A 57,671-nucleotide genomic window follows, 5' to 3' on the forward strand; every position below is an offset into this window, starting at 1 on the left:
TAAATTTAAAATTTTTAAATTTCGTTGCGGCAAGCTTGCATACTGCGGAATTTCGGAATTCCACCGAAGCGAGCATAAAATTCCGTCGCGAGATTTTAAAACGGAATTCACCTATGGATTTGCGGGGTAGAATTCCGCGGCGGAATTTCAGATCTCAAGCGTGGCATACTTTCATCGCATGTTTTGCAAACCGGCAAGCCGCAGGTAGAATTCCGCTATGAAGATTTCTACTCGGAATTCCGCGGTAAAATTTCACTATGGAATTTAGACTGGAATTCTATGGCAAAACCTCGATATAAAATTTTAATCAGAATTTCAAGACGGCATTTCAAGACAAAATTCTGCGATTTAAATTTCGCTCAAGACAAAATCCCACGATTTAAAATTTCGCGCCGATTGATGAGTTGCTTTGTCGCGCCGCTACTTCACCTGCGCGCTGAAAATTTGCGTGATGCTGGGGACCTGCTCGCCTGCAATGTCAAATTCCGCCGTTTTGATCTGTACGCCGTAGAGCGAGCTAAGCGCGGCTTCAGTTAAAATTTTGTTGCTTGCGCCGTAATTGTAGCTAAGATCATTTCGCAAGATCAGTGTGCGATCGGCGACAGCTAGGGCGTGGTTAGGCTGATGGGTGGTAAAAACTATGCTCGCATCGCTATTTGAGCGTAGATTTGCGATGAGGCTTAGCACGCGGTCTTGGTTTTTGATATCAAGCGCGCTAGCGGGCTCGTCCAAAAACAGCACGTCGCTACCGCTAGCTAGGGCTCTAGCAAAGAGCACGAGCTGCCTCTGCCCGCCGCTAAGGGCGTTAAAGCTGCGCTTTTGCAGATGGGCGACGCCTAGCGTATCCAGAGCGTCAAGGCAGATTTGAATATCCTTTTTGCCTGGTTTTGAAAAGAGGGAGATATCACGTACTCGCCCCATCAGTACGATGTCAAGCACGCTGTAATCAAACGCGACGTTAAAGCTTTGAGGCAAGAAAGCAAATTTTGCCTTGCGCACGATCTCGCCTTCTTTAGGCTGCAAAATCCCCATCATACACGACATTAGCGTACTTTTGCCTTGCCCGTTTAAGCCCAAAATCGCTAATGTTTGAGAGCTGGCAAGCTCGAAGCTTAAGTTGCGAAAGCAGAATTTTTCCGCCTCGTAATAAAAGCCAGCGTTTTTTACCTCAATTAGATTTTGCATTTTTGGCGCTCCTTTTTAGAAGTAGGGCAAAGATCGGGCTTCCGATGAGAGCGGATAGAATTCCTAAAGGAATTTCGGCGCTACTTAGCGAGCGAGATAGATCGTCGATTGCCAGCATAAAGATCGCTCCTGCGATGAAGCAGGCAGGCATTAACTTCACGTGGTCGCTGCCCGCGATGAGCCTGGTGGCGTGTGGCACCACAAGACCTACCCAGCCGATATTTCCGCTGACGCTAACTTGTACGGCGATCAGAGCGGTGCAAAGCGCTAGGATCGTGCAGCGCAGAAACTTAACATCCACGCCTAGCACGCGCAAATCATCATCATTTAGGCTGAGTAGATTAAACCGCCATCTCAGCGCGATTAAGACTGCAGAAGCGGGCAGGGCGATCGCGCACATCAAAATTACTTTATCGTATCCTGCGCTTACGAAGCTTCCCAGTAGCCAAAAGACGATATTAGGCAGCACTTCCTCATCGTCTGCTAGATACTGCACCAAGCTCGTAAGTGCGGCAAATACGCCGTTAATGACTATACCTGCTAAAATGAGTGAGAAAATATCAGCGCGTGCTACGAATTTTGCCAAAAGATAGAGTAAAAATAGTGCCGCAAGTCCGAAGCAAAATGCAAACCCCGCAAGCCATAAACCGCTCAATCCTAGCAAGATACAAAGCGCGCCGCCGAATGCCGCTGCGGTGCTAACGCCTACGATGTGCGGGCCAACGAGCGGGTTTTTAAATACCGCCTGTAAGCTCAAACCCGCGATAGCAAGCGCTCCACCGCAAAGGCTGGAGAGTAGAATGCGCGGAATTCTAACATCCAGCATCACACTTTTGGCGGCTTCATCGCCGCCTCCGCTAAAGAGAATTTTAAAAATTTCTTCTAACGGTATATGAAACTGCCCACTAGCGAGCGAGATTAGCGCCAGCACTACCCAAAAAAGAAGCAGGATTACGTTTAGCATTATTTTTGATATTTGACGCGGTAAAATTTCTCGTAGAATTCCTCTACTTTTTTATCAAAGTTTGCGTCCTTAAAATTTTGCGGATAAAGTTTCATCGCAAGCCATTCCTCACCAAGCGCCATTGCTTCGGCAGTCGGATGACCCCATGCTTTAACGAATTCGGGCATTAGATAAATTCTATCCTCTTTCACGGCGCTAAGACCTTTTAGCGCAGGGTTTGCCTTAAGTTCGGCAGGTACTTGAGGATAGCGGTTTTGCACTAAGATAATCTGCGGATTCCATGCTAAAATTTGCTCCGGCGAAACCTGTTTGTATCCCTTTATATCTGCAGCGGCGACGTTCGTCGCACCCGCTCTTGCTAACATTACGCCAGTATATTTGCCGCTACCGTAGGTCGTAAGATCAGGATTTGCCATATAAACTCTAGGTCTTTTATCTACGATAAAATTACTAAATTTGGCATTTAAATCAGCTTGCGATTTTTTAACGAAATTTATTAGTTCAGCGGCATCCTTTTCGTGATTGCTTAGTTCGCCTAGAATTTTAACCCCCTCGTAAAAGCCCTCATCGTAAGCAGCGAAGCTATCGCGCTCATCTTTAAAGGTCGGATTTAGCTTAGCTTTTTCCTCTTGTGCAGAGCTAAAAAACGAAATGCCTACGACTGGGATTTTTAACTCCTCCATTTTAGCGATATATTCTTTAGGGAAGTAGTTGACCACTACGACCGCATCGGGCTTTAGACTAAGCAGAGCTTCGTAATTGACATCTTTGATATCGCCTGGATTAGGTAGGTTTTTAAAACTCGGTGCCAAACGATTATACTCTTTGCCTAGGCGCTGCTCCCAGCTTTTTAGGATGCCTACGACCTTATCTTGGGCGTTGATTTCGTTTAAGACATTGAGCGCTTCGTGGTGTAGCACGACGATACGATTTACTTGATCCGGGATCGTGACCTTGCGACCGAGCTGATCGGTAATCGTGCGATCTGCAAAAGCCAGGCTAGCGCAAAGCGCTGCACCAAGAAGGATTGAGTGAAGTTTAAGCATTTTTTCTCCTTGAAAATTCCGCAAAATATGCGGGATTAGAATAGCTGAATTATAGCCGATCGGCATAAAATCTAGATAAATTTTTATATAAATTTTGATTTTGTCGTGGGGGATTTCAGATGCTTTCGTAGGGCAGAATTTTGTGATTTTACGCAGAATTTTGCTAGTAAAAATTTTTGCCCTTCTCCTCTAGGCCAACCGGATACTGCCCGATGCCAAGCGAAACCGCGAACAGCAGGACCCAGAGCAGCAGTAGGGCGGAAAATTTCATTTATAGCTCGTGCGGTAGAATTTTTGATAAAATTCCTCTACTTTTTTGTTAAATTCCGCCTCGTCAAAGTGCTTCGGATAGAGCTTCATCGCTAGCCACCACTCGCCAAGCGCCATGGCTTCGGCAGTCGGATAGCCCCATGCTTTGGCGTATTCGGGCATCATGTAAATTTTATCCTCTTTGACCGCGCTTAAATTTGCAAGCTGCGGGTTGGATTTGAGCTCGGCGGGCACCTGCGGGTAGCGATCCTGCACGAAGATCATCTGCGGCGCCCACGCTAAAACTTGTTCGGCAAATACCTGCTTGTAGCCTTTGATGCTCTCTGCTGCGACGTTTTGCGCGCCGGCTCGCATAAACATTATGCCCGTGTATTTGCCGCTGCCGTAGGTCGTGAGGTCTGGATTTGCTATGTAAATTTTAGGCCTTTTATCGACGATGAAGTCGCTAAATTTAGCTTTTAGCTGCTCTTGCGAGGTTTTTACGAAGCCTATGAGCTCGGCGGCCTCTTTTTCGCGGTTTGCGACCTTGCCAAGAAGCTCGATCCCGTCGTAAAAGCCCTCGGTGTAGGCGGCCTCGTCGTCTTTGAAGGTCGGATTTAGCTTGCCCTTATCGGCGGCGTCGCTGCGCTGAAAGCTAACGGCGACGACGGGGATTTTGAGCTCCGTCATTTTGTCGATGTATTCTTGCGGGATGTATTTGTGACTATCACGACGCCCGGCTTTAGCAAAGCACCGCTTCGTAGTTGATGACCTTTAGATCGCCCGGGGTCGGTATATCTTTTAGGCTCGGCGCTAGGCGGATGTAGTTTTTGCCGAGCGACTTTTCCCACAACTCCTGCACGCCGACGACCTTATCTAGCGCGTTTAGCTCATTTAGCGCGTTTAGGCTTTGGTGCTGAAGTACGACTATGCGTTTAACTTCGTCAGGTAGCGTGACGTCGCGGCCTAGTTGGTCAGTTATAATACGATCTGCAAAAAGCGAACTCGCGCACAGCGCAAGAGCCAGCGCAAAAGAGTGAGGCTTACTCATTTTATATCCTTTAATTTAGATTATATACTTTTTAATACGCCCGATTGTACGTGCTTTTTAGACGGCTGCGTTTAGAAAATATACTTTGAAATATTATAGATTTTTAATGATAAATTTTAGGTAAAAGATGAAATTTTAAAGTAGGGCGGAAGTAAAATTTTATAGAAGCAAACTAGAGCGCAAATTTTGAAAAATTAAAAATTTAAAGGTAGCACTTTTCCTTGAATTCGGAATTTTAATCTGGTTTTAAATTTTATAGAATTATTCATCATAATTAAGTCTAAACTTATGCGGATTGCACTATAATTCATACTTTCATTTTTTACCTTTATGCGGTATATCTTATGCAAAGCAGCCGATTTATAGCTTATCTATCGGCGTTTAGATCGCAGGCGAGTATGCGAATATGAAGTTTATAACGGATTTGGAGAATAGATGCTTTTTAACTCATATGAATTTATATTTGCATTTTTACCAATAACATTTTTTATATATTTTTTCCTAAATAAAAGACGTTTAAGCGAGCTGTCAAAGGGGTTTTTAGTCGCTTCATCGCTATTTTTTTACGCTTGGTGGAACATCGCGTATCTGCCTATAATCTTATGTTCGATGATATTTAATTATTGTTTCGGAATGGAGCTAAATAAAAGTGATGCAAAAATTTCAAAAAAGGCGATCTTGATTGTCGCAATAGCTGCAAATTTAGCGTTACTTGGATATTTTAAGTACTCGGATTTCTTGATCGATAATTTAAATTTTGCCTTTAATCTGCACATTCATAGTTTAAATTTACTTCTTCCGCTTGCAATTTCGTTTTTTACGTTTCAGCAGATCGCATACCTCGTAGATTCATATAACGGAGGGGGCACTAAAGAATATAATTTTTTAAATTATTGTCTATTTGTTACATTTTTCCCGCAGCTCATAGCGGGTCCAATCGTCCATCACAAGGAGGTTATGCCGCAGTTTGGTGATCTTAAAAATAAAGTGCTAAATTATAAAAATATTGCTCTTGGGCTTTTTATATTTTCTTTGGGTTTATTTAAAAAAGTTCTCATCGCCGATACCTTTGCCGTTTGGGCGAGCAATGGCTTCGATAAAGCTGAAATTTTATCGCTAATAGAGGCATGGGCGACCAGCCTCTCATATACTTTTCAGCTTTATTTCGATTTTAGCGGGTATTGTGATATGGCAATCGGAGCAGCACTTCTTTTTAATATCAAACTTCCAATAAATTTTAATTCGCCGTATAAGGCTAGCGACATACAAGACTTCTGGCGCAGATGGCATATTACGCTAAGTAGGTTTTTACGCGATTATGTTTATATACCGCTGGGCGGTAACCGCAAGGGTAGGGCGAGGACATATTTAAATTTAATGCTCACCTTTATAATAGGCGGCATTTGGCATGGGGCGGGCTGGACTTTTATATTTTGGGGATTTTTACACGGATTGGCACTCATGATTCATAGGTTTTGGCATAATTTAGGCTTTAGAATGAATAAAGTTCTAGCTTGGTTTATAACCTTTAACTTCGTAAATATTGCCTGGGTGTTTTTTAGAGCTAAAGATTGGAGCGATGCGATAAAAGTATTAAAAGGAATGTGCGGAATGAGTGGTGTGGTGTTGCCGGATCCGCTCAGACATATTTTTAAATTTTTGCAGCATTTTAACGTAGAATTCGGAGGATACCTGATTCATATCGGAGGCAGACGCGATAGCATAATATGGCTATTAGTGGGATTTATCTTAATTCTATGTTGCAAGAATTCTATGGAGCTAGTCCACTCGCGTAAAGTGGAGAAATTTTATATAGCAGCAGTTGCATTTTTGCTTCTTACGGCTTTATCAAATTTAAACACCGTATCGGAATTTTTATATTTTAATTTTTAGGAGATAGAGTGAGTTACAAAACTAAACTTAAATTTCTATTTTTAATACTCATCTGTTTCATTGCATATCACACGCTAATGTGGTTTTGCATAACGAAAGAGATTTTTGATAGAAACGACGGTATGATGATAGGCGACCTTGGCAGATTATCGTATAAGATAAACTCGTATTTTCCCAGAAAAACCGAAGTAACCCTACCTAGAACTCATGATATTTTGGATTCGGATTTTCAAATGAGACAGGTAGATGTAATAACCATAGGCGATAGTTTTTCTAACGGCGGCGGGGGCGGACTAAACCCGTATTATCAGGACTATATCCAAAGCGATAAGAACCTTACGGTTTTAAATATTCCTATAATAAACGAAAACTATTACAAGACGCTATTTTCGCTCATAAATTCCGATCTATTAGAAAAATTAAAGCCAAAATACATCATACTGGAATCCATCGAAAGACGAGCGGTGGATAGATTTGCATTCGATTTGGATAAATTTAAAAATGAAAGATCAAATTTAATAGCTCAAAAACGTGCTCCATCGTATCTCCAAACTCCAAAGCCATTTTTTATAAATACATTAAACTACAATAGTGTTTTATATCGTATAGCTTACCGGTTTAACGATCATGCCTTTTTATCAAAAGTGTATTATCTTAAGCTGGATGGAGATTTTTTTACCTCCAAAGATCAAAGTGGACTATTATTTTATTACGAAGATCTATATGGATTAGATAAATCAAATGCCGAAAATATCGCAGCGCTAAATAGAAATTTAAATGAAGTGCAGGGGCTTTTAGACAGATCTGGCATAAAACTATATTTTATGCCGATGGTGGATAAATATGATCTGTATTACGACCATATTTTGAATAAGAAATATGGAAAGAGCCGCTTTTTTGAACTGCTTCGAGGAGAGAATAAGCGATATGTATTTGTAGACACTAAAGAAATTTTAAACAGGCTAATAAAAAGCGGCGTAAAGGACGTATATTTTTCCGACGATACGCACATGAGCACCATGGCGCTGAAAGAGATCATAGACAATATGGGATTTCGCGTCGCTGAATTTTAAAATTTTATGACCTGTGTATGCGATTCAAGCTATATTTTTAATGATCTATTTTGCTGGCGGCGTCCATAAATTTTTATTCCAAAGCTCCGCGCCCGAAATTCCTTTAATTCTAATCCAAGCGATAAGTTCTAAAATTTCAGATAAAAGGATTACCGCAAGTACCATGTACGCTGTAGTTGCACTACTCATTTCTGGCAGTTTAATAAACGAATTGATGATTTCTACAAGCACTAAACATATAAAATATAACCACGCGTAAGCATAAAAAATTTTACTCTTAGTGGCTTCTCCTAAGTAGCAATATACTATTGCCGGTGCTATGGTGCCGATAATCTTAAACGCTGTAATCGTTACATACCAAATGGTAACAAATTGCGTATCTTTAATCTCCATAGAGTGATTAAGTCCTATAGCCATAGCCGCTAAAATGCAATAGAATGCCTCCACGAAAGAACCGCCTTGCTCGTGTAAGGTATAATCTAGAGTCTCCAAGCTCACAATATTATTATTCATAGAGTATGGTAAAGGCGAAATAAATACGATAGTCCAAAGCACTCGGGCGATAAAGTTAATTAAATACGCCCTAAAGACCTTACTATCGGAGATATCAGAGATCATTTTGGTCGCAGAGAGCTTGAAAATCATCGAAGTAAAAATCACGGCGACGATTGCGGCTGCGGCGGCGAAAAATCCTCTCATCGTAATATCGTGCAAAAACTCGCAACAAGCCCAAATGATCAGGTAGCAGCAGATCGATAAAACCCTAGAGGTTATGCCGCGAAATTTTATGACGTCTAAAGTGTTGCGTTTCATTTTTTGCCTTTGGATTTTTAAAATTTTATGGCGGATTATACTTGCGGGGTTTGAAATTTAGATAAATTTAGAACCGCCCGCGTTGCTGAATTTTAAAATTTCGCGTCGATTTTAGAATTTTGCGACATTTAGACGCCGGTTTTTAAAGGACGTGTAGTGCAGAGATTAAATACAGCGCGCATAAAAAAGGTGTGGCGATCAAATAAATTCCTGCTTGTTGATAGCTCAAAAAGCCGCGCAGAGGGGAGGGCGCATGCGGAGTTTAACAAGAAATTTAATCCGTGCAGATTTGTAGATTTGTCATAAAGGCCGTAGCTCTCAAAGGGCAAATTTAACAATCTGCGGGCGGACGCAAAACAGATCGCATAATAAAAGTAGTTTTAAAATTTCAATGCAACAAGTGGATTGGTTAATCAACAAACCATATAGAAAACTCGCATTGACAAATCGATAAACTTATATATGTGACAAACAATGATGAAAGACACTGCGATCCCCATAATCTTAGATATTTTATATTGAAAACTATAATTTTCAAGTAAAAATTTAATATGAAATTAACGTATAATTATATGAATAATTTCATGTATTTTTGACGCATTTGGTGTTTTTATTAATGGTTTTTATTAGAAGAATTTTTATATAAATCTATTCTACATTTGATAATTTGAAGTGACTTCAAATGAAATCAACAGGACGAGATATGTTTTTGCAAGAATGAAATAGGAGATAAATATCTAAATTGGGCAGAAATAAAATTTTGCTTATAGCAAGGAGTTAAATTTAAAATATGGAAAGTTTTGCGCCCAGAAAAGGCCCTCTTTTATTCAATAACCAGGCGCATTAGATACATATCCTCGCCGTCGATTACGCTGATTTCGGAGCTTTTGCAGTGCGGGCAAGAAAAGTCGTTCTGCGTCAAATCTCCGCTAAAACCGCAGTTTTTGCATTTTACGACGATTTCTTGGGTGTGGATGATGAGATCCGCATTTTCGCAGACGGTGCCTGCGCGAAAGACTTCATAGCAGTTTTGCAAATAATGCGCTTCCACGCCGCTTAGTCGCCCTATTTTTACGTGCAGCTCCCTTATCTGTGGACTTTTCGAACCAAATGCATCGTAAGACGCCTGTGGTTTCGTATCTAAATTTTTATAAAAATCGCCGTTTTTGTCGTTTGGGTTCGTATCTGCAACGCCCGTATTTTCGGCATTCTCGGTGCCTATGTCGGTATTTGCGAAATCCGTATTTTCATTGGCGGTATTTGCGATGTCGCAGCGATTTTTGTCGCTCTGCTCGGCCGCGCCTTTTTTCTTTGCTTTTTCAGCGTTTAGCGCCTTTTCACATAGCGCCACAAGATCCGCTACGATCGATAGTTCATGCATTTTTTCCTCTAAATTTTACGGCCGTGCCGTATTGTATGCGAAATTTTGTTGTAAATTTAAAAATACGTCTGAAATTTAAGCTCAAATTTGCCGAATTTGCACGCAAATTTAACAAATCCTCGGCAGCAGCTCGCCCTTTGGAAGCTCTAAAAATCGCTGCGAGCCGTAGGCGTTTTGTAAAATTACTCGTCCTTTTGTCGCATGCGAAGTTTGAAATTGCCCCGCCCTATTTTCTGACGCCACGTCCGTATCGCTTGTGCCCGTAAATTCGCCCTGCGCGCTAAGCTTTGACGTCAAAGAGCCCTCAAATTCGCCTCTGTCGTGCCCTACTTCGCGCACCTCGCCGATGATTGCGGCGTTTGCGTCAAATTCGCGCAGTATCTCAAGCGCCCTATCCGCTTCGGCGTCATCTTCTACGATCGCTACAAACGTGCCTTCGTTTGCAAGCTCGTATGGCTCAAAGCCCAACAGTTCGCACACACCCACTACTTCGTCGCCGATTTTGATATCCTCTTCGCGCACTAAAAATTCAAGCCCGCTGGAGCTTGCGAATTCGTTCAAAACCGCGCTGAGCCCGCCGCGCGTCGCATCTCGCATCGCTTGGATCTTCACGCCTTGCGAGATCAGCTTTTCTACCGCAGCGCAAAGCGGTTTGCAGTCGCTTTGCAGCTCGCTGCTTAGCGCGATCTCGTCGCGTGCCGCGAGTATCACCGCCCCGTGCCGTCCGATGTCGCCGCTAAGTAGAATTTTTGCGCCCGCTTTGATGTTTTGCACGCGCGCAGGTCGCAAAACACGGCCGATGCCGCTAGTGTTGATGAAAATTTTATCGCATTTGCCGCGCGGCACGACCTTCGTGTCGCCGCAAACGATGCGAACGCCGCAGCTTTGCGCGGTGCTTGCCATCGAGTCTAGGATGCGTCGCAGCTCGCTTAGGCTAAGCCCCTCCTCGATGATGAGTGCGCAGCTTAAAAACAGCGGCTTGGCGCCCACCATCGCAAGGTCGTTGACGGTGCCGCAAACGGCGATCTTGCCGATGTCGCCGCCATTAAAAAACAGCGGCGTGACCACGAAACTATCGGTGCTGAAAGCTAGCTCGCCGCCGAAACTAGCCGCCAAATTCAAAGCAGAACTCGGCGCCGTACGGTCAAAACCCGTCCTGGCGTCTAAATTTAGTATCGCGCTGTCGTTGTTCGCGCGTAAAATTTCATTATCAAACGCTGCAAAGATCGTCTCGTTGATGAGCCTATTCATCTCCTCGCCGCCGCCGCCGTGGCTTAAAAGTATAGTTTCGTTCAAATTTTTCCTTTTCGCTCGTTTTTAAAATTTAAAGCCCGTATTTCGCAGCCGAACAAGCCGTGCCGCTATGGCGCCGCGTAAAATTTCAAAGTAAATTTTTAGCGCGACGTTTTTTGTTTCGGTTAAAATTTTAAAGTACGACTTGTTTTTAAAATTTACGCTCTGCTAGTCGAATACCGCGCGCAAAATTTAGCCCACGTTTTTGACGTCGCCATATTTATAGTACGCCGCGCACGCCCCTTCGCTTGAGACCATGCACGATCCTATCGGGTTTTGAGGCGTGCAGTGCTTGCCGAAAACCTTGCAATCATAGGGACTTTTTTTGCCGCGCAAAATTTCGCCGCAGATACAGGCCTTGCTCTCAGGAGCGCTCTGTACGCTGCAATCAAACTGCACCCTGGCATCCAGTGCCGCGTACTGCGGGCGCAACTTCATGCCGCTTTTTGGAATTTCGCCGAGCCCTCGCCACGGAAAATCGCAAATTTCAAAATATTTATCTATTAAATTTTGCGCTTTTTGGTTGCCGCCCTCTTTTACGACGCGCTCGTATTCGTTGAAAACCTCGTGGGTGCCGGCGTTTTGCTGCTCCACCAAATTTAGCACGCCCGCCATTATGTCAAGCGGCTCAAATCCGCTTACGGCGATCGGCTTTTTATAATCGCGCGCGATACTTTCGTAGGCCTTCGCGCCGGTGATCACGCTTACGTGGCTAGGCCCCAAAAACGCATCGATCTGCACGTCGGCATCGTCTAATATCGCTCGCACGGGCGCGGGCACCGTGACGTGATTGATGTGAAAAAAGAGATTTTTTAGCCCCAAGCCTAGCGCTTTATTGATCAGCACGGCACTCATCGGCGTCGTCGTCTCAAAGCCGATCGCAAAAAATATCACCGTTTTTTGCGGATTTTCCTGCGCGATCTTTATGCAATCAAGCGGGCTATAAAGCGCTCTGATGTCGTGCCCCTCGCTGCGCAGCTTCTGTAAGCTCGTGCGAGAGCCAGGAACTCGAAGCATGTCTGCTAGAGTGCAAAAAATACTCTGCGGCATTGCGGCGAGCTTGATCGCCTCGTCGATGCGACTGCGCGGCATCACGCACACCGGACAGCCGGGGCCGTGGATAAATTTGATATTTTTGCCGACCAGGCTCGGAAGGCCGAATTTCATGATCGAGTGCGTGTGTCCGCCGCAAATCTCCATGATGTTTAGCGGCCTTTTGCTTTTGGAAATTATCAGCTTGCTAAGCGCTAAAATCAGCTCCTTATCCCTAAAATCCTTGATTAGATCCATTATTTACCTTAAATTTTACGGGTTTGCAAGTCGCTTTAATTCTCTGTGCCCGCTCGCGGTTCTATGCTTTCATACACCAAGCTCTCTTCCGCCCTCATCTGCTTTGCGATCTGCTCGTAAATTTCGATACTCTCCTTCGCTCGCTGCGTATTGATCTTCTCCATCGCAAAACCAACGTGGATCAGCACGTACTCCCCGACCGCCGCGGGCTCGGGGAGCAGATCCAAGCTCACGCCGCGGCGCACGCCCAGAGTCTCCACGGTCGCGAAATTATTTTCGTCGATCGAGATGATTTTTGAAGGGATTGAAAGGCACATTAACGAAATTCCTTCTTGTATTGTAGGAATTTCAGCCATTTCTCCACGCCCTCGCCGCTTTTACTATCAAGAGCGATGACGTCGGCTTTCGGATTAAGTTTGTGTACCTCGCGCACTACCTCCTGTATATCGAAGTCAAAATGCGGTAGCAGCGCGGTTTTAGTGATTACGACACAGTCTGCGCGACGAAATATTACCGGGTATTTTGCGATCTTATCGCTGCCCTCGGGCACGCTTAGAAGCACCACGTTCAGGTGCGCGCCCACGTCAAATGCCGCCGGACAGACGAGGTTTCCGACGTTTTCTATGAAAACCAGATCCAAATTTTTAGTATCGATGTGATGAAGCCCCTCGTGAACCATAAAGGCGTCCAGATGGCAAGTCTCGCCGGTGCTGATCTGATGGGCCTGCGCGCCCGCTTTTATGATGCGATCGGCGTCGCGGTTAGTTTCCAGGTCGCCCTCGATGACGCCGATTTTAAATTTGCCGCTTTTGATAGTGGCCTCAAGTAGCGTCGTTTTACCGCTACCGGGGCTACTCATCAAATTTAAGCATAAAATTTTATCCTCGTCAAAATGGGCTCTGTTGTGAGCGGCCTCCTCGTCGTTGGCGCTTAAAATTTTACTCATCACCTCGATCGTCTTGGTGTCGCTAATAGCGACATTTGCGTGGATGTGATCGTGCGCGTCGTGCTCATGATCAATCCCCGCCTCGTGCATATGAGCGTGGGAGTGGACGGTGCCGTCCGCGTGGGTGTGGACATGCTCGTGTGTCATATCTGCGTGCGAATGGGCGCCCGCTTCGTGAGTGTGGCCGATGGAACAGCCGCAATCTTTACACATTTTTTCTCCTTGGATAATAAATTTTGCGCGTAAAATACCACGTTTTTGCTTTAAATGGCGTAAATTTGATAAATTTTATATCAAGACGCGAAATTTTATGAAATTTAACAGCGCTTGAAATTTATACGCTTCGGTTTTATCTAAATTTCATGCGTTGTTTGCGAAAGCTCGCCGCAAAATTTTAAAGCTCGCGAGTAAGCGCTGCTTTAAATTTAATCGCCTGCTCGCAGATTGCAGAGCCGCGCTCTGCAAATTTAGACCTCGCAGCTCGTAACGGCTCAAAATAAACTAAAGATCGCCGTAGATAGGGGCGCGAAATTCAGGGCTTGCGAGCTGATTTTACCGGCGCTCTACAATCTCGCGCGTACTACAGCGTGGCGAACATCAACGCGGCGGTCGTTTTCATACCGATTTGCTCGGATTCGGCTTTATAAGTACGGCACGAAAGCGGCGCTTTATAAAATTTAGTCGCGAGCTACGCCGATCTCGCGCCAGTGCGTAAATTTAGACCCGCGGCAAGAGCACTTTTTGATTAAAATTTATAAAATTTCGCGCTCGCCGCGTAAATTTAAACAAACTTTGCTGTCGCCTAATGTAACCGCTGTGTTGATCGCAAATCGCTCTTCGCAACTCGTAAAAGTCGCGCAGCCTGCGTTTAAATTTTAAAAGCGCACGAATAGAAACGCGAAAATTTAGCACGACGCGCTGTTCTTAAAAATGCGCAAAAGCCCTACGCTTCGGTGATGACCGCCTTTACGAGCTTGGAAAATTTCACCCCTTTTAGCGCGCCGATTTTGGCGCTGAGCCGCTCGATCTTTGAAATTTTATCCCGCATCGTGATCTCCTCGAAGCAGTGGCGCTCGTCGATGTGGAAGTGGCTGGTACTGACGATGGTGACGTTTGCGTGGTGCTCGATCTCTACGAGCTGCTCGATCAGATCGCTTTGGTGATGATCGTAAGCGATGCAAAGCACGCCCACGCAGTCATCCTCGCCATCTCCGTGAAGTACGCCCTCGACCATCTTTTCGCGGATCAGATCGCGGATAAACTCGCTGCGGCTTAGGTACTGCTTGGCGCGCACCATCTCATCGAGATCCTCAAAAAGCTTCGTCGGCAGCGAAATGCTAAATCTTACGGCGCCCTCTTTTTCCTCTTTTTTCATAGCTCCCCTCATTTCGCGTATTTTGAACGTAATTTTACCGAAATTCCGCTCAAATAGTAAGAATTTTGCGCTAATTTGGCTTATTCTTTAAAATTTAAAGCTCCAAAGCATCGTGCGTATTTTGAAATTTTGCTCGCGATTTCGCATTGTATTTTAGTGCTAGCGCGATGAAATTTACCGGTGCTACGTTAATTTTAAATTCTACCGCGAGCTTGCGTCCAAATTTTAAGAGTCGGGCGCTAGATAACGTTTTAGCTTGGGATCTGCACAGTATCTAGCCATGCGCCGCGGCAGAATTTTGTATCGGTTGCCATAGTGGTGCGCCGTGACGCTATGGCAGGAAACGGCGCGCCATTAAATTTTAAAATTTTAACGTTTCGGCTGCGACATATAAAGACAAGCAAGGCGTAAATTTGTTCGCTGATTTTGCGATTTTAGAAAAGTTAGCCGCGGTGGATTTTATCGCCCGTAGCGTATAATTCAAGAATTTACGCAAAGTACGGGCATGGCGCAGAGTTCATAAATTTAGCGGCGAGATGAAATTAATAAATTTTAAAAAGAGCGAGCTTAACGGCTATAATTGCGTTTTTTGTGGACAAGTTTAGCGCGAAATTTCGCTTAAATATGCCGCGAGCTGTCCGTAGGCGATACCGCTGTCGTTGCAAGGAATGGCGCGATTTAGATGAAATTTGATGCCCCGCTCGCGCAGCTTTGTGCATGTAAGATTTAGAAGCGTGGCGTTTTGAAAGACCCCGCCGCTTAGCGCGACCTCGAGCCCGAAGCCCTCTGCAAACTCCGCGATTAAGTTTGCCAAGCCGTTTATAAATTTCGTCGCGGCCAAGCGCGGCTTATCGCGCAAAGCCTGCAAAAACGCCTCTTTATAATCGATAACATAACATTCGCCCTCAAGGCTCGGCGCGCAAGCTCTATTTTGCGGGAATTTATCGGCGCTAGAAGCATTTTTGCTTTCAAGATTTATTAAATTTAGGGCGGACGCTTGCTTTATAAAATTTGCGGTGACATTTGCATTCTTTTCACCGCCGCCTGCGATGTTTTCAGCCACCCGCTCAAGCTCATTTTTACTTGCCGTATCATCCGCAAGCTCTTTAAAATCGTCTTGTAGCGCGCAGCTATTTTTCATACCGCTACGATCTTGTGCATTTAAACCGCCCTGCCCCGCTTCGCGCGCCAAATCATCGGCGCTTCGTTGCTGCAAAGCGAAATGCGGCGCGTTTTGGATAAAATTTTCGCCCGCTTTTTTCAGCCTAAATTTATAGCTTTGCTCGCAGCCCTGGATGTATAGGTTTTCTAGTCGCATGCCCGCCTCGCCGTCGAAGCTGACGGCTCGTAGATCGCAAATAACCGCTGCAAACGCGTCGAATAGCCGCCCTAGCGAGCTTGAGCGGACGGCACGCGGCGCGATTTTTTCTAAATTTGCTACTTCGCTCGCGCTAAATTTTGCCAAAAACTCGCGCGCAGCGTCCTTTGCATTAAATTTAAACACGAGCGCAAGCGCAAGTTTGTAGATATTTTTGATCGCGTTCTCGCCGCCGATAAGCGCGATCTCGTCAAATTTCGCGACGCGTCGGTAGCCGCGCGGATCAAAAACCATCACCTCGCCGCCCCAGATCGTGCCGTCCGTGCCGTAGCCGGTGCCGTCGAAGCAAAAGCCGAGGTATTTTTTGCCGCTGCTTAGCAGATCGTTTTGCGCCAGATTCGATACTAGATGCGCGAAATGGTGCTGGTAGCGGATCACGTCGCAACCGCGCTGCTCGAAAAATCGCGTGTGTGAAAACTGCGGGTGCAGATCCGCGATGACGGCGTCGAATTTCAGCTCGTAGGCGCGCATGAACATATCCAAAAGCGCAAAAAATCGCTCATTCGTGGCGACGTTTTTAAGATCGCCGATGTAGGGTGAGATGAAAATTTGCCCGTCTTTGTAGATCGCAAACTCATTTTTTAGCTCTGCTCCGAGCGCTAGGAAAGTGCCTTTGGCGCGGAATTTGCTAGGGAAAATTTTTGGATTCATTCCGCGAGAGGTTCGCAAAAACAGCGCGCGATTTAAAATTCCGCTCGCTTGATCGTTTGCGCTTTTGAAATCTAACGCTGCGACGCCGTTTTTAAAATTTAATGTTGTGTCCTGGCTGCCTGGGATCGCGCCTCGCTTGCTATTTGAAGTCGCAAAGTGCTCGCTATCCGGGACTGCGATATTATGCATGACTTCGCTTGACGCCGCTACGTCGCTTTTTAAATTTGAAGGTGCGGCGCCAAATTTATCGCTCAATGTTGCCGCGCCCTGCTCGCCTTTTGCTTTTTTAAAATTTTTCGCGTTCTCGGGGCTGCGGCGCTTCATATCAATCAATGCCACGCCGTTTTTAAAATTTAAAGATGCACCGTCGCGTTCATCGTTTGATGCCACGACGTTGTGCCCGTCATCCGAGAGCGCGTCACAACTATCTATCGCTGCAGCGGCGCTTTCTTGCTCGTTTTTTGCTTTTTTGGATAAATTCTGCGAATTTTTTAGCTCGCAAACGGCTACTTGCGAGCTTTGCAGACCTTCACTCGGATCACGCTTCGAGCCTTGCTTGGAATTTGCCCGTTTCAGATCATCGCTTTTCGAGTTTGACGTATTTTCATTCGGCTGCCGCTTTATAATCACGTTCAAATCGGACTTCGTATCGATCGAGGGAAGCGACATAGCATGTGGTGCTTCAAAATTTCGCGCCATATTCTCGCTGTGAGCCTGGGTCTCAAGCGTGTATATATCGTGGGTGCGATCGTTTGCCTTCGCGCTTGCAGCTTCTTTTTTAAATTCCTGCAAAAACGCGATACTATCGTCGCTCGGCGTTAAAATTTCGCGGTCGTTATCCAGGTAAAACGAGATGACGCTGCCCAGCTTCGCGAGCAACTCCTCGCTACTAAAAATAATGGGCTCGCCGCTAATATTCGCGCTTGTGGCTACGATCGGGCGATCAAAGTATTCAAAAAGCAGCAGATGCACGCCGGTGTTGGCTAAGAAAATGCCGATTTTATTAAGGTTCGGCGCCACGCTTGGAGCGATAAAAATCGCGCCTGCTCTAAAAATCGTCGAAAAGCTTGCGGGCAAACGCACGAAATCGCTGCTGCTATCGGAATGGACGCCGCGCACGTCCGTCGTGCACGCCTGTGCAGAGCATGAACCTTGCGAATTTATCGTCTGTTGCGGACTCGGCTCTCTCGCCGAACGCTGCAAATCTGCCTTATTTGCAGCATGTTGCAAGCCCTGCATATTCGTCGAATTTTGAGAAATAGACTCGTCCGTCGCAAACCTAGAATCAGGCTCATTCGCCACGCATCGTGAGTCTTGGCTATCCGCTGCGGGTTGTAAATTTAAATCATTAGTCATATGTCGCAGCTCTAGCCCGCCTTCTGCTTGCAGCGAGTTCAAATTTTTAGCCGCATACTGCAAATCAGATCCATCGTATGCGCGCTCTAGCTCGTTTACTGCACACTGCGAGTCATCTACTGCTAGCGTATCGCAGGCGAAATTACGGTGCGCCGTTTTACTGAAAATTTGTGCACTCTGTAATTCGCCCTGCTCCGCGAAAACTTCAGCATTTTGCGTGATAAAATTTTGCGCTGCGGAATTGTGTAAATTTTGTAGTGCAGAGCCCTGCTCTTGCGCCGAATTCTCTTGCTTGCCAGTAAATCTCGGCGATATAGGATTTTTGCCTTGCGCCTTTAAATTTTGTGTGCCGAAATCCGCCGCAAAGCCCGCCTCTGTGCGCCAAGAAAACTCACGCTTTTTTAAAATCACGATCGGCTTGACGTTACAGTCTATCAGCGCCTTTTCCTCTGCGCTTAAGCTTGCCGCGCGCCCTGCCTGCGCTGCGTCGCGACACATGATCGCAAAGGGCTTGCTCGGGCGCTTTTTTAGCGTTCGCAGCATCCGTACTGCGCGCTCGTTCGTAGCATCGCAGACGATGTGAAAACCGCCCATCCCTTTGATCGCGCCGATCTGCCCGCGCCGCAAAAGCTCTGCCGTGCGCGCTATCGCATCCTCGCCGCTAGATAAAATTTCGCCGCCTGTGCCGCATAAAAACAGCTGCGGGCCGCAGTGCGGGCAGGAGATCGGCTCGGCGTGATAGCGGCGCGTGAGCGGGTCCGCGTATTCACCGCGGCAGAACTCGCACATCTCAAACGCCCTCATCGTGGTGTTTGCGCGGTCGTACGGCAGCGCTGCGATGATGCTAAGGCGCGGACCGCAATCGGTACAGTTGATAAAAGGATAGTGGAAGCGCGGATTTTGGGGGTCGTAAAACTCTTTTTTGCACTGATCGCAGATCGCAAAATCGGGCAAAATCGGATTAAATTTACGCCCCTCCTTGGATTGCGTGATCTTAAAATCAGTAAAATTCTGCGTAAAATCTTGCGTATTTATCTCTACGCGGATGATCCTATCGATTCGGCAAAGCGGCGGCGCTTCACTGCGAAGTCGCCGCTCGAAAATTTTTAAAATTTCTTCTTCGCGCAGATCTTGCTCGGCACTTCGCGAATCGTGTTTAAAGCCCTGTGAGTCCCCTTTCGCGCCTTGCAAGTCGCTTTGCAAGTCTTGCAACGATTCATTCTGCGAAATACCGCGCTGCTGCGACAAATTTTGCACGACGAAATTTTGATCCGACGAAGCTGACAAAATGGAGCCCTGCTCATTTAGATCGGTCTCGAATAAGTTTGGTAAAAATTTCTCGCTCGCTGCGGCTTGAAAATCTCTCGTCAAATCATGCGACAAGCTCGTCAAATCAGGCGGATTTGCTAAATCGTTTGCTAGATCGCGTAGCGCATTCGGTAAGTTCGGTGCGCTTTGCGGTAAAATGGAGTTCGGATTTAAATTTGAGCCCGTAAAATTTAGTGACGAGCTTGCGGTCTCGCTAGAATCCGCCTCGGTAGAATTTAAAGACCGAGCAGCCGATAACGATACTTTCTGTGCTTGAATTTCGTTAGAATTTGGCTCATTTAAATTTAAATGGACGAAATTTTTATCGACTGAGTTCTGTTGCGCCCCAAAAATGTCTGCGCAAACGATGATTTTAACGCCTTCGCCGTCATTATAAACCTCGCCTTTCAGCCCCAAATCCACGGCGAGCTTGTAGACGAACGGGCGAAACCCGACCCCCTGCACCGCTCCGAAAACCTCAAATTTAGCCGCTTTCATGCGCGTACCGTCATAAATTGCGCGCCGCCGGAGCTATTTTGCGAGCAAAATGCGCTCGCAGCGGGCAGATAAACGTACCGAGCGCCTCAAAATATGTTTTAAATTTAATAAAATTTTGATCCTTCGCGCCCGCGCCTTTTGCTGCTTTTTTAAAATTTCTCGAGGTCTCATTTGCGCTAAGCTTAGTCCATATGGCGCAGCTATCGGCACCGCAATGCCAGCTCGACTTGCTGTTTCGAGAATATAGCTTTGAAACTTTGCTAAAAATTAGCATATACGCCCGATCTAGCGAGCTTGAAGCGCGAAGCTATCGCTAAAGCTCGCGTCAAAATTTTTGCAAAGCTTAAGCATCAAATCTGCAAATTTGTGCCCGCTAAACATCGCTCCGCCGAAGATCAAAACGTCAAAGTCCTCTTTGCGCTCATCCGCCAGATCGCTTAAAAAATAGCCCAAACTATCGAAAAATCCGAACGCAAACAGCTTTTCATTGGCGCCTGCGAGCGCATAGCTCATCGCCGAGCGCAAAATTTTATCCGCTTGCACGCAGCCGCGCTCATCGGTGCAAAAATCGAGTCGCACCCCTTTGCCGCCCGCAAAATCCTCCGCAGCCGCCATCAAAAACGCCGCATCGCGCCCCCAGATAAGCTGTGCGGCGACGCTAAAGATGCTGTGAAATCCCGCGTTTGCGCTTTTTAAAATTTCATCGATTTTCGCGGCGTTTACGTTAAATTTGGCGCTGAAATTTTCAAGCAGCTTCGCGCCCGTTTCGTCCGCGCAAATTTGCGCCTTAAGCTCGTCAAAACTTCGCGGCAGATCAAATTTAAGTAGAATTTTTTTGTAGCTTTCGCCATAAATTGCGATCTCATCATCCGCGCCCGCGCCCAAAAAGCAGCGCAAAACCCGTTTTTTAGGATCATCTAAAAGCCCCTTTTCGCGGCACGTAAGCGCAAAAAGAGCGGAGTTTTTGTCCTTTGAGTTTTTCAGATAAGCGCTTGCGGCGTCGCTTAAAAAGTCCTCGTTTTGCACGATCAAAAAGCCGTTTTGCAGCGGCGCGACTTTAAAAATTTTATCTTTTTGCGCTGCGCTTTCGCATTTTGCGCTTAAAAAATAGATCTCGTCGCTTGCCAAAGCGCGTCCCAGCGCAAACACGAATATGTCGCCCGCAAGCTTTACGTCAAAAAATTTAGGCGCGTTCTCGTGATTTTTTCTAAAGATCGCATTGGTTTTTAGGCTTATGAGTGGCTTTTCGAAGGCTGCGAGCGCGATTTTGCTCTTTTCGTCGCTCACAAAAATCCCATCCAGCGCCCCCACTCCTGTGGCTATCAGAAAGTCGGCGCTAAAATCCACGTCCGCTTTGAGCGTGAAAGTTGCGCCGCCGCGCTTAATCTGCACCTGTCGGGCATGAAATAAGTTTATGCGGCAAAACTCCAGTAAGCGGGCAAAATTCTCCCTGTTTACCGCTTCAAATTTCCCCTCATAAAGCACGCTAGCGCCGCTTATTATTTCGAATTCGTTTTGAGACGGCTCGGCGTGAGCGAGGTATTCTTTCATCACTCGCGGGGTAAAGTTATTAAATTTAGCCTGACTGGCTGCGTTTGAAATTTCATCCTCTAAAAATTTGCTTAAATCGCCCGAGGAGGTATCTTCAAACGTGCCGTTAAATTTCAGCGTTTTTGCTTCGGCGCCGCCCTCGTCCACCACGCGCACGGAGGATTTTGCCAAAAATATGGAGTTTGGAATCAGAGGCATCGCCTCGTCGCTAAATTTTAAAATTTCATCCTCGCCGCCGCGCACGAAAAGGCTTATTAATCTCGCCTCTTTTTTCAGGCAAAACTCCAGCGCGCTTTTGCGAGCATAAAACAGCAAGAAGTGCGCTATCAGCGCGTTTTCATTAAGGTAGTTAAACTCATATGCTACTATCATCTCGCCCCCTTTTTGCAAATCGATCCGCGATGTCTTGGGCGCTAAGATCGGCGATTTTTTCATGCGCGAAGCCAAGATCCGATAGGTGCTTAAGCGCCGTTTTTTCCATGATTTTTGAGGACTCTAATATCACGGAGCTTAGCTTAAAGCTCGCTTCCTCGATGCGCCGCGGCACGACAGCTAGAATTTTAACGTGAGGCAGATCGCCGCAAAGATCCATCATCTGCAGGGTTTGAAGCATTTCGACCTCGTGCGCCGAGCCGCTCCAGCTGATCTGCTTAGGCATCGCGTCGTAGTCGAAAAAATACACCTCGCCGCCCTTTGCGCCCTCCGCGTCTATGCAATCTACGAGCAAAATTTCATCAAATTCCGCCATCGTAGGCATCAAAAAGCTAGCCAGCGTCCCGCCGTCGATAAAGCGAATCTGATCCGCGCTCCGGCCCGGCGCGGCGGGATTTTCGGCAATAAGATCCGCATTGATAGAGCTTTGCGCTGCGGAATTTATTATGGAATTTTGCAAAGTAAAATTTGAAGCGGAATTCTGCTCGGCAGAATTTTCTGAAGTAGAATTTCGGTCTAAATTTGCTGTCGTGAAATTTTGCTTAAAGATAGAATTCTCATCCGCAAAATTTTGCAAGGGGTCGCGCTCTATGGAATTTTGCGAGGTAGAATTTTGTATCGCAGAGACTTGGGCGGAATTTTGCATAAAATTCTGCGCCGCGAAATTCTCGCCCGCCATAGAATTTCGTGCGGTAGCTTTAGGATAAAATTTATAGTTCTGCGCGAGCGCGCGGACGAAGTGCACGCCTATGCCCTCGTCCGCGTAGATGACGTTGCCGATACCCAGTACCAGCACTCTCAAGTGTGCTCTTCCTTTTTAAATTTATAACCGCTTACGATCGCATCCATCGCGCCGTCCCTGCCCTTAACGGCGTTAAAGACCGCCATATAGACGTGGATCGGCACGAAGATTATGATGATATTCATGCAAAGATGATGTATCATTCGCACTTCGCTTAGGCCGCCCATCGCAGCTTCCAGCGGGCGTAAGAGCCCGTATAACGCGCCGCCGAGCCCTTCGTGATAGACGTGCACGTATAAGATCATACCCGTTAGGCAGATTACGAACAATACTAGATAAAAGCCCAGATAGGAGATGAACTGTAGCGGATTGTAAACGCCGCGAAGATGCGGGTGCTCGCCCAAAAAGATATAGTATTTGATCTGAGCGATCCAGACGCGCGGGCTAAAAAAATCCTTGATGCTTAAAAGCTCTTTTCTGCTCTTTTTATCGAAGAAGAAAAGATAGGTTTTAAAGATCGCCGCGCCGATCATCGCAAAGCCGAAGATCAGATGCACGAATCTAAATTTAGCCTGCATAAAAAGCACCGGCTCGGGACTCACCTCGGGCGCGGTGAAAACGAAGGCGATGTAATATCCGGTAATCACCAAAATCGTAATGCAAAGCGCGCGCAGCCAGTGCGTGAGCCTAAGACCGATGGAGAACTCGTATTCCGCAAATCTTTTTTTCATCGTTTATCCTTTGCTGGGATCTACCCTATAGCAGCCGAGCTCCGCTCCTTTGGCGTCCATTACGTGCACGGCACAGGCGATGCAAGGATCGAATGAATGGATGCGGCGTATGATCTCTAGCGGTTTAGAAAGATCGGCAAGTTTAAGTCCGATCAAGCAGGATTCGTAAGCACCCATAGCGCCGTCTTTGTCTTTCGGCGTGGCGTTCCAAGTAGAAGGTACGACCGCCTGCCAGTTTTTGATGACGCCCTTTTCGATCCTGCACCAGTGGCTAAGTGCGCCGCGCGGCACGTGGCCGATATAGCGACCTTTGTACTCTTTTGAGTTATCGATTACATATTTTGCGCAGGTTTCGGTATCGCCGCTTTTAATGTTTGCGATCAAATTTTCTAGCGCAATCAGTCCGTTATCGGCTACGACTTTAGCCTCGATCATACGACACGCCGTTCGTCCAAGCGTCGAAAATACCGCCTCAAGCGGCAAGCCGGCGTCTTTTAGGAATTGATCCACGACCTTTACTACGCGCTCGTTTTTCTTGGCGTAATTTACTACGATATTTGCAAGAGGTCCTACCTGAAGCGGCTTGCCGTCGTAGCGCGGAGCTTTGATCCAGGTGTATTTGCCCTGGGTATCGAGCACCTTCGTATGTGCTTCTTTGCCGTGCGCGTCGATGCTCTGTCCGTCCTGAAGGCCTGTATAATTCGGCTCCTGTTCGCCGTCGTAAGGATGAAGCGGCGCATCGTTTTTATACCACGCATGCGTTGCCTCCTCGGTAATCTTGTTCTCATCAAGCTCTAAAACCTTGCTAATATCGCCGTTCATAATCATGCCGCTTTGAAATAGCCATTCGTTCTTTGAAAGCTGAAATTCTTGATGAGTCCATAAATTTGCCACACCGATATCATTTAGCACGCTAGGCTCATTACCGTAAGCCTTCGCAGCCATTACGAGATCAGGATAGTAGGCGCGATTTACGAAGTCTGCGACCTCTTTAAATTTAGACATATATTCGCCCAGTCTCGCAGGACTTAGGATATCCATTACGCAGGTGACGCCGCCTACGGTAAGACTTTGCGGATGAGGCTGCTTCGCACCGAATATCGCCATCATCTGAGCCGCCGTGCGCTGAATGCGCAAACACTCAAGATAGTGCGAAAGAGCGATTAAATTTTGCTCTGGGCTAAGCTTATATGTTGGGTGGCCGAAGTAGGCGTTTGCAAAAGGCCCCAAAGCGCCCTTTTTAACGAAAGCGCCCACGCGATCTTGCACCTCTTTTAGTTTATCCGCACCGCACGCATAAGGGGTATCGCAGTATTTAAACGCCTCTTCGCTTGCTTTTTTAGGATCGGCGCTAAGAGCGCTTACGACATCCACGAAATCAAGCCCGTGGAGTTGATAAAAATGCACCGGATGATCGTGCAAAAATAGCGCGTTAGCCATCAACGTGCGCGTTAGCAAGGCATTTAACGGCGGAGTGATACCGAGGGCGTTTTCTACCGCGACGATACCCGCTTTGTAATGCGAGAAGGTGCAGACGCCGCAAATTCTTTGCATAAAAAATCCCGCGTCGCGCGGATCTCTATTTTTTACTATGGTCTCAAGCCCACGCCATAAAGTGGAGCTGCTATAGGCTTCGCGGACGACGTTTTCATCATCCACTACGACCTCTATTCTTAAATGTCCCTCTATTCTGGTTATCGGATCTATTACGATTCTTTGCGACATGATTATTCCCCTTTATCTTTCTTAAATGACGCAATCGCCGCGTGTGCCGCTACCGCAACACCCGTGATCGCTAAAATTCCGACACCTATCTTATCTGCGGTAGCATCAGCGCCGAGCCCGCCGAAAACGCTTTCGTAAAGGCGATCCGCCAAAGGCTCCTCAAAAGGTCCCATATGATCCCAAAAATCAGGCTCCGAGCAGCCTATGCAGCCGTGACCAGCCTGTACCGGCCAGCTAGTGTGGGAGTTGAAGCGCTCGCGCGAGCAGTTATTAAACGTATAAGGGCCCTTGCAGCCTACTTTATAAAGGCAATATCCGTCCTTTGCGCCCGCATCGCCGAAGCTTTCTACAAACTCGCCCGCGTCAAAATGTCCGCGGCGCTCGCACAGATCGTGGATGCGCAGCCCGTAAGCCCATTTCGGTCGGTTGTAAACGTCAAGGCTTGGAAGCGTGCCGAAAAGGATGAAATTTAGCACGTTACCGACGATATTTTTTTCGCTAGGCGGACAGCCCGGGATGTTGATGACGGGTTTGTTTATGATTTTGTCCAAACCTACGGCGCCGGTCGGATTCGGAGCCGCGGCTTGGATACCGCCGAAGCTCGAACAGGTGCCGATCGCAAATATCGCCGCAGCGCCTTCGGCAGCGTGCTTGCAGTGCTGAGCTCCGCTCTTGCCCTCAGGACCCACGGTTAGGAAAAATTCATTCTCGCCGCTTGGAATTCCGCCCTCTACCATCAAGATATAGCGCCCCTTGTATTTTTCGATCGCGCCCTCTAAATTTTCCTCGGCTTGCCAGCCTGCGGCAGCCATTATCGTCTCGTGGTATTCTAGGCTGATGTAATCAAATATGAGGCTATCGATCGTAGGCGTCTCGGTACGCAGCAAGCTCTCGCTACAGCCTGTGCACTCCGCCATATGAAGCCAGATTACCGGCAAGCGATCCGCAAGCTCCGCAGCTCGTGCCACGCTCGGCGCAAATGCGGCTGGAAGCCCTAGCATCGCGGTCATCGCTCCGCTCCATTTCATAAAATCGCGGCGCGAAAAACCCTTGCTTTTAAGCCTTTCTTGTATGCTTTCCTCCGCTTTTATTCGCGGCAAACGCTCAACGGCATCAAGTCTAGCCGAAATTTGAGCTAAATCAACCATAATGTCCTCCTGAAATTTAGGATATTTTTAAATGGCATTCTATCAAAATTTAGAATTTATGCACCTTAAATTTCGTTAGATTTAATTAAAATTTTATATTTATTCATCGTCTAGCAGGTTTTAAATTTAAAAATAAAAGGCGGATTAAAATTTGCTCGGCGGGCGAAACGTTAAATTACGGCAGAGAAAGCATTAAATTTTATGAAGCGTTAAATTTACGAATCAATGAAATTTCATCCAAGAATTTTATAGTAGCGGAAAGTATTTTAGGATAAGCAGGCGTAGGTTGGATGATTTTGTGCGATACTAGCAGGCGCACTATGTGTGCGCCGTAGCGAAGTATTTTTGTAAAATCATCCGCAAATTTTAGAAAATTCTAAATATCTCCCAAAGATCAGCTTACTAGTCTCGTTGCATCTTGGATATTGATATTTAGTCCGAGCTGTTCGTTGCTTAGCCCAAGAGCAAGGCCAACCAGCTGAGATAGGTGGATGATCGGCTTTCTTACTTTAGAATCCCTTGCTTCTTGGTATCGCTCCTGATAGATATCTAGCTGCATCTGACATAGCGGACAAGGGGTAACTACGACGTCCGCTCCGTGCTCGGCAGCGTCATTTACGATCTCGCTTGACATTTTAGATACCGATTTTACCGCAGGATAGCTAGCGTGAAAGCCGCAGCAATCAAGGCGTTTTTCAAAAGGCACGATCTGAGCGCCAAGTGCGCTAACTACCGCTTCAAAGCTTTTCGGATTGGTAGAGCTCTCCTTTTTAAGCTCGCGCTCCGGTCTTAATGAGTGGCAGCCGTAAAATAGAGCTACTTTTAAGTTTGTTAGCGGTCTCGTGACCTTGGCTTTTAGAGTGTCTAAGCTTTGATATAGCACCCAAAGCAAGCTCGTTATCTCGGTACTTCCCTGATACTGCATACCGCCCTCTTTTAAAAAGGTATTGATATAGCTTTTGGCTCCCTTATCCAACGCAAGCTTTGCTTTAGTTAGAGTTAGCATACAGGTGGAGCAGGTAGTTAGCAGAGGCATATTCATACCCTCGGCTAGCGCGATGTTTCTGGCATTGGCTACTAAGCTTGCCATAGGATCGACGCATTGAGCTTGACTAGCTCCGCAGCAGCTCCAGCCTTTTATCTCATGAAGTTTAATACCCAGCACTGGAGCGATCGCTTCAAGTGAAATTTTAGATTCCTTTGCGGCTTGACTTAAAACGCAACCCGGGAAAAATGCAAATTCGTTATTCATCCTCTCCTCCTTATTCTATCTCGCCACTAGCTTGAGCTTTGCGTGCGGCCTCTATCATCTTAACGAGTCCTGCATGTCCTTCAATCTCCTCGCCTCCGAATACGTGCAAAGGATTCATCTTGCCCGCAGCCATTAAATTTGCCGCTACGTCCATCTTGCCCATATTTGCAAATACGCCTTCGCTTCTTAAAGCAAGCTTGATCTCGTTTAACCTTCCGCTTCCCTCTACGATGTCTAGCAGGAATGCTTCCGCATGTCCTGGACCGCTTCCTGCGGTAAGTCCTTTTTTCATCGCTAAGGCGCGAAGTGCGGTAATATCGCTTTGAGCGCTTATACCTTTAGGGCAGCGATCAGCGCACTCTTGGCAGTGTACGCATAGCCATAATCCGTTTAGCACTGCAGGCTTTAGATGAGGCATAGCGTCCCTGCTTCTTGAATCAAATGCGGCACGGTTAGCATGCGTAAAAACAAAGGGTTGCATATAATCGCTCGCATCGGCTCCAAGTTTATTGCATTCGCTAGCGCAGCAGCCGCAAAGTATGCAATCCCACTGCTTTTTTACGCGTTCCATCTGCTCAGGGCTTTGTTTACAGCCCTTTTCGGCGCTAAATTCTTTCTTAGGAGTAATAGTAGGTTTAATCTTTCTTAAATTTTCGATACTAGGTTCCCAATCCACTACTAGATCCGAGATCACTCGAAAATTATTTAGCGGAGAGATCGTAAAGCTATCGGGGTTCTCATACTCTGCAAGCAGAGCCTCCATTTTGGTATCGCAGGCAAGATATGAGTGTCCGTTTACCCTTACGGCACAGGCTCCGCATATCGCCATACGGCACGCTGCGGTAAAATTTAAAGTGATGTCTAAATTTTGCTTTATAAATTGCAAAACTCCAAGCAGGGTCTTTCCTTTTATCTGCTCTAAACTAAGCTCATAGGCTTGCTTATAATTTTTGCTTCCGTCGAAGCGGTCTATGATAAATTTCATTGAGGTTTCCTTCCGTCAAGAGAGAATTCCGTAACGACGACCTCTTTGTAGCCCAAGCTTAGCTCTCCTGCGTCGTTCATCGTCACGATACTGTGCTTTAAGAAATTTTTATCGTCGCGCTTCGGATAGTCCTCTCTGGTATGTGCGCCGCGGCTTTCCAGCCTCTTTTGCGCAGCCAAACACGCACAGCGCGCAAGCAGGATTAAATTTCCAAGCTCGACGTAGTCGGTAAATGCGGTATTCATAACTGGATTTACATCCGCGACGCGTAGCTCGTCGTAGCGCGCCTTAATGCCTTCTAAATTTTGCGAAAGCAGATCGAGCTTCTCGCCGGTTCTAAAGATGCCCATATTGTCCCAAAGCTGCGCGCCTAGCTCTTCGCGCAACTCATACATCTCGTTTGCCTTGCCCGAGCCGTTTGCGATCTGCTTAAATTTAGCCTGCCATTTTTGCGCCAGCTCGCTCGCTCTTTTACCCGAGCCGAATCCCTCCTGCTTCGCGGCATAATCCGCTGCGCCTAGTCCTGCGAGTTTGCCCGTAACGACTGCGTCGGTCAAAGAATTTCCGCCCAAGCGGTTTGCGCCGTGGATCGAAATGCAAGACGCTTCGCCCGCGGTGTAAAGCCCCGAAATTTTAGTGCTCATATCGCCGAATTTAGACACTTCGATGCCGCCCATCGAGTAGTGTGCGGTCGGACGAATCGGAATAGGCTGTTCGATCAGATCGATACCCTCAAACAAAATGGCGGTGTGTCTGATCTTAGGAAGGGCTTTTAAAATTTTATCTTTTCCGAGGTGCCTTACGTCAAGCAGCACGTATGCGCCTAGCCCCTCGCCGTATCCCCTGCCCTCGCGGATTTCGGTTTCGATCGCGCGAGCTACGACATCGCGCGGCGCAAGCTCCATCTTTTCGTGGTAGTTTTTCATAAAGCGCTCGCCTTTGTTGTTGAGCAGATATCCGCCCTCGCCGCGTGCAGCTTCGGTAATGAGCGCGCCGCCGCTTTTGATACCGGTCGGATGAAACTGCACCATCTCCGGATCGCTGAATCCAAGACCTGCGCGCAGTGCAGCCGCGATACCGTCGCCGGTAGCGATATAAGGCACCGAGGTGCGGTTGTAAAACATCCTCGTATATCCGCCCGTTGCGATTACCAAGGCTTTGCAAAGCACGGGATAAAAATCGCCGGTTTGGATATTTCGAAGCACGACGCCCTCGCATTTGCCGTCAGGAGCGCTGATCTCAAGCAACTCGTGATCGATTAGAAATTTCACGCCGTTGCTAACCGCATCGTCAAAACAGGCGTGCATCAAGATATGACCCGTCTTATCGGCGGAGTAGTTGCATCGTTTTTTAGACGCGCCGCCCATAAAGCGCTGTGCTACGCCGCCAGGGACGCCGCTTTCTTTGCCGTCCACGCCGCCACTGGCGTTTCTGGAAAACAGCGTGCCGATATAATCCATCTCGGCAATCGTAGGGCCTGCAAGCTCGCAAAATTTAATCGCGGCGTCCTGATCTACGAGATATGCGCCGCCCTTTACGGTGTCGTAGGCGTGAAGCTTATATGAATCGCCGTCACTAAAACTCGTAACGCCGTTGATACCGCCTTCCGCCATACAGGTGGCGTTGCGCGAAGGCATCATCTTCGTAGCTACTACGACGCTGAGATTTGGATTACTCTTTCTTACCGCTACGGCTGCACGTAGACCCGCGCCTCCCGAGCCGATGATAAGTACGTCCACGCTAGGAAGGCTGCCTTCGTTGCCGCCGCCTCCGCTTTTACTTTTGTCGGTATCCACGCAGCCGCTAAGGCTAAGCGCGCCGACGCTGATACAGGCCGATTTCAAAAAATCGCGTCTGTTGAAATTTGATTCACTCATTTTCCTCTCCATTTGAGAAATTCTTAGTTTAAGTTTAAAGTTCTAAACTAAAAGCGTAATTTTAGTTTCATTTTTAACATAAGTCAAATATTATTTAGTGTATCATTTCATAAGAATTAAATTATCAATTGGAGAGGCTAAATGAATTTGCATCGCATGGAGCTAGTATTAAAAGTAGCAGAATTCCGTAGCTTTACTAAGGCTGCCGAGGCACTTAAAATCCCGCAGCCGTCGCTATCACAGAGCATTTTATCACTGGAACGTGAGCTTGGAGCGCAGCTTTTTAACCGCACGAGTAATCCCATTTCGCTTACGCACGCGGGAAAAATTTATGCTAGTAAAGCCAAAGTCATTTTTGATGCCATAAACGACCTAAAAAACGATATCTCTGAAATAAGCGGCGTAAAAAATGATAAAATTCGCATCGGTTTTTCGCAAAACGGCTATAATCTACTGCCGTCGCTACTGCCGATGTTTTGCAAGAAATTTAAGGATTCGGATCTACAAATCACGCAGTTTTCTTCTGCGCTTAGCATTCGCGAAATGCTACTTCAAGGTGATCTTGATGTCGGTATGCTGATACTGCCCATCGATATGAGCGGGCTTGACGGGGTTAAAATTCTAACGCAAAAAACCTATGTCGCTCTAAGCTCCACCCATCCGCTCTCGCTTGAGTTTAAAAACGAATCTATTCCCAAAATTGACATTTCGCGCTTAAAAGAGGAAAGATTTATCCTGCCTAATCAAAGCCTAAGAAGCGCCGAGCAGATAGATGCATTTTTTGCCGCCGCAGGCTTTGCGCCGAAAGTGCTGTGTCGTACGGAGACCTTTGATATCGCCAATGCTATCGTCGCAAGCGGCGCAGGAGCGTGCTTTAGCATACCGCAGATGATAAAAGAAGATAAGGCAAGTAGGATAAAGCTCTTTGATGTAGGCGCGCGCGAGCTCGATAATACGCTGATAATCGCCTACAAAAAAGGCAAACGTCTAAACCATCTAGCGCAAGCATTTATCAAAACCGCGCAAAAAATCGCTAATGAAATTTAAAAATTTATAGCTCTCAACGATAAATGAGAGATTGAGCTTTTGCGGTACTTTGCCTCTGCATTAGCTTTTGCATAAAAAATTTTAGAGCAGATTTTGCTCAAGTTTAGGTAAAATTTCAAACTAAGCTTAAATTAGAATTTTGCCAATAAAATTTTTTATTGCTAAAATTTCACTCACAATTTACGACGGAATTTAGAGCGAAATTCTAATTTTTCACTCCATTTAAAATATCCAAATCCTTGTTATACACCTTGGTATCTACTTCAAAAATTCCAAGCAGCGTGTGAAAAAGATTATCGTGCGAAAAAGCATCGTCCTTATGCGATTTAAGTACGCTCAGATCGTATCTTTCGCGCATTTTTCCCTCACCTAGCCAAACAATCGCACCGATATGCTTTTGCGCCTCGGGAGCGAAAAGATAGGGCATGCCGTGCAGATAAACGCCGCCCTCGCCGAGGCTCTCGCCGTGATCGCTCATATAGATCATCGCCGTTTCGTGCGTCTTAGAATATGGTTTTAAAAATTCTACAACCTTGCTTAAAAAATAATCCGTGTATAAAATCGCGTTATCGTAGGCATTTGAAATTTCTTGCTGCGAGCAGTTTTCAAGCTCGTTATCGCGACAAACGGGGCTAAATTTTTCAAATTCTTTCTTATAGCGCTTAAAATACGCAGGCCCGTGATTGCCCATCTGATGCAGCACGATTAATACATCTTTGCCCGCGTTTTCGGCGATAAATTTATCAAGCCCCGCAAGCATCCCCTCATCCCTGCACTCCACATCGCAGATCGGATTATTTTGCGGAATTTTAAAATCCTGATATTTTACGCGCAGCGCCACACCCTTGGAATCGGAATTGTTATCGCGCCACAAAATCGCCATGTCATCAGCGCGGTTTAGTATGTCTAATACGTTTTGCTCCTCTGCGGCCTTTTCAACGCTAAATTCATCGCGATTTAGCAGCGAAAACATGCACGGCACGCTTTGCGCCGTCGAAGTGCCGCAAGAATGGGTATTACTTAGGCTTACGACGCCCTGCTCTTTGGCTAGTAGCGGATTAGTATCTCGCTCGTAGCCGTTTAGCGAAAATCTATCCGCTCTCGCCGCTTCGCCCACGACTACGACGACGAGCTTTTTTGGGCTTGTAGAATTTTCATCGATATGCGCGTCCATAGCGATTTGCATCAGAGGCTGTGAGCCCTGCTTTTTAGATTTCGCGGCAAATTTAACGCCGCTGTAGATCCAATATCCGGGATTTGCGTAGCTGCGTAAAATTTTATGCTCTCTGAAAAATGACGCGTAGTATTTGCTAAATCCAAAAAGCAGCGCCGCGATGATCGCTATGCAAATGCCTGCCGCTTTGAGCTTAGCTAAAATTTCAAATTTAAGCGGACGGTATCTAACGCGCAAGCGAGCGATCAGCACGCAGGGCAAGACGCCCAGCACCAGCACGTAAATCGCCAGTCGCAGACTGAAAAGATCCGCCGACTCGGCAAAGTTCGTCTGGGCTGCGTTACGGATCATCTCCGAATCGATTACGACGTTATAGCTATCCATGAAATACGCCGTAAACGACGAAATAAAAAAGCATATCATCAAAATCGGCTTGGTTGTATAACGCGAGCTAAAAATCGTAAAAAATAGTGTCAAAAAAGCGATCAAAGCCGCCATGTCGCAGACAAAATAGATAAAATTTAGCCCTGAAATTCCGTAGGCATTTATGATATTTTTGAAAAACGAGAAGTTAAAAAATGCCACAAAAGCAAGCGAGCTTAGAAAAATAAGCTTCTGCTGCGACGGATTTTTGAAAAAACTAGGCACGAAGCGTTCCTTGAGATAAAATTTCAAGTTGAAATTTTACGGCGTTTTGGTAAATGCTCGGAAATTCCGCGCTTTGTATCTCACAAATCGCAGCAAAATTTTTGTGAAATTTTAAAATTCCGCGCGTATTCATCTTAGCTTCATCTTGGAATTTTAAAATTGCGCCATCCAAAATAAAATTTGGAAATAAAATCAAAAGGATTAAAGATGAAAAATCTTAAAGCTTTAGGCGCGCTCGCCGCTACATTCGCCCTTGCGGGTGCATTAAACGCAGGAAACTTTAGCGAAAAAGATGCTAAAGTTTCATTCGATCAAGCGATAGGGATCGCACAGCAAAACTTTGGTGACGCGACTATAAAAAGCGTAGAAATCGACGATGAGCACGGAAGGCTCGTCTATGAGATAGAGTTGCATAAAGAAGGTAGCGAAAACGAGATCAAAATCGACGCTCAAAGCGGCGAAATTTTAAAGACTCAAACGCAAAAGAAGCTAAAGCCTAGTAAAATTGATTATTCGCAGGTCAAAATCAGTGCCGCAGACGCTCGCGCCAAAGCACTTAGCGCAAACGCCAGCTGGGATTTTCGCGAGGTCGATTTAGAAAGTAACGGTGGTAAGCCCGCATACGAAGTCAAACTACGCCAGGGCATGAGCAAAAAAGAGGTGCTAATCGACGCTGCTACGGGCGAGCAGATCTTGCAGCGTCAAAAATAAGCAAAGGCGTGAGATGAAAAATCAAAGTTTAAAGGGTGGAACAGATAGCTCCGCCCAAACTAGTGAGGCTTTGGATGCTAGGGATTTTAGCATAAACAAAAACGCTGATGCTATAACTTATGGTACCCAAAATGTAGACGCAGCTAAAAATTTAGATGAAAATGCGCAAGATTTTTCGGTAAATTTAGCAAGCGAAACAAGCGAGCGGAATCTCGCGCCCTGCGAGCAAAATTCTAAAGATTTTTCTAGCGTGGAATGTTGCGAAAATCAAAAAATTTCTGCGGATGCGAAAGATTATAAGGACGAGCGGAATTCTTTGCAGACGCAAGACTTATCAAGTGTACGAAATTTCACTAGCGAGCAAAATTTCGCCGATACGCAAAATTTTTCAGATATAAGTAATTTAGCAAGCGCGAAAGATTATGCCAGCGCAGCAAGCTGCGCAGAGGTTTGTAATTCTTGCAAGCCAGTGCTTTGCAGCCGCTGTAAACGCGAAATCGCTAAGCAAAATTTCAAGCTTGGCTGCGTAGGATTTGGGCTTTTTGCGCTAAATATCGCAGCAGGCGCACTAAATTTTTTAGGGCAGTTAGGAAGCATAGCGGATAAAAAGGCAAGCGAGATTAGAGCTAGACAAAAGGCATCTGCGAATTAGCGCAGCTCCCAACGCTACTGAAATTTAGTGGTGCATAAAGCGAGCAGGTTTACACATCTAAGGCGCCGCAAAATTTATACGTTTTTGGCTAAAATGGCGGATTAGAATTAGCAAAATTTTAAAGGAGCACTTTGAGAATTTTACTTGTCGAGGATGAAAAAGATCTAAATCAAATCATCGCAAAATGTCTGAAAAAGAACGGCTACAGCGTAGATTGCGCCTTTTGCGGCAAGGAAGCGCTAGAGTTTTTGGATGTCGCGAAATATGACGCTATCGTGCTTGATGCGATGATGCCCGTGATGGACGGCTTTGAGTTTTTGAAGGCGGCGCGGGCGCGCAGACTGGGCACGCCGGTTTTATTTTTAACTGTGAGGGGCGCCAAAGAAGATATCGTCGCAGGGCTTGATATGGGCGCAGACGATTATATGGTTAAGCCCTTTGATTTTCGTGAGCTTTTGGCGCGACTTCGCGCAATTATCAGGCGTAAAAACGCTACTGCGGATAACGAAATTGTCATAAGGCAAGTGCGCCTAAATCTAAGCAAAAAATTGGTCGTCTGCGCGGGCGAGGTAGTGGAGCTAACGGGTAAGGAATATAGAATTTTAGAGCTTTTGATGCTAAATCGCGGTGCGATTTTGAGTCGAGAACAAATCGGCGAGAGCATTTGGGATTTTAGCGACGAAACAAGCTCAAATGTTATCGATGTTTTAATCAAAAATATCCGCAAAAAGCTAGGCGAGCACGGCGATATAATAGAAACGAAGCGAGGGCTTGGCTATGTCGTGGCAAAATAGCAAGATTTGTATCAAAATTTCGGCGATTGCGAAGCAGATTTTTGTCACTACGGCGCTTTTCATATTAAAATTCGTGCGAAATTTTAAACAGAATTTTACGCATAATTTTGCGTGTTTAAAGAAAAGCTGCAAGAAAAATCTCACGCAAAATATCGAGTTAAACCGGGCTCTAAATTCTACTCAAAGCCAGGCGTCAAATTTTAAACGGAATTCCACGCAAAATCTGGCATCAAATTCCGCGCCAAATTTTTCTGCTACAAGCGCAATGCCTGATCTAGCGCAAAATTCTAATAGCGTCCTCGCGCAAAGTCAAGAACAAAATTTCGCGTCTAAAATCTCGATAAGAAATTTTACTCAAGCCTTAGTCCTTGCATTCTCAACTGCTAAAGAGAATTTTATCTCGCGCGCGCTACCTATCAGCCTACGCGTGACGCTTTATTATAGCGTATTTATTTTGGCGCTTGCAGGCGCTATTATCGGCATTTGCGGATATATTTTAGACGAAGTATCAGGAAGCTCCGTCAGCCAAAAAAAGCTTGCCCGCTTAGTGCAAAAAGCCGCGCGCGATGGAAAATTTAAAAGCTTTGATGACGGTGTATTTTTCTACGAACATGACGGACAAGGCGGCGTAATCACAGGGTTTGTGCCTAAAGGCTTCGAGCCTGCGATGCCGCTCTCGCCTCAAGGCGCGCGCGAGGTGGAGCTTGATGACGACGAGTTTTTCTATTACGACGCGCAGATCAAAGGGCGCAGTGCATGGATACGCGGCGTCATCGCAGTTAGCGAGTTTGAGCTTGCGATGAAGCGCGTGATGCTGATCGCTCTTATCCTATCGCCGCTATTTGTGGTGCTCGTCATCTACGGCGGCTACGCGATCATAAAAAGAGCGTTTAAGCCCGTGCGCGCTATGTCGTGTACAGCTAGCGAGATCGGAGCTAGCGGCGATTTTACGCGGCGAATAGAACTACCGCGAGGCAAGGATGAGCTAAGCGCGCTCGCAGCTACGTTTAATGAAATGCTAGCATCGCTGCAAAGCGCGTTTGAGCGCGAGCGGCAGCTAAGCGCCGACCTTTCGCATGAGCTGCGTACGCCCGCTACCGTCATACTGGCTCAAAGCGACTACGCCCTAGCCTACGAGCAAGACGCGAGCGAGGCAAAGGAGAGTTTCGCGGTCATCAACAATCAAGCGCGTAAAATTTCGGCGCTAATAGAGCAAATTTTAGAGCTTGCCCGCTTGCAGCGCGGCGCGCGTTTGGCACCCGTAAGCTTAAGCAAAATCGCAAGCGAGTGTGCGCAAGACTTTCAACTTTTGTGCGCACAAAAAGGGCTAAGCTTTAGCTCGCAGATAGCCGAGGGCGTGCGCGTAAACGGCGATGAGCTGCTTTTGATCAGGCTGATTAACAACCTTTTAAGCAATGCTTTAAAATTTACGCGCAGCAGCGTCGCTTTAGAGCTTTGCGTCAGTGCAGACGCGTGCGAACTTAGCATAAGCGACGACGGAGAGGGCATAGAGCCCGCTTTGCAAAATAAAATTTGGGACAAGCTCTATCAAATCGAGCGCTCCAGAAATCGCGAGCAAAATAGTGGCGCGGGGCTCGGGCTAGCCATCGCCTCACAAATCGCAAAAATCCATGGCGCGCAGATTTCACTACGTAGCGAAGTAGGACGCGGAAGCAAATTTAGCGTGGAGTTTAAGAAGGTTTAGGCGGTTTTGTGGGCTTGGTGGCGTAAAGAAATGCTGGGCGGCGAAATTCTTAAAATTTTATCGCCTATTGTTGCTTAAAATTTAACGGCTATAGCCGTATATAGAGGCGATAGTGTAATTTTAAAATTAGGCCGGCGTCGCCAATAATATCGGATGATTTTTGCGATAGTCGTGCGCTTTTAAATTTAAATGGGCCAAATTTTAAAATTTAGTTTTACCGCGAAATTCCGCGGCGAATTAATAAGGCAAGGCGCGGCATTTTGCCCTTAGGCGAAGTGATAAGGCAAGCGCTTTATAGCTTAAGTGGGCCGGCGCGGGTAATTTAAGAATTTTGAGATATGCGGTAAAATAAGCCTTCGCTGAAATTTTACGGCGCAGTATTACAGAATAAACCTTTGCTAAAATTCTAAGACGCCACATTCGGCTCTAGAGAATTTAAATTTAGGAGTATCTAGCGACCGAGTAAAAATTTAAATACGGAGTAAAAAAGACGGACTTGAGATTTAAGGCCGCCTACATAAGCGAAATTTTGTCTTTTTGCCCGCCTCTCTCTTGCAGCTTACGGCGATATAATCAAAGCCGTTTGCCTTACCTCGCCCCATGAGGCAGCCCCGTCGTTTATCAGTATGACTCTACCACGCTCGTCTGTCTCGTATTCTTTTGTCGTAGTGATTGCTGTAGCCAAATTTTACGCGGGTCTTGCACGGCGGCAGGTTAAATTTCACTAGCTCGCGGCGAGTTACTTTTTCCGCATCGAGCTTGTCGCGAAACATCGCGCTTTAGCCGTGCGAAGCGCTGTTAAAAAGTAAAATTTCCTCGCCCGTTGTTACGCATTTTATTGCGAACTTGTGAGGCATGAGCTCGTCCTCATAAGTCTGCGGCGATGGACTTTTCTAAATTTTTCGCCCTGCCTAGGATCGTAATCGCTTTGCGCTTACATATATTTACGCACCTGTAGCAAAGCGTGCACTCATCGCCGAATTGCGCCTTTTTGCAAGCGAGCTTTATGTTTCGCATCGGGCAGGGTTTGACGCAAGCCCCGCATCCGCTGCATCGCGATGGATCGAGGCTCGGCTTGCGCTTAGCAAAGGGGCCTTTATCCCAAATTTTCATCCAAAGCCGCTGTCCTAAAAACCCTGCGATACGACAAAGCGCGCTCAGCCCCTCTTGCGGCGGACGGCCTGCGATAAGCGCCTTCGCAACGCGTCTGACTTTAGCGTCCGCCTCTTTGATTATGCGCTCGTTTTTCGCTTGCGAGTAGCTAAAAATCGCCACATCGAGGATGAACGCGGGCATTTTGATATGAGCGCCGCCCGTTATGTTTGCGCCGAATTGTTTTAAAACTCTAGCCGCGCACCCTGCCCCGTCGCCGCTGAAAATCTCCATCGTAGCGAGGATGAATACGTTTTTGCCGCTAAAGCTCGCGCCGTTTTGGTAGAGGAAGTCGCGCACGATACGCGGTAGGTCGCTAAAATAGACGGGATATGCCAAAATGACGTCATTGTGGTGCTTTAAAAGCTCATTGCAAGCCTTGCTCTCGATCGAGACGCAAACGCCGCCAAGATGAGCGATGAGCCTACCCGCGCAATGCTTCGTGTTGCCCGTGGCGCTAAAATAGATCGCTATCATGCCCGCCCCCCAAACTATGCGAATTTCGGTGAAATTTAACCCTTACCGAACGAATAGAATTTTACGTTTCTTTTGCATAAAATTTTAAAATTTAGACGCGACAGCGAAATTTAAATATGCCGTCGCACCCTAAATTCAGATATTTTCTGCCGCCACCATGCCAAAAACCATACAATCAGCCATGCTCATAGTACCGAGCCTACTTGCGCCGTGAACGCCACCGGTGATTTCGCCCGCTGCATATAGCCCTGCGATCGGCTCGCCGCTAGCCGCGTCAATAACCTGGGCTTTGGTATTGATCTGCACGCCGCCCATGCAGTAAAGAATTTTCGGGCTTGTTTGGCACGCATAAAATGGAGCTTTTGATACGTCGATACCGCCTACATCGGCTTTTGTCAAAGGCTTGCCAAACTCCGGGTCGCTTCCTGCTTTGACATAGCCGTTAAAATCCGCGACGGTTTTTAAAAACGGCTCCAGCGGAATTTTATAAAATTTTGCAAGCTCTTCCAAGGTATTAAATTTTTTAATTGAGCCTGCTTCTACACCTTTTGATGTATAGACCGGATTATTTGCATCAACTGCGGCTTGATCGCAGATATTTACGGGATAGTTGTCGTTATTTTCGCTCTCCGCCATGCATTTAAAGATCGCTTCGGTTTTGATCTTGCGCCCTGCGTGCTCATCCATAAAGCGTTTGCCGGTCTTTGGATCGACGGTTAGACCATAGTCGTTAGCGCAGTGATTTGAAAATAGCGCAGAAGTACCAAATCCCTTCTCGCTAGGATTAGTATAAGGATTTAGTTGAATCCAGCTGAGTTGCAAAGGATTCGCACCTAGCTTCATCGCCGCGATAAGCGCACCTGCGGTAGCGCCTGGTTGGCTTACGGTTTCGATATTGTCTTTTAGATACGGCACCTGCTGCGCGCGAAACCATTTATCCGAACTGTATCCGCCCGCAGCCAAAATGACACCATCTTTGGCTTTAAAAAATTTTACTTCGCCGCTTTTGTTTTCCCTATCGTCGCTAGCAAGCTGCGGATCGAACTTATATTCTTCGCGACACTTCACGCCTACGACACGGCCGCTGTCATCTACGACAAAATCATCAAATTTAGTACGCTTCTTGATTACAGCATTTGCATTTTCCTCGATCGCCTTATGCATCGGCTGGATGTAGCCCGAGCCGCTGGCGTTTTTGGCCTGTACGGCGCGCTTTAGCGAGTGTCCGCTAGCAGATATCACCTTGCCCGAAAACTCCACTCCGATGCTTTTTAGGTATTCAAAAGCATCGCCTGCACGGTCGTAGATGACGCCTAGCAAATCTACGTGATTTAAATTTAGCCCGTCTTTTAGGCAATCTGCGATGAAAGCATCCTTACTATCCGTGATGCCCGCGGCTTTTTGGAATTCGTTATTTGGCACCGCCATATTGCCGGCGTTAATGACGGAGTTACCGCCCGCACGACCCATCTTTTCGATCATAAGCACTTTTTTGCCGCGCTTAAGAGCCTGAAGCGTCGCCATCGAGCCTGCAAAACCGCTACCGATAACGACAACATCATATTCTTCGTCAAATTTTACGTCTTTAGCGTTTTGTGCTGCACTCGTACTGCTTGCAGCTAAAGCCAGAGCTCCCGTCGCGCCGATTTTAATAAAATTTCGTCTTGAAATTTCTTGCATTTTTTGCTCCTTGCGTTGAAATTTTATAGATTATACACCCACGTAGCGAAATTTAAAATTTAACGTAAAGACTTAGTGATAGAATTTTAAAAATTTAGAAAAGAAAATTTTAAAAGCGCAAATTTAAAGCGAATAAATTCCGCTCCGCTAGCCGAAATTTAGGCGTAAATTTTAAAATTTACGGCGCACGGATTTGCTCGCCGCCTGTGCGAAATTTTACCGCCGCTATAAAATTTTAAAGTGCGCGGTATTCAAATTTAAAACTCGCGCCGTAGAATTTTAAGTGCTTTAAATTTTAAAATATTTTAAAATTCCGCGGCACGCTTTGCGGCTTTGCTTCTAAATTTTAAAGACCACACATAGTATTTCGGCGCAAAGCACGCACCGCTACTCCGTGCCGAAATTTAACAAAGCATGCGTTTACGCCCGCTTCGTGCCGAAATTTCGCAGGTGCTAAATTTAAGCCCCGATTGTTTCGCCCGCGATCATTCCGAAAACCATACAATCAAGGATCGCGTAGGTTCCGAGCCTGCTCGCGCCGTGCACGCCGCCGGTTACCTCGCCCGCAGCCCAAAGCCCTGGGATCGGCTCGTGAGTAAGGCTCGAGATGACCTGAGCTTTGGTGTTGATCTCAAGTCCGCCCATCGTGTGGTGCACCTTCGGCATCGTGCGGCTTGCGTAAAACGGCGGTTTGGAAACGTCGATGCCGTCCAGTTTATCGACAACCTTGCCGAATTCCGGATCTTTGCCAGCTTTGACGTAAGAGTTATAATCCGCGACGGTCTTTAAAAACGGCTCCAGCGGCAAGTTATAAGCCTTCGCAAGCTCCTCTAACGTGTCAAATTTCTTCACGACGCCTGCTTCCAGCGGTCTTGATGTATAGACCGGGTTACGCGCGGCGACGGCTTGAGAGTCGCAGACGTTTACCGGATAGTTGTCGTTTTTCTCGCTCTCGCCGATAACCTTAAAGCAGGCGTCCGCCTTGATCTTGCGCCCTGCGTGCTCGTCCATAAAGCGTTTACCCGTCTTTGGATCGACGGTTAGACCGTAGGTGTTGCAGCAGTGGTTGGTGAAATTTACCGCAGCGCCGAAGCCCTTTTCATCGGGCGAGCAATATGGAAGGAACTGAATCCACGACGTTAAAAGGGTAAATGCGCCGATTCTGTTTGCCGCTAGCATCGCTCCTGCCGAGCTTCCCGGATGGTTGGTGCTGTCTATGCTAGGCACTACGCGCGGATCTTGGATCTGGCGGTACCATAGATCGCGTCCGTATCCGCCCGAGGCTAGCAAAACGCCGTCTTTGGCTTTGTAGCTCTTTTTTTCGCCGCTTTTGTTTTCCAAATCGTCGCTAAAAAGTTTCGGATCAAATTTATACTCCTCGCGCGCTTCTACGCCTACAACGCGGCCTCTGTCGTCCACGATAAAATCGTCAAATTTCGTGCGGGTCTTGATCGTGACGTTAGGATCGTTTTGAAGCTTGTTCATCATCGGTTGGATGTAGCCAGAGCCCGAGCCGTTGGTTGATTGCAAGCTTCTTGCGACGCTGTGGCCGCTTTCAAAGATCAACTTATCGCTAAACTCCGCTCCGCAGCTAGTTAAAAGATCCACCGCATCGTTGCTGCGATCAAACATCACGCCTAAAAGATCGGTATGGTTAAGCCCGAGCCCGTCTTTTACGGCATCGGCGATAAAAAGCTCCTTGCTATCTTTGATGCCCTGCGCTACTTGAAATTTATTCATCGGAGCGGCCATGTTTCCGCCGTTGATGACGGAATTTCCGCCCGCGCGACCCATCTTTTCAAGCACTAGCACCTTTTTGCCGCGTCCGCTGGCTTTAATCGCCGCGGCAAGCCCCGCAAAACCGGTGCCGATGATGACGATGTCGTATTCCTCGTCAAATTTGACATCCTTGACGTTTTGTGCCGCGCACGCGCTACTAGCTCCCAGCGCAAGTGCTCCGGCGCCAACCGCGCTAATCTTTAAAAAACTACGTCTTGATACGTCTTGCATTTGCAACTCCTTTAATTAAAAGTGTATATTTAAAAGAAATGATAACTCGAATTTAAAGGTAAGTCAAATAGAATAACGTTATAAATAGATAGTAAAAAGCTATGAAATAATATAGGCATTGATATAAAATTTTGAAATTCGGCTGACGGGCAGGATTGAAATTTTAAAATTTTATCGAGCGCTCGTTTGTAAAGCACTCGTGAACACAAAAGCGCACTCGGCGCGAAAATTGCAATTAATGCAAAATCCGCGCCGAGCCTTAAAATCGCTACGCCTTAGCGAGCGACTTTAAATTTAAGCGTTTGTAGATCGTAATTATTTACTCGCTCGTATTGCATATCCTCGATGGAGATCGCAGGAAGCGCGCACGAGCCCGACATAATCACGTTTATCGGCGTGTAGATGATGCCGGTACTATTATATCCCTCTTGCGGATCGTAGTAAAAATAACCGCTTTTCGGGAAGTGAAGCACTCGGTCGTACAGATACTCCGTATGCTCGATCGCTACGCTATCTACAAAGCCCTCCGGGCGAGCCTGTGCGGCCGAGCCTAGGCGCTCATTGACCGCCTCAAAGCAGCTAGGCATCGCCTCGTCGATCGCGAAATTATATAGATAATGATTAGCTCGCCAACTGATCTTAGAGTAAATTTTCTGCCCTACTTTGAGCTTGTTTAGATCGACGATGTTGCCGCGAGCATCAAGAAACTCGCGATAAATTTCAACCTTCTTATCTCGGTCGTTATCAAACGGTCTATTTATGCTAAGCGGGCTATGTTTGACCGCAGCGCTTTCATATCCAAATCCCAGCACCGTAAAAAACAGCTCGCCGTTGCCACTCATCGGCGTAAATTCTATCGAGCCGTCTTTAATCGCGAGCTTAGTATCCAGCGGCGAATTGAAATTTTTCGTCTCGCCGTCGTATTTCAAAGCAAAGCTAATATCTTTTTTCGCGTCCTTAAAATACGCATCGAATCCGCGTATGACGCTCGCTCGCTCCTGCGTATTGTCCGCGTCTTTTAGGTTGCGCACGAGCGCGATAGCAGCCTTGCTTGTGCTATCGTCTTTGATGCCCGCCTTGCCGAATGCGTAGAGCTTAAAGGCGGCGTCTCTTATGTCGCTAGCAAACGTCAAGCCCGCTCCGTCTTCGGCGTAATCATAATCCATTTGGTTTATTTTTTCACGCATGAAGTTAAACTCGGTCGTCATATTGTGCTTTTTAAGTATCGCAGCCATAGCGATGCGAGCCATCGGCGAGTTGTCATAAAGGCCGTTGTCGTAAATGAAATTTATCTCATCGTCATCCAGCTTGCCGTATTGATCTAGCACGAAATCCGCGTATATTCGAAGCGTCGCTTGATCTTCGTAGTCTGATTTTAAGGCGCTAAATATCAGCGATCTTTGCTTGTTGCTAAGGAATTTATAGCGCGCGTCAAGCTCTAGTAAAACGTCGCTTGCGTAAATCGAAGCGTAGTAATTAGTAACGCCGTGAGCACTCCAGTAGCCGAAACTGCCGTTAGGTTTGAGGCGAGAGAGAATGCGATTTGCGTGAGCGTTTACGTAGTTTACTACGGTCTGGTTGGAGTCTTTGCGCGCGATATAATCAAGCGCCACCATCTTTGAAGTAAGCTGCTCGGTGCAACCGTAAGGATAGGAGTAAAGCTCCTCCGCTAGGCTAAAAGCGTTAGGCGTAGAGCTTACGTGAGCGTAAATTTCTTTATAGCTCGGATCGATTTTGAGCGTTACCGGCTTATCGCCGTAGCTTGCGTGAAATATCTTCGAGCGCGGGAACTGGCTGATTATGTCAAATTCCACATCGTTGCTAAATTTCTGCCCGTTTGCGTCAAGATCAAATTTAATGTTCGCATCCGCAATATCAAGCGCGCTCGCGGTGAAGTTCGTATGCTTGACCTCAAGCGGTTTGAGCGTGAAATTTGCCTCGCCGCCGCTTATAGCAACCGAAGGAGATGAGCTGATTTTTAAGACCGCCTTTTGCTCTTTGTCAGTTGTATTAATGAGCGTTAGCGGCACGGAAATTTCATCGCCTCGCACCATGTAGGTTAGATCGGCGGGCTTTATGATCACGTCGTCTCGGACCTTGGCTTCGACGTTTGCCGAGCCGATCGTAGCCGCTTCTCCGATAACCATGGCGCTTAGACGGATCGTGGAGTTGAAATTTTTCGGCATCGCAAGCTCAAATTTCGCCTCGCCGTTTGCGTCTGCTTTTGCGATCAGCATTTTGATAAATTTTTTCTGCTTTTTGTTTTCGACCGGGCTTAAATTTCGTTTAGCTTTCGCCATTACGCCGTCGCCGCCGAAGCTTAGCTCTTTAGCAGTAGTTTGATACACGCTAAGATCATCGTAAATATCAAAGTACCGTAGTGCAAAATACGCGCTAACGTCAAACGCCTTAAATGCATCAAGCTCCTCTTGTGAGACGATATCTAAAATTCCAAGATCGACTGCGTAGAGCACCACTTTGGAATTCGGCTCGCTTTTTACGCTGATCTGCGCATTTTGCCCGTTTTTATAGCTTTTCTCGGCTAAAATTTGCACGTTAGCCTTGTGCGAGCTCGCATCTAGCGCCACCGGCACGTTTGCATAGGCTCTAAGCGGCATTGCAGCGGGTGTCGCGGCGCGCGCGATTACAGCGTTGATGTGTCCGCCAACGAAATTATCCGGCACGCTAAGCTCAAATTCCGCGCTACCGCCTTTTATGGATAGAATTTTATAGTCGTAAACCTGCTCGCCTACGAGCGAGATATTTAGCACGCCGCTTTCTACTGGCGAATTGATGACGCCTTTAATTTTATCTCCAGCTTTAACCTTGTCGCTTGCGAGTTTAATTTTAGCGCTTTGTACGTCTTTAGCGTTTACCCGTCCATAATATCCCCAGCCGCTTACGTCCACGCGCACGCCAGCACTCGCGCCGCTTGAGTAATCGTTTGCGACGATTAGATAATTGCCGCCGTTTTGGAATTTATACTCAAACTCGCGCGCATCGGTGCTAACGGCGCTTACGAGATTAAAGCTTTCTTGCTCGACGTATCTGTTGCCGTCATAAACGTAAGTAAAATCGTCTCGGTAAATTTCAACGTCGATCTTGCCTTTGACGTCGGTTTTGGTTTTGGAATCTAGCAGCGCAAAGCCGAATTTTACGCTATCTCCGCTTGATATGAAGTCCTTGCTCGCGCGAATTCCTACGATACGATCATAAGGCAGATAGCTCAGGCTGCGATATGCACTTACGTTTTTACCCTCCTCGGTTACGCTGAAATTTAGTAGAATATTTATGGCGTTAGAGACATTAAGATCAGCTGCTGCCGGCGAGAGTGCAAGCTCCTTTTTACCGGCGGGGCTTAGCGTAAATTCTGCCCTACGAAGCTGCGTAGCGCCCTTTTTCTTTAAGCGATCGTTTAGAAACGAAAAGCCCTCGTATCCTTTAATTTTTAGCTCTTTTTCATAGGCGTTTGCTTCCAGCGAGCCTTTCAAATCTCCGGCCGGCGCGCCTGCAAGATAGTTTGAGCTTAGCTTTAAAGTTATGATCTCATCTGCGCCGTATTCATCTTTGGCAGTGAGAATTTCATTTTTAATGCGGTTTGGGACGAAATTTTCTACGCTGAAGTTTTTAGAAGCGATGATTTTATCCTCATAGATGAGATCCAGGCGGTAAGTGCCGCTTTTCTCACCCATCAGCTCATCGATTTTAACGCTGCCGAACTCATCGGTGTTTTGCGCGCGCGTGATGACCGCAGTGCCGCTAGGATCGTAAATTTTAAATTTAATCGGCGTATTTTTTAAAGAGCTAAAATCGCGATTTTTCATCACGATCGTGCCTAAAAGCCGCTCATTCGGGCTTATCAGCTCGCTCGCGAGATAAACGAACGGACGCTTTGCAGTAATCGTTTTCTCGACGCTTGCTACGGCGTTATTAAACAGCACGAACGCATGCTCACCCCCCTTGCTAATCTCGATAGAGCGCGGATTTTTGGCTAGAATTTCCATATTTTCTAATCGCAAAATTCCATCTCCGTCCGTTTTATCCTCTGCAATTAGCTCGTTTTTATCGCTGTAAATTTTAACCTTCGCTCTGCTTAGCTCCTCGCCATTACTAAGCCTAGAAGTATAAATTAGCGCACCGCGCTCAAGCAGCACCACTTGAGCCGTAATGTCGCTAAGATAGGCTACGCGCGAAACCTCTTGCATCTTTTCGCCCACTTTGTAAAACGCCGTGATTTTATAAATTCCATCCTCATAGCCTTTAAAATCCATCGCGATTTTATGCTCCGCAACGGCGTTTTTAGCGCCCCCTATATCAAAGCTCTTAACCGCGATCTCGCTAGCTAACCCACCTACACTATCTTCGTTGCTTTCAAAGTTTAAAAAATACCTAAAATTTTGCTCAGGGACTTTGGCAATCGAAATTTTAACCTCATTTACGTTTGAGCTTTTAAAAGCTAACGAAGCGGATTTTGGGATAAAATTTTTCTCGTCGCTAAAGGCTACGAAAGGCAGCCTGTCGCCCATTTTTACGCTTTGCTTGATCTCGTCACGCAAAATATATGAGCTATCTCCGAATCCCTTTAGCAGCCTAATCTCGTAGCTTTTATTCGGCATAAACTCGTCGCTTACTATATCTGCATAGTAGTAGCATGAAGGATCGTCGCTTTCGCCGCCCTCTTCATCTTCGTCATAATAATAATATCGCGGCTGAGTGAGGCTAAATTTACTCATACCCGCGATTCTTACGTATTTGGCGGACAGCTCGTCCATATAGTTAGGAAAACACACTCTAGCTGCGAGCGAGCCGTCTTTTAGAGCCGCAGGGCGGATCTGCAAGCCGCTTAAATTTGAAGCGTTAATGCTGTCGTTAAAAGGCTCCTCGTCCGTGCGCAGCTCCACTGGATTTTGCAGCTTTGCGCCCGCTTTTGAGGTGAGGGATTCTATTTGCAATACGACGTTTTGCGCCTTAGGATCGAAGCTGAATAAAAAATTCCTATCATCGTGCGAGCTAAGCTCGTAGGATATGTCGTTTTGGGCTAAATTCTGCGCGCGGTAAATTCTAGTCGCTTGCTGTAGCGCGTCCTTGCTAACCGCATCGTTAAATTTAATTGCCACTAGCCCCGGACGCAGAAGCGCGATATGCTCGGTGCTAAAAGGCTCTGTCTCGAACTCAAAGCGCACCCCGCGCGCCTCGCACGAATAATTAACCCCGGCGCTAAGCATCGGCTTAGGATAGAGCCTGATTGAGCTCTCGCTCACGCTTTCGTAGGTGCCCGTGATTTTGGGAGTGCATTTTAAGATCTGCTTTTGCGTGACGCTAAATCCACTGCCGTCCACCCCGCTAATCTCGTAAGCCCCGCTAGCGTATTTGATCTCTACGCCCGCAGCAAAGCTAGCCAAAACGCAAAATAGCGCTGCGCTTAGTAGTTTTGTCTTCATAAAATTCCTTTGCAAAAATTTTACGAAATTATATACAAATTAACCTTTTATTTTCTTTCATTTACTCTAAAATTTGCTTTAGCGAAATTTGCATTTTCGTCCAAGCAGCCAAGCTCAAAATCCCCTGCTCCAAGACTTAGCGTAAAAGCCTCACCGTTAGTGCGCACAAAATATTCTCCCGTTTTAACTTTAGAATCTGCAGGCGCTAGGCTTTGCGTGGTGAAATCTCGTGCCGTAGAATTTTGCTGCGAGGAATTTTGATCCGCGAAATTTTTCGCTGTGAAATTTTGAACCTCCGAATTTTGCTCTGTAGAATTTTGCAAGATAGAATTTTGCGACGCCAAATTTCGTGTGGCTAGATTTTCAGCTATAAAATTCAATCCCGCAGAATTTTGCTTCGTAAGATTTTGTGATTTTAAATTCTGTGGCGCTAAATTTTGTCGCATAGAATTTTGTGCTGTAGAATTCTGTTCTGCAAAATTTTGCTGTGCTAAATTCTGCTTTAAATTATCTTGCTGCGCCACGCTAGAATGCTCTAAATCCAAATCCGCGGAATTCTCCCTCGTAAACGCGGTGGAATTTAGCGCTATAAACTCCCGCGAACCGCCGCTTAGCCTGATATATACGCGCTCGCCGAAAACCGCCGTGCACTGCACTTTAAGCCGCAAAAAGCCGTCCGCACCGGTCTCGTAGGTTTTGGCGTTGATGTCGTTTAGCACGGGCTTTACGGCGGCAAATTTAGCCGCGCACCTTCCTGCGCGCACCTTTTGAGGATCGACTAGGCCGTGTTTTAGCAGATAAAAAAGCTCGCTCGTGCCGTAAATTTCGCACTCCTCGTTGGGCTCAACTCCATCGATCGCGAGATCCTCGGCGCTTTGAGCGCACTCCTTTTCGCGGTACGCGTCAGTGCATACCCGCCGAAAGCTCACGCCCGCAGGACGCGCAAACTCCGCCTCGCCCAGCATGCCCGATTTATCGAGGAAAGCAAACATATTAAACGCCACTTTCGCCGCACTCACGCCGCCGCTAAGATCTCTAGTCTTGGAGCCGTCGAAATTTCCCAGCCAGACGCCGAGTGTAAATTTAGGCGTGAGCGCGACGGTGTAGAGATCGCGCGCATCGGCGCTCGTGCCCGTTTTAAACATCAGAGGCGGCGCGTTTAGGGTATTTTGCCACACCGAGCCGAGATAAGAGCGCGGCGCGTTTCTTAGCATCTGCGTTACGATGTAGGCGCTCTGTGGGGTTAAAATTTTAGCATCGTCGCCGATCTTTGCGCCCGCTATTTCGAGCTTCCGCAGCTTGCCGCCGTTTGCAAATGCGCTGTATAGGCGAGCAAGATCCATTAGGCTCATCGAAATACTGCCGAGCGCAATACCTGCGCCGTAATAATCCTTGCTAAATTCCGCCAGATGCACGTTTGATAGCATTTCATACAGCCCGTCGTCACCCAGCATCAAATTTAGCTTCACCGCGGGGATATTCAGGCTAAGACTTAGCGCGTCGGTCGCGCTCACCGCGCCCAAAAACCCCTGGTTGTAGTTGCGCGGAACGTAGCCTGCGAAGGTTATCGGCGCGTCGATCAGCTTCTTTGAAGGGGTGATGAGCCCGTGCTCAAGGGCTTTGGCGTAGATGAAGGGCTTGAGCGTCGAGCCTACGTTTTTTTGCGAGCGCACGCCGTCGTTTTGCCCCTCATTAGCGCTAAAATCGTGGCTGCCGACGTAGGCGATCACACTCATACTTTCGTTGTCGATCAGCACCGCAGCGCCGTTTCTAACGCCCTTATTGCGCAGGGAGAGGATCTCGCTTTTCAAAAAACCCTCAAGCGCGATCTGGGTTTTAAGATCCAAGCTCGAATAAATTTTACCCTCGTTTAGACGCGTAAGCTCCTGCTCTAGCGCAGTTTGCTCCTTGGACTGCGCGCCTGCTTTAGAGTTTGCGGAATTTTCCCGCGTCTTGGCGTTTAGATCGGAATTTGCCTGCGATTTGGCGCTTGAAACGGAATTTGTCTGTATTTTGGCGCCCGGAGTAGAATCTGTCTGAGCATTAGCGTCCGACGAAGCGAAATGCGTCTGAGCACTAGCGTCTGAAAAGGAATTTGTCTGCGCACTAAAATTTACGCTCGGCCGCTCGCTAGAGTTTGCACTCGCTTGTGGATTTTGCAAATTTTGCGGCAAACGTGCAGCATCTTGCCGCTCGTTTAAATTTAGACTTTGCCGGTTTTGCTGATTTTGTGGCGAATCTGCGGCGCTGGCGGCATTCTGCCGTTTATCTAAATTTATATCTGCGCTTGGATTTTGCGGCAGATACTCGGTTTGCCCTTTATCCGAATTTGTATCTGCGCTAAAATTCTGCGGCGAATACGCAGCGCCTCGTCGCTCGTTTAAATTTAGACTTTGAGTATTTTGCGACGGGCGGGCGGCATTAATTAAATCTCGCCGTTCATCTAAATTTGCGCCCTCTCTTTCATTTGGTTTTACGCTTTTTGGTTCATTCGGTTTTACGCCCGCCTGCAATTCTGCGCCTTCGCGCTCGTTTAAATTTAAGCTCGTTTGTTCGTTTAAATTTAAATTCTTCGGCGCATTAGTTTTAAAATCCGCCTCTTTGGAATTCATTTCTTTCGAATCCGCTCCCGCCTGCGCGTTTGCGGCATTTGATAAATTTGGCTCACCCCTTGTCGCAGCCGTAAAGCCTGATTCGGCACTCGCCGCGTCCGAAAAATTTGACTCTGCCCCCGCCGCCGCTCGGCGTGTAGACGAGTTTGCTTGCCCTGTCGTCGCGCCGGGCGTGCCTCCCTGCTTTAAATTTTGAGTGAAATTTACGTCATCTTTGGCGGTAAAATTCTGCATTTTATAATTGTTAAACGCTAACAGTGCGTAATGCGGCGCGTAATTGGGCGCTGCGTAGCGTCTGGGCGAAAACGGCTCCGCAAGAGCGCGCTCATACTCGCTTTGCGAGATCACGCCGCCGTCTCGCAGCTGCGAAATTAGGCGGTTTTTAAGCGCGTTGATGTTTGATTTGCGGTCCAGGCGGTTTTTGTTCGGGTTTTTTGGGATCACGCTAAGAAGTGCGATTTGAGCGTTGCTAAGCTCGCGAAGGTCTTTTTTGAAGTAAAAATACGCCGCGGTCTTGACCCCCTCGATGTTGCCGCCGTATGGGGCGAGGTTGAAATACATTCCTAAAATTTCATCCTTGCTGAAGTGCCACTCCAGCTGAAAGGCGTTGAAAATTTCGATGATTTTGTTCTTGTAGCTGCGCTGTTTGGGGCGCATCATACGCGCGACCTGCATCGTAATCGTCGAGGCTCCGACGCGCTCGACGTTGCCCTCGCTTTTTTTAGTAAAATTTTGCGTAAAATTATACATAGCCGCGCGCAGGATCGAGGCTGGATTGACACCGAAATGGTAGTAAAAATAGCGATCCTCGAAGTAAATCGCGCTTTGTTTCAGCCGCGGCGGTATCTCGTCCGCGCTCGCGTAGAAGCGCCAAATTTGATCGTCGCTGATCTGCATATTTAAAATTTCGCCGTTTCGGTCATATAAAATTCTACTCTTCTGCTTATTTAGCATATCCAAATTTAGCGGATAAAGCGCGTCCAAGATCAAAAACAGAGCGAATGCAAATGCGCAAAATAGCGCGATTTTTACTATAAATTTTAGAAATTTCATCGCGCAATTATATCAAAGAATTTTAATGATTTTAGGCTATAATGGCGCCTTTTTGCAAAGGAATAATCTTGGACGCTCTAGCTAAGCTAAACACCGAACAATACGCCGCAGCAACCGCTCCTGCGGGGCACAATCTAGTAATCGCAAGCGCAGGCACGGGCAAAACCAGCACCATCGTCGCGCGCATCGCTCATCTGCTAAATCTCGGCACGAGCCCTAGAAAAATTTTGCTTCTTACTTTTACGAACAAGGCCGCGAGCGAGATGATAGCACGCTTGCAGCGGCATTTTGATAAAAAAATCACCTCCGCAATCGTCGCGGGCACCTTCCACGCCGTATCCTACGCCCTACTTCGCGAGCTGGGCAAAGGCGTGATCCTAAAGCAGCCCGCCGAGCTAAAGACGCTGCTAAAAAGCCTCGTAGAAAAGCGCAAATTTTATCACGTAAGCGATGCGCGCCCCTACGGTGGGGCATATTTGTACGACGTGTACTCGCTGTATCAAAACAAGGAGATGAGCGCGGATTTTGAGACGTGGCTTAGCAAAAACTACGAGGATCAGGCGGAATTTGCCGAAATTTACGCAGATATTTTGCGCGAGTTCGAAGAGGAAAAGGCAAAATTTAACTACGCCGATTTCAACGACGTATTGCTAAAGATGCGCCATGAGCTGCGAAAGGGCGCGCCGCTGCGGTTTGATGAAATTTTAGTGGACGAGTATCAGGACACGAACTCGCTGCAAGGAAGCCTCATCGATGCCTTTGCGACGAAAAGCCTTTTTTGCGTCGGCGATTTCGATCAGAGCATCTATGCCTTCAACGGCGCAAACATCGACATCATCGGCAGCTTCGGTAAGCGCTTTGCGGACGCTAAAATTTACGCGCTGAATATCAACTACCGCTCAAGCTCGGCGATTTTAGCGCTTGCAAACCGCGTCATCGCGAACAATCCGCGCCTTTACGAAAAGAAGCTGATCGTGGGTCGCGAGGGTAAATTTAGCGCGCCTAAGCTGCATGTTTACGACGATACGGCGGCGCAATACGCCCACGTAGCCGCGCAGATCGCGCAAAGCACCACCCCACGCGAAAAGATCGCCGTCATCTTTCGCAATAATTCCAGCGCCGACGGCGTCGAGGTCGCGCTTAAGGAGCTCGGTATCGGCGCGAAGCGAAAAGGCGGCGTGAGCTTTTTTGAAAGCCGCGAAATCAAGGCCTTTACGGACATTTTTGCGATGATAATAAATCCAAAAGATATGATGGCCTTTATGAGTACGTGCGAATACGCAAGAGGCGTCGGCAGCGCGCTGAGCAAGGAGCTTTTCGACGCGCTGATCGCGCTTGGACACGGAAGTATTCACGCAGGGCTTTTGCGCCCCGACGAGAGCGTTAAAATTTTTGAAAAAAAGAGAAAAAACTATCAGCTCGGGCTTTTTGACGATGTCGATATTATCGGCTCGGTATCGCGCTTTGAGGCTTTGGAATTTGACGAGTTTTTTCGCTCGCACCCGGTTCTAAAACACAATAAAATTACCGAGGGCGGCGCCGTATTTTTGCACGAAATTTATAAAATTTTTAAAAAAAGCGGCTCGGCTGCAAGGTCCGCTACTCTGATCTCGCAAATCAAAAACTCGCGCCTTTTCGCGCTTGTGGCGGATTTTATCGCGACAAAGCGCGCGACGCTAAAAAACGGCAAGATAGACGACGAGCGCAAAAAGGACGAGATCTCCCGCATCTACGATAAATGCGGCATTTTAGAGCAGATCGCGGGCAAATACGCGGATCCGCAGAGCTTTTATAACTTCATAACTCTGGGCGCAAAGGAGATGAGCGAGGGCGAGGGGGTGAATCTGCTCAGCGTGCACGCAAGCAAGGGACTTGAGTTTTGCAGCGTCTATCTCATCAATCTGGCGCAAAACCGCTTCCCAAACCTCAAGCTAATGGCGATGGGCGGCAGTCTGGAGGAGGAGCGGCGGCTCTTTTACGTGGCGGTCACCAGAGCGCGCGATGAGCTGGTGCTAAGCTACGCGAAATTTGATAAGATCAGAAAGATTAATTATGAGCCGAGTTGCTTTTTAAGGGAAGCGGGGCTGGTGAAGTAGGCGAAATTTGCTCGCTAAATTTGAAATTTAATTTAAGCGTGTTTGGCGGATCGTTTGGGTGAGAATTTTACTCCTCGCGTATGCCTGACGCGCCGCCCTGCTTCTTTATCGGATTGCTTAGTAAGAATTTTGCCGCGCGATTTTTGCAAATTTTGCGATTTGTAAATTTTTACGGCGCGGACGCTATGGCGCCAATATGAGCGTGATTTTGCGTAGTTAGAATTGCGAAGTGGTAGGCTCTTTTGCGAGCCAAAATTTATCGACATTTTGCCAAAATTCGAGCCCGACATACGGCCTAGCGATAAAATTTTACCCCCGTCCGCCATTTTAGAATTTCTCCCGAGCCTAAGGACGATTTTAACTTTATAGCGGCGAAATTTTACTCTTACTTGAAATTTTACCGATAGCTCACTGCGGGTTGCAAGATTTCGCGCTCGTCACACTCGCACTGGGCGGCAGTAGGGCGGAATCGCGCCTAAAACAGCATAGCGGCGCAAAATTTCCACGGCTCGCAAGCGTAAAATCGCTCTTGGTCGCAAAATACAGCGGCTTTAAACTTGTTATTTTTGCGGCTCGATAAATTTTGTAGGCGACGGCTGGGTTTTAAGCTGCTATGAAAAGCGTGACTGCTCGGAGTTTTTTTGCGAGCTGCGCGCAGGCTATGTGGTAGCGCGATCAGGAGTGGTTTGGAAGCGGTGATCTTTGCGGCGCGGGCGGTAGCAAAATTTTACGCCGCAAATGCGAGCCAAATTTTAAAATTTCACTCCCGCTCTGCCGTAGAGTTTTGACGCGGTAAATTCTCCGTGAAATCTTGCACGGCTAGAATTTTGCAGCAGAATTCGACGGCAATAAAATTCCGCCGCCCTATTTCATCTTTCTCTTACTTTGAAATTTACGTGTTTTATACATCGCGGAGCTCAAATTTTATTTGATAAATTTCAAAATACCGCAAATTCCACGACGAGTTAAAATTTTAAAGCGCATCAAATTTACGGCGCCGCAAAATTTTAAATTTCACTACGTATTGCGCACGCTGTAAAAATACGCGCCCTGCCAAATTTATTGCCGCGACGGAATTCCGAGCGGCGACAACTCGCATATTTGTTAAATAGATTTTGCTCCGCAAATTGCATTTCTGGCAAATTTAATTTATCGCCGCACAAAACACTATCACGCGAAAATTTAACGCAGCGCAAAGTCCTTCGCCGCGCAAATTTCACAGCGTATTAAATACCCTATCTCCCGCGTCTCCGAGACCCGGCACGATATATTTTTGCTCGTTTAGTCTCTCGTCGATCGCCGCGGTAAAAACCTCGACCTGCGGGTAGATCTCGCTAAATCTATGAAGCCCCTCGGGCGCTGCGATGATGGAGATAAATTTGATCTTTTTAACGCCGTTTTTCAGCAGAAATTTCACCGCATCGATCGCCGTGCCGCCGGTCGCAAACATCGGATCGATGATGATTGCGGTGCGCTCTGCGGCGTCTGCGGGCAGCTTGGCGTAAAAAAACTCCGCCTGCGCGGTCTTTTCGTCGCGCTGAAAGCCTAAAAATCCAACGCTAGCATCGGGCATAAGCTTAAATACGCTATCTAGCATCCCCAGCGCGGCGCGCAAAATCGGGCAGATCATGATCTTTGTGGCGAGCTTATACGCGCTGGTTTGCGCCACGGGCGTATGCACGCTTACCTCGCGCAGCGCCAGATCGCGCGTCGCCTCGAACATCATCAGGTAGCTGATCTCATCGACGAGCATGCGGAACTGAAACGGATCGGTCCCCCGATCGCGCAGGATCGTGAGCTTATGCTCGATCAGTGGGTGCTTGATCAGCCTCACGTTTGGCAGCTCGCACGCGGTTTGGTACGTACATTTTTGGCTTTGGCTCATTTTCTCTCCTTAAATTTACTAAATTTTGCGCCCTCTTGGGCATTTTAATTATCTGTTTTGGTGCGAACTCCCGCGCCGTGGCGCTAAAATTTTGCCGATAGCGGCGGCACGACTTTAAATTTAGCTCATTTTCACTCGCAATGCACGCGTTGCGACGTTTAAATTTAACTCGGCGGCTCGCTTTAAATTTAGCGCTTTTAAAACGCAACGCTTTAAAATTTTGCTCGCTTGAGCCGCTTTTAATTTAGCCGCTATTTAAACAGGGCGCACTTTTTATCGGCACGCTGGCGCTACTTTTCGGCGAGCGCTCGCGACGTAAATTTCATCTGCGAAATTATCGTCTGAGGCGGCTTTAAATTTACTTAATGCTCGCGCTCGTGAGCCAAATTTTAAAATTCCACGTTATCTTGCGCGCCGATAAAATTTTAATTTCATACACGCTGATTGCCCCGCAAACGAGCTGAAATAAATCTGGCATATTCTCAAATTTAGCCCGCCGCAAGCGGTTAAATTTGCCGTGCCGCGGAGCAATCAAAATTAACCGCAAAGCCCCTACTCCTTTACTACGCGCAGAAACGAATACACGTCCTGCACTCCGGGCGCGTGCGTCGCGTACCAGATCGCGTGTTTTTCGTGCTCGATGTCCGTTACTACGCCGCTAAATACCACGTCGCAGCCCACGATCGCCACGCGCACCGCAGTGCCCGAAACGTCGGTATCGGAAAAGAGATTTTTCTTTAAATTTGTAAAAATTTCAAACGAATTGCACGGATATTCGGGCTTTTTGACACGCAGATAGGTATGTACGCGCCGCACGCCTTCGGTTTGACGAGCTAAAGCAAGTAGCGGCTCGCGCATCGCTTCGCTATCCAGAAGCCCGATGAGATAGACCTCGCCATAGAAGCATTCGACCTCCAAATCCCAGCTGCTAAGGCCTTTGGTAAATAGAATTTTGCTTTGGATTTTAGTCTGGATTAGCTTGTCGCTAGCGACCTCGCTTACGCTGCGGCGGTCGCGCGCTACGGAGTAGATGTCGTATACGCTAAGCGCGTTACCAGCGGGCGCCAGCGGAGCCGCGCACGAGCTAAATAGCGCCGCGCAAGAGAGCAAAAACACCGCTAAAATCGCTAGAAACAAAACCCTCAAACCCTCTCCAATCTCGTTTGATTTCTAATTATCTCAAGCTGCTGCCGGCGCCGTTTTTTAAATTTAGCCCTGCAGGCACCGTTTTATCGCAGCTTTAAATTTTGCGCCGCGAGATTACGCCCAAACCGCGCGCCGCAGAATTTTACAATGAAAATTTTAAAATTTACATTGTAATTCGCACGGCTTACAGAATTTTGCACTTTCGCCATGGCGAATTTCACGCGCAGTATTCGTCGCCGTAAAATTCTACGCGGCTAAATTTCGTTGCAAATTTGCCGCTGCGAAATTTTGCAGGGTAAAATTTCTCGCGGCGGAATTCGCTTCTGTAAAATTTTATATTTCAAAACCCGCGCCCAAAATTCCGCCCGGTCGCGGCTAATTCGTCGTAAGCCCGCCGTCTATCGCAAATATCGCGCCGCTGACCCACTTCGCCGCATCCGACGCCAAAAACACCGCCGCATCGCCGATGTCCTGCGCGCTTAAATTTCGCTCAAACTGCGGCATCAGAACGCTTCCGGGCGCTATGGCATTAACGCGCACGCCGAGTTTGCCGACCTCGAAGGCAAGCGATTTAGTGAAAGAATTTAGCGCGCCTTTGGTGATCGAGTATGCCGTCGTGGTGCGTCCCACGAGCATTCTGTTTGCGAAATACGACGAAATATTGATCACGCAGCCTTTGCTAGCCGCAAGCGCGCCCAAAAGCCCCTGAGTAAGCAGATATGGCGCTTTGACGTTTAGGTTTAGATGAACGTCCAGCAGCGCTTCGTCGGTCGCCTCAAACGGTACGAATTTTCCCAACCCGGCGTTATTTACTAGGATATCTATCTTAGGGGCAGCGATAAAATGCGCTCGCAAAGGCCTTTTATCGTTTTGCTTTGCGCCAAATCCGCCTCTACCGCGTAAGCTTTCACACCGTAACCGCCCAATGCCTCCTGCGCGATTTTTAATTTCTCCTCGCTTCTGCTGAGCAGGATCAAATTTGCGCCCTCTTCGGCGAAACACTTTGCGATGCCAAGCCCTATTCCGTCGCTTCCGCCCGTAATTACGGCGGTTTTGCCCTCTAATCGTTTCATACTTTTCCTTTCAATGCGTAAATTTATGCTCTAAAAATTTGAGCGAGACTTACGGATCTTGCAAACTTCTAAATTTTGCAGGCTTTGAAATTTTACCCGCTTTAAAATTTCGCGGCGAAGCG

Annotated in this window: 40 protein-coding genes and 3 pseudogenes; 8 read left to right on the forward strand and 35 right to left on the reverse strand. The window is 47.1% G+C overall.

Annotated features, from left to right (window positions below; all coding sequences use genetic code 11):
* Positions 1 to 420: 420 nt before the first annotated feature.
* From Q0135_RS03455 to Q0135_RS03475, 5 genes are all read right to left on the reverse strand, one after another.
* The gene (locus Q0135_RS03455; RefSeq protein WP_297988260.1) at positions 421 to 1,185 is read right to left on the reverse strand and encodes an ABC transporter ATP-binding protein; all 765 of its coding nucleotides are present in this window, start codon (positions 1,183 to 1,185) and stop codon (positions 421 to 423) included.
* On the reverse strand, positions 1,169 to 2,149 hold the full coding sequence (locus Q0135_RS03460) for an iron ABC transporter permease (protein ID WP_002951064.1): 981 nt from the start codon (positions 2,147 to 2,149) through the stop codon (positions 1,169 to 1,171). The genes Q0135_RS03455 and Q0135_RS03460 overlap by 17 nt, the downstream gene beginning before the upstream one ends.
* Positions 2,149 to 3,195, reverse strand: coding sequence for an ABC transporter substrate-binding protein (locus Q0135_RS03465; RefSeq protein WP_297988263.1), 1,047 nt, complete (start codon positions 3,193 to 3,195; stop codon positions 2,149 to 2,151). Before Q0135_RS03465 ends, Q0135_RS03460 begins: the two co-directional genes overlap by 1 nt.
* A 267-nt stretch (positions 3,196 to 3,462) precedes the next feature.
* Positions 3,463 to 4,134: an ABC transporter substrate-binding protein gene (locus tag Q0135_RS03470; RefSeq protein WP_297988265.1), complete on the reverse strand. Its 672-nt coding sequence runs from the start codon at positions 4,132 to 4,134 to the stop codon at positions 3,463 to 3,465.
* 52 nt (positions 4,135 to 4,186) lie between these two features.
* On the reverse strand, positions 4,187 to 4,495 hold the full coding sequence (locus Q0135_RS03475; protein WP_297988268.1) for a hypothetical protein: 309 nt from the start codon (positions 4,493 to 4,495) through the stop codon (positions 4,187 to 4,189).
* A gap of 435 nt (positions 4,496 to 4,930) precedes the next feature.
* On the opposite strand from Q0135_RS03475, the gene Q0135_RS03480 reads away from it, so the two are divergent.
* Positions 4,931 to 6,388 (forward strand): MBOAT family protein, encoded by a 1,458-nt coding sequence (locus Q0135_RS03480; protein WP_297988271.1) that lies wholly within the window; start codon positions 4,931 to 4,933, stop codon positions 6,386 to 6,388.
* A gap of 8 nt (positions 6,389 to 6,396) precedes the next feature.
* Complete coding sequence (locus tag Q0135_RS03485) at positions 6,397 to 7,461, forward strand: hypothetical protein (RefSeq protein ID WP_297988273.1); 1,065 nt, start codon at positions 6,397 to 6,399, stop codon at positions 7,459 to 7,461.
* A 45-nt stretch (positions 7,462 to 7,506) separates the two neighbouring features.
* Here the strand turns inward: Q0135_RS03485 and Q0135_RS03490 are convergent, their stop codons facing one another.
* The 19 genes and pseudogenes from Q0135_RS03490 to sdhA form a co-directional block, all read right to left on the reverse strand.
* Positions 7,507 to 8,274, reverse strand: coding sequence for a hypothetical protein (locus Q0135_RS03490; protein WP_297988276.1), 768 nt, complete (start codon positions 8,272 to 8,274; stop codon positions 7,507 to 7,509).
* Between the two features lie 823 nt (positions 8,275 to 9,097).
* A complete protein-coding gene (locus Q0135_RS03495) occupies positions 9,098 to 9,655 on the reverse strand; it encodes a hydrogenase maturation nickel metallochaperone HypA (protein ID WP_297988278.1) in 558 nt (185 codons plus the stop codon).
* Between the two features lie 108 nt (positions 9,656 to 9,763).
* Positions 9,764 to 10,951 (reverse strand): hydrogenase expression/formation protein HypE, encoded by a 1,188-nt coding sequence (hypE, locus tag Q0135_RS03500; protein ID WP_297988280.1) that lies wholly within the window; start codon positions 10,949 to 10,951, stop codon positions 9,764 to 9,766.
* 189 nt (positions 10,952 to 11,140) lie between these two features.
* Positions 11,141 to 12,238: a hydrogenase formation protein HypD gene (hypD, locus tag Q0135_RS03505; protein ID WP_297988282.1), complete on the reverse strand. Its 1,098-nt coding sequence runs from the start codon at positions 12,236 to 12,238 to the stop codon at positions 11,141 to 11,143.
* Between the two features lie 35 nt (positions 12,239 to 12,273).
* A complete protein-coding gene (locus Q0135_RS03510; protein ID WP_297988285.1) occupies positions 12,274 to 12,555 on the reverse strand; it encodes a HypC/HybG/HupF family hydrogenase formation chaperone in 282 nt (93 codons plus the stop codon).
* Positions 12,555 to 13,397, reverse strand: coding sequence for a hydrogenase nickel incorporation protein HypB (gene hypB, locus Q0135_RS03515; protein WP_297988288.1), 843 nt, complete (start codon positions 13,395 to 13,397; stop codon positions 12,555 to 12,557). The genes Q0135_RS03510 and hypB overlap by 1 nt, the downstream gene beginning before the upstream one ends.
* Positions 13,398 to 14,127: 730 nt before the next feature.
* On the reverse strand, positions 14,128 to 14,559 hold the full coding sequence (gene nikR / locus Q0135_RS03520; RefSeq protein WP_297988291.1) for a nickel-responsive transcriptional regulator NikR: 432 nt from the start codon (positions 14,557 to 14,559) through the stop codon (positions 14,128 to 14,130).
* Between the two features lie 601 nt (positions 14,560 to 15,160).
* Positions 15,161 to 17,287: a hypothetical protein gene (locus Q0135_RS03525; protein ID WP_367272140.1), complete on the reverse strand. Its 2,127-nt coding sequence runs from the start codon at positions 17,285 to 17,287 to the stop codon at positions 15,161 to 15,163.
* A gap of 96 nt (positions 17,288 to 17,383) precedes the next feature.
* Positions 17,384 to 17,944 (reverse strand): annotated as a pseudogene (locus Q0135_RS03530) (Sua5/YciO/YrdC/YwlC family protein); the annotation flags it as partial.
* Positions 17,945 to 18,349: 405 nt separating this feature from the next.
* A pseudogene (locus Q0135_RS03535) lies at positions 18,350 to 19,750 on the reverse strand (Sua5/YciO/YrdC/YwlC family protein); the annotation flags it as partial.
* Positions 19,751 to 20,035: 285 nt separating this feature from the next.
* Positions 20,036 to 21,673: a hypothetical protein gene (locus Q0135_RS03540; protein WP_297988292.1), complete on the reverse strand. Its 1,638-nt coding sequence runs from the start codon at positions 21,671 to 21,673 to the stop codon at positions 20,036 to 20,038.
* The gene (locus Q0135_RS03545; protein WP_367272141.1) at positions 21,657 to 22,412 is read right to left on the reverse strand and encodes a hydrogenase maturation protease; all 756 of its coding nucleotides are present in this window, start codon (positions 22,410 to 22,412) and stop codon (positions 21,657 to 21,659) included. Before Q0135_RS03545 ends, Q0135_RS03540 begins: the two co-directional genes overlap by 17 nt.
* A 27-nt stretch (positions 22,413 to 22,439) precedes the next feature.
* A pseudogene (locus Q0135_RS03550) lies at positions 22,440 to 22,535 on the reverse strand (hydrogenase expression/formation protein); the annotation flags it as partial.
* Positions 22,532 to 23,206 carry a Ni/Fe-hydrogenase, b-type cytochrome subunit gene (gene cybH / locus Q0135_RS03555; protein ID WP_297988294.1) on the reverse strand — a complete coding sequence of 225 codons (675 nt, stop codon included), beginning with the start codon at positions 23,204 to 23,206 and terminating at the stop codon, positions 22,532 to 22,534. The pseudogene Q0135_RS03550 and the gene cybH, both read right to left, overlap by 4 nt.
* A gap of 3 nt (positions 23,207 to 23,209) precedes the next feature.
* Positions 23,210 to 24,931, reverse strand: a complete 1,722-nt coding sequence (locus Q0135_RS03560) for a nickel-dependent hydrogenase large subunit (RefSeq protein WP_297988296.1) — start codon at positions 24,929 to 24,931, stop codon at positions 23,210 to 23,212.
* A 2-nt stretch (positions 24,932 to 24,933) separates the two neighbouring features.
* On the reverse strand, positions 24,934 to 26,079 hold the full coding sequence (locus Q0135_RS03565; RefSeq protein ID WP_297988299.1) for a hydrogenase small subunit: 1,146 nt from the start codon (positions 26,077 to 26,079) through the stop codon (positions 24,934 to 24,936).
* Positions 26,080 to 26,473: 394 nt separating this feature from the next.
* Entirely contained in the window at positions 26,474 to 27,331 is an 858-nt protein-coding gene (gene sdhE, locus Q0135_RS03570) for an 8-methylmenaquinol:fumarate reductase membrane anchor subunit (protein WP_297988301.1), read from the reverse strand.
* Positions 27,332 to 27,341: 10 nt separating this feature from the next.
* Positions 27,342 to 28,316: an 8-methylmenaquinol:fumarate reductase iron-sulfur subunit gene (gene sdhB / locus Q0135_RS03575; RefSeq protein ID WP_297988303.1), complete on the reverse strand. Its 975-nt coding sequence runs from the start codon at positions 28,314 to 28,316 to the stop codon at positions 27,342 to 27,344.
* Positions 28,313 to 30,193 carry an 8-methylmenaquinol:fumarate reductase flavoprotein subunit gene (gene sdhA / locus Q0135_RS03580; RefSeq protein ID WP_297988304.1) on the reverse strand — a complete coding sequence of 627 codons (1,881 nt, stop codon included), beginning with the start codon at positions 30,191 to 30,193 and terminating at the stop codon, positions 28,313 to 28,315. Before sdhA ends, sdhB begins: the two co-directional genes overlap by 4 nt.
* Before the next feature lie 156 nt (positions 30,194 to 30,349).
* On the opposite strand from sdhA, the gene Q0135_RS03585 reads away from it, so the two are divergent.
* A complete protein-coding gene (locus Q0135_RS03585) occupies positions 30,350 to 31,240 on the forward strand; it encodes a LysR family transcriptional regulator (RefSeq protein ID WP_297988305.1) in 891 nt (296 codons plus the stop codon).
* A 205-nt stretch (positions 31,241 to 31,445) separates the two neighbouring features.
* On the opposite strand, the gene Q0135_RS03590 is transcribed toward Q0135_RS03585, so the two are convergent.
* Positions 31,446 to 33,062 (reverse strand): phosphoethanolamine transferase, encoded by a 1,617-nt coding sequence (locus Q0135_RS03590; protein ID WP_297988307.1) that lies wholly within the window; start codon positions 33,060 to 33,062, stop codon positions 31,446 to 31,448.
* 207 nt (positions 33,063 to 33,269) lie between these two features.
* Between Q0135_RS03590 and Q0135_RS03595 the strand changes: the two genes are divergently transcribed.
* The 4 genes from Q0135_RS03595 to Q0135_RS03610 all read left to right on the forward strand — a co-directional run bounded on the left by Q0135_RS03595 (position 33,270) and on the right by Q0135_RS03610 (position 36,924).
* On the forward strand, positions 33,270 to 33,773 hold the full coding sequence (locus Q0135_RS03595) for a PepSY domain-containing protein (protein WP_297988308.1): 504 nt from the start codon (positions 33,270 to 33,272) through the stop codon (positions 33,771 to 33,773).
* 13 nt (positions 33,774 to 33,786) lie between these two features.
* On the forward strand, positions 33,787 to 34,425 hold the full coding sequence (locus tag Q0135_RS03600) for a hypothetical protein (RefSeq protein WP_297988310.1): 639 nt from the start codon (positions 33,787 to 33,789) through the stop codon (positions 34,423 to 34,425).
* Positions 34,426 to 34,556: 131 nt separating this feature from the next.
* The gene (locus tag Q0135_RS03605) at positions 34,557 to 35,219 is read left to right on the forward strand and encodes a response regulator transcription factor (RefSeq protein WP_297988311.1); all 663 of its coding nucleotides are present in this window, start codon (positions 34,557 to 34,559) and stop codon (positions 35,217 to 35,219) included.
* Positions 35,203 to 36,924 (forward strand): HAMP domain-containing sensor histidine kinase, encoded by a 1,722-nt coding sequence (locus Q0135_RS03610; RefSeq protein ID WP_297988313.1) that lies wholly within the window; start codon positions 35,203 to 35,205, stop codon positions 36,922 to 36,924. The genes Q0135_RS03605 and Q0135_RS03610 overlap by 17 nt, the downstream gene beginning before the upstream one ends.
* 632 nt (positions 36,925 to 37,556) lie before the next feature.
* On the opposite strand, the gene Q0135_RS03615 is transcribed toward Q0135_RS03610, so the two are convergent.
* The 6 genes from Q0135_RS03615 to Q0135_RS03640 form a co-directional block, all read right to left on the reverse strand.
* The gene (locus tag Q0135_RS03615) at positions 37,557 to 37,697 is read right to left on the reverse strand and encodes a hypothetical protein (RefSeq protein WP_297988314.1); all 141 of its coding nucleotides are present in this window, start codon (positions 37,695 to 37,697) and stop codon (positions 37,557 to 37,559) included.
* A gap of 94 nt (positions 37,698 to 37,791) precedes the next feature.
* On the reverse strand, positions 37,792 to 38,553 hold the full coding sequence (locus tag Q0135_RS03620; RefSeq protein ID WP_297988315.1) for an EFR1 family ferrodoxin: 762 nt from the start codon (positions 38,551 to 38,553) through the stop codon (positions 37,792 to 37,794).
* A 135-nt stretch (positions 38,554 to 38,688) separates the two neighbouring features.
* Positions 38,689 to 40,233, reverse strand: a complete 1,545-nt coding sequence (locus tag Q0135_RS03625; RefSeq protein ID WP_297988318.1) for a flavocytochrome c — start codon at positions 40,231 to 40,233, stop codon at positions 38,689 to 38,691.
* Positions 40,234 to 40,692: 459 nt separating this feature from the next.
* On the reverse strand, positions 40,693 to 42,243 hold the full coding sequence (locus tag Q0135_RS03630; RefSeq protein WP_297988320.1) for a flavocytochrome c: 1,551 nt from the start codon (positions 42,241 to 42,243) through the stop codon (positions 40,693 to 40,695).
* A 275-nt stretch (positions 42,244 to 42,518) separates the two neighbouring features.
* The gene (locus tag Q0135_RS03635; RefSeq protein ID WP_297988323.1) at positions 42,519 to 47,684 is read right to left on the reverse strand and encodes an alpha-2-macroglobulin family protein; all 5,166 of its coding nucleotides are present in this window, start codon (positions 47,682 to 47,684) and stop codon (positions 42,519 to 42,521) included.
* 47 nt (positions 47,685 to 47,731) lie between these two features.
* Positions 47,732 to 51,349: a transglycosylase domain-containing protein gene (locus Q0135_RS03640; RefSeq protein ID WP_297988325.1), complete on the reverse strand. Its 3,618-nt coding sequence runs from the start codon at positions 51,347 to 51,349 to the stop codon at positions 47,732 to 47,734.
* A gap of 41 nt (positions 51,350 to 51,390) precedes the next feature.
* On the opposite strand from Q0135_RS03640, the gene Q0135_RS03645 reads away from it, so the two are divergent.
* Entirely contained in the window at positions 51,391 to 53,445 is a 2,055-nt protein-coding gene (locus Q0135_RS03645) for an ATP-dependent helicase (RefSeq protein ID WP_297988326.1), read from the forward strand.
* A gap of 1,216 nt (positions 53,446 to 54,661) precedes the next feature.
* Here the strand turns inward: Q0135_RS03645 and upp are convergent.
* The 4 genes from upp to Q0135_RS03665 form a co-directional block, all read right to left on the reverse strand.
* Entirely contained in the window at positions 54,662 to 55,288 is a 627-nt protein-coding gene (upp, locus tag Q0135_RS03650; protein WP_295152335.1) for a uracil phosphoribosyltransferase, read from the reverse strand.
* A gap of 594 nt (positions 55,289 to 55,882) precedes the next feature.
* Entirely contained in the window at positions 55,883 to 56,476 is a 594-nt protein-coding gene (locus tag Q0135_RS03655; RefSeq protein WP_291937246.1) for a BON domain-containing protein, read from the reverse strand.
* 375 nt (positions 56,477 to 56,851) lie between these two features.
* Positions 56,852 to 57,274, reverse strand: a complete 423-nt coding sequence (locus Q0135_RS03660) for an SDR family oxidoreductase (protein ID WP_297988328.1) — start codon at positions 57,272 to 57,274, stop codon at positions 56,852 to 56,854.
* A gap of 23 nt (positions 57,275 to 57,297) precedes the next feature.
* Positions 57,298 to 57,549: an SDR family NAD(P)-dependent oxidoreductase gene (locus tag Q0135_RS03665; RefSeq protein WP_297988331.1), complete on the reverse strand. Its 252-nt coding sequence runs from the start codon at positions 57,547 to 57,549 to the stop codon at positions 57,298 to 57,300.
* Positions 57,550 to 57,671: the final 122 nt, after the last annotated feature.

The organism is uncultured Campylobacter sp., from assembly GCF_937981295.1.
Classification (GTDB): Bacteria; Campylobacterota; Campylobacteria; order Campylobacterales; family Campylobacteraceae; genus Campylobacter_B.

What these genes read in the sequence shown, in the direction of transcription:
- Q0135_RS03460 (WP_002951064.1), bottom strand. Translation starts at nt 2,149, where the DNA reads ATGCTAAACGTAATCCTGCTTCTTTTTTGGGTAGTGCTGGCGCTAATC.
- Q0135_RS03490 (WP_297988276.1), bottom strand. Translation starts at nt 8,274, where the DNA reads ATGAAACGCAACACTTTAGACGTCATAAAATTTCGCGGCATAACCTCT.
- Q0135_RS03600 (WP_297988310.1), top strand. Translation starts at nt 33,787, where the DNA reads ATGAAAAATCAAAGTTTAAAGGGTGGAACAGATAGCTCCGCCCAAACT.
- Q0135_RS03625 (WP_297988318.1), bottom strand. Translation starts at nt 40,233, where the DNA reads ATGCAAGAAATTTCAAGACGAAATTTTATTAAAATCGGCGCGACGGGA.
- Q0135_RS03540 (WP_297988292.1), bottom strand. Translation starts at nt 21,673, where the DNA reads ATGATAGTAGCATATGAGTTTAACTACCTTAATGAAAACGCGCTGATA.
- Q0135_RS03545 (WP_367272141.1), bottom strand. Translation starts at nt 22,412, where the DNA reads ATGGCGGGCGAGAATTTCGCGGCGCAGAATTTTATGCAAAATTCCGCC.
- Q0135_RS03610 (WP_297988313.1), top strand. Translation starts at nt 35,203, where the DNA reads ATGTCGTGGCAAAATAGCAAGATTTGTATCAAAATTTCGGCGATTGCG.
- sdhB (WP_297988303.1), bottom strand. Translation starts at nt 28,316, where the DNA reads ATGAAATTTATCATAGACCGCTTCGACGGAAGCAAAAATTATAAGCAA.
- Q0135_RS03645 (WP_297988326.1), top strand. Translation starts at nt 51,391, where the DNA reads ATGGCGCCTTTTTGCAAAGGAATAATCTTGGACGCTCTAGCTAAGCTA.
- Q0135_RS03470 (WP_297988265.1), bottom strand. Translation starts at nt 4,134, where the DNA reads ATGACGGAGCTCAAAATCCCCGTCGTCGCCGTTAGCTTTCAGCGCAGC.
- Q0135_RS03560 (WP_297988296.1), bottom strand. Translation starts at nt 24,931, where the DNA reads ATGTCGCAAAGAATCGTAATAGATCCGATAACCAGAATAGAGGGACAT.
- Q0135_RS03510 (WP_297988285.1), bottom strand. Translation starts at nt 12,555, where the DNA reads ATGTGCCTTTCAATCCCTTCAAAAATCATCTCGATCGACGAAAATAAT.
- Q0135_RS03565 (WP_297988299.1), bottom strand. Translation starts at nt 26,079, where the DNA reads ATGGTTGATTTAGCTCAAATTTCGGCTAGACTTGATGCCGTTGAGCGT.
- Q0135_RS03665 (WP_297988331.1), bottom strand. Translation starts at nt 57,549, where the DNA reads ATGAAACGATTAGAGGGCAAAACCGCCGTAATTACGGGCGGAAGCGAC.
- Q0135_RS03480 (WP_297988271.1), top strand. Translation starts at nt 4,931, where the DNA reads ATGCTTTTTAACTCATATGAATTTATATTTGCATTTTTACCAATAACA.
- hypD (WP_297988282.1), bottom strand. Translation starts at nt 12,238, where the DNA reads ATGGATCTAATCAAGGATTTTAGGGATAAGGAGCTGATTTTAGCGCTT.
- sdhA (WP_297988304.1), bottom strand. Translation starts at nt 30,193, where the DNA reads ATGAGTGAATCAAATTTCAACAGACGCGATTTTTTGAAATCGGCCTGT.
- Q0135_RS03495 (WP_297988278.1), bottom strand. Translation starts at nt 9,655, where the DNA reads ATGCATGAACTATCGATCGTAGCGGATCTTGTGGCGCTATGTGAAAAG.
- sdhE (WP_297988301.1), bottom strand. Translation starts at nt 27,331, where the DNA reads ATGAATAACGAATTTGCATTTTTCCCGGGTTGCGTTTTAAGTCAAGCC.
- cybH (WP_297988294.1), bottom strand. Translation starts at nt 23,206, where the DNA reads ATGAAAAAAAGATTTGCGGAATACGAGTTCTCCATCGGTCTTAGGCTC.
- Q0135_RS03465 (WP_297988263.1), bottom strand. Translation starts at nt 3,195, where the DNA reads ATGCTTAAACTTCACTCAATCCTTCTTGGTGCAGCGCTTTGCGCTAGC.
- Q0135_RS03635 (WP_297988323.1), bottom strand. Translation starts at nt 47,684, where the DNA reads ATGAAGACAAAACTACTAAGCGCAGCGCTATTTTGCGTTTTGGCTAGC.
- hypB (WP_297988288.1), bottom strand. Translation starts at nt 13,397, where the DNA reads ATGTGTAAAGATTGCGGCTGTTCCATCGGCCACACTCACGAAGCGGGC.
- Q0135_RS03455 (WP_297988260.1), bottom strand. Translation starts at nt 1,185, where the DNA reads ATGCAAAATCTAATTGAGGTAAAAAACGCTGGCTTTTATTACGAGGCG.
- Q0135_RS03525 (WP_367272140.1), bottom strand. Translation starts at nt 17,287, where the DNA reads ATGGCGCGAAATTTTGAAGCACCACATGCTATGTCGCTTCCCTCGATC.
- Q0135_RS03640 (WP_297988325.1), bottom strand. Translation starts at nt 51,349, where the DNA reads ATGAAATTTCTAAAATTTATAGTAAAAATCGCGCTATTTTGCGCATTT.
- Q0135_RS03585 (WP_297988305.1), top strand. Translation starts at nt 30,350, where the DNA reads ATGGAGCTAGTATTAAAAGTAGCAGAATTCCGTAGCTTTACTAAGGCT.
- Q0135_RS03630 (WP_297988320.1), bottom strand. Translation starts at nt 42,243, where the DNA reads ATGCAAGACGTATCAAGACGTAGTTTTTTAAAGATTAGCGCGGTTGGC.
- nikR (WP_297988291.1), bottom strand. Translation starts at nt 14,559, where the DNA reads ATGAAAAAAGAGGAAAAAGAGGGCGCCGTAAGATTTAGCATTTCGCTG.
- Q0135_RS03475 (WP_297988268.1), bottom strand. Translation starts at nt 4,495, where the DNA reads ATGAGTAAGCCTCACTCTTTTGCGCTGGCTCTTGCGCTGTGCGCGAGT.
- Q0135_RS03595 (WP_297988308.1), top strand. Translation starts at nt 33,270, where the DNA reads ATGAAAAATCTTAAAGCTTTAGGCGCGCTCGCCGCTACATTCGCCCTT.
- Q0135_RS03615 (WP_297988314.1), bottom strand. Translation starts at nt 37,697, where the DNA reads ATGTTTCGCGACAAGCTCGATGCGGAAAAAGTAACTCGCCGCGAGCTA.
- Q0135_RS03620 (WP_297988315.1), bottom strand. Translation starts at nt 38,553, where the DNA reads ATGATAGCGATCTATTTTAGCGCCACGGGCAACACGAAGCATTGCGCG.